The organism is Aquicoccus sp. SU-CL01552 (assembly GCF_040365005.1).
Taxonomy (GTDB): domain Bacteria; phylum Pseudomonadota; class Alphaproteobacteria; order Rhodobacterales; family Rhodobacteraceae; genus Antarcticimicrobium.
Genome location: NZ_BAABWV010000004.1, coordinates 54320 through 109812 on the forward strand (window position 1 = coordinate 54320; position 55493 = coordinate 109812).

Genomic DNA, 55493 nt, shown 5'->3' on the forward strand with positions numbered 1-55493 from the left:
CGCTGGTCAAGAAGATGGAAGAGCTGGGCATCGGGCGGCCCTCGACCTATGCCAGCATCGTCACCACGATCCAGGACCGGGGCTATGTCCGCAAGGAAAAGAACCGGCTGATTCCCGAGGACAAGGGGCGGTTGGTGATCGCCTTTCTGCAAAACTACTTCCGCAAGTACGTCGGCTATGACTTTACCGCCGAGCTCGAGAACGAGCTGGACCATGTCAGTGCCGGCGAGGCCGATTACAAGGAGGTGCTGGCGAAGTTCTGGCGCGATTTCTCGGCCGCCATCGCCGAGACCTCGGAACTGCGCATCACCGAGGTGCTGGAAAAGATCAACGAGGTGCTGGAGCCGCACCTTTTCCCGCCCAAGGAGGATGGCAGCGACCCGCGGCTTTGCCCCAATTGCGGCAAAGGCCGACTGAGCATGCGCACCGCACGCTCGGGCGGGGCGTTCATCGGCTGTTCGAACTATCCCGAGTGCCGCTATACCCGTCCGTTCGGCCCGCCGGGCATGGAGACCGACGAGATCGGCCCGGACGGCAAGCTGCTGGGCTATGACAACGACGATGCGATCAGCCTGCGCAAGGGCCGCTTCGGCCCCTATGTGCAGCGGGGCGAGGCCACCGAGGAGGTGCCGAAACCGCCGCGTGCCTCGATCCCCAAGGGCTGGGAGCTGGACCAGGTCGACCTGGAAAAGGCGCTGATGCTGCTGAACCTGCCGCGCGAGGTCGGGGCGCACCCCGAGGATGGCGAGATGATCGAGGCGGCGATCGGCCGTTATGGTCCCTACGTCAAGCACGGCAAGGTCTATGCCAACCTCAAGGACGTCGAGGACGTCTTCACCATCGGCATCAACCGTGCCGTGGACGAACTGGCCAAGAAGGCGGCGCGCGGCGGGCGCGGCGCGGCGGCCAAACCGCTCAAGGAGCTGGGCGAACACCCCACCGAGGGCGGCCCGGTGAACGTGATGGACGGCCGTTACGGGCCCTATGTCAAATGGGGCAAGATTAACGCCACCCTGCCGAAAGAGACCGAGCCGGCGGATCTGACCATGGACCAGGCGGTGGCCCTGATCGCCGAGAAGGCGGCCAAGAAAAAGCCGGCGCGCAAGACAGCCGCCAAGAAAAAGGCCGCGCCGAAGAAGAAACCGGCCGCCAAGAAGACCTCGGCGAAAAAGGCCACGACGAAAAAGGCGGAGGCCGAGGACTAGGGCACGCCGCCGGCGATCCGACATCAATGGGCGCGTCGCCACGGCGGCGCGTCTGTTTCGTTCGGGCGCCCGATGGCGCGGCTCAGGCGAGGATATCGTCGCTCAACGCGTCGATGGTGGTGTCCAGAACCGTGAGCGTATCGCCCCCGCCGAAGTCGAACAGCACGTCCGCGCCCCGTTGGGTGGCATGGTCGAGGATATCGGCGCTGTCGCCCAGATCGCGGAACACGATCACGTCGAGATCATCTGTGAAATCGGTGATGGTGTCCTGGCCGCCGGAGTCGCGGAAGATGAACCTGTCGGCCCCGCCCCCGCCGGTCAGCCTGTCGTCGCCGGCCTGACCGTCCAGCCGGTCGCGGTGGGCCCCGCCGAACAACCTGTCGTCATCGCGCCCGCTCTTCAGGATGTCGCGCCCGGGTCCGCCCCGGAGGGTGTCGTCCCCGGCGTTGCCCTTGAGCCGGTCGCGCCCGGCGCCGCCAAGCAGCGTGTCGTCGCCCGCCCGGCCCTTGACCACATCCGCGCCGGTCAGTGCGACGATCCGGTCGTCGCCATCGCTGCCGGACAGCCGGTCGTCGCCCGTCAGGGTGGCCGAGGCGACAAAGGGGATATTGTAGCCGCCGAACAACTCGAGGTAGTCACCGATACCGGTGCCATAGGCGTCGGTGCGTCCATCACTGCCGCCCGTCTCGACCCAATCGCGCAGCCCGCCGGCGCCCAGCAGGTGCGCCCCGGCCAGCAGGCCGCTCGCGGTCAGGTGGATTCCGCCGATCACGTGGCCGAGCGCCGCGTCGACCTCCACCGCCCCGATATAGCGCCACAAGAGCTGCATCCATTCGCCGGCGGCGGCGTCCTGTGCCCCGGGCGTGGCGAGGAAATCGGCGGCCGAGGTGATGCCCAGCTTGCCCGTGAACCCGGCGTCAAACCGGTTGTCATAGGGGTTGGAGTCGCGGACAACCAAGCCGAGATCGACCAGCGCCGCCTCGCCGAACTGGTAGGCGCCGAGATAGCCCAGCGTATTCACCGCCGTGTAGTCGCCCGAGGATTCGCGCATCCGCAGTGCGGCAAGGAACTCCGTGTAGGTGCCGGTCATGGTGGGTCCGTCCTGTATCGTCGTCAGTCTCGTGGCACGTCCGCCGGGCTGGATCGAACCACCAAATTATGGCATCACAAGGCCGTGCAAACGGCATCCCCCACCCTTTCGTGATATGCGCCCCCGTATTTCTACGTATTGGCCGAAGAGGGTCAGCCGGGATACACGCAGCCGCAGGGAGGCGTGGCCGGGGCGCAACATTGACTCTTGCCCCCCTGCCCGGCAGTGATTGCCGCAACCTGGGTTTTAGGGAGTGATCCATGAATAAGATATACCCCACCGCCGCCGACGCGCTGGACGGCGTTCTGTTCGACGGCATGCTGATCGCCGCGGGGGGCTTCGGCCTTTGCGGCATTCCGGAATTGCTGATCGCGGCGATCCGCGATGCCGGCACCAAGGATCTGACCGTCGCCTCCAACAACGCGGGCGTCGATGATTTCGGTCTGGGCGTTCTGCTGCAGACCCGCCAGGTCAAGAAGATGATGTCCTCCTACGTGGGCGAGAACGCGGAATTCATGCGCCAGTACCTGAGCGGAGAGCTGGAGCTGGAATTCAACCCGCAGGGCACCCTGGCCGAGCGCATGCGCGCCGGCGGCTGCGGCATCCCGGGGTTCTACACCAAGACCGGCGTGGGCACCGTGATCGCCGAGGGCAAGGAGCACAAGGACTTCGACGGCGAGACCTATATCATGGAGAAGGGCATCTTTGCCGATCTCTCGATCGTCAAGGCATGGAAGGCCGACACCACCGGCAACCTGGTGTTCCGCAAGACCGCGCGCAACTTCAACCCGCCGGCGGCGATGTGCGGCAAGGTCTGCATCGTCGAGGTCGAAGAAATCGTCGAACCCGGCGAGCTGGACCCCGACACCATCCACCTGCCCGGCGTCTACGTGCATCGCATCGTGCAGGGCGAGCACGAAAAGCGCATCGAACAGCGCACCACCCGCAAGCGTGAGGAGGCTTGATCATGCCCTGGGACCGTAATCAAATGGCCGAGCGCGCCGCGCAGGAGCTGGAAGACGGCATGTACGTGAACCTCGGCATCGGGATCCCGACGCTGGTGGCGAACTATGTCGGCGACAAGGACATCACGCTGCAATCGGAAAACGGTATGCTGGGCATGGGTCCGTTTCCCTTTGAGGGGGAAGAGGATCCCGATCTGATCAACGCCGGCAAGCAGACCATCACCGAGCTGCGCCGCACCGCCTATTTCGACAGCGCCACCTCGTTCGGGATGATCCGGGGCGGCAAGATCGCCGCCGCGATCCTGGGCGCGATGGAGGTCAGCGAGAACGGCGACCTGGCCAACTGGATGATCCCCGGCAAGCTGGTCAAGGGCATGGGCGGCGCCATGGACCTCGTGGCCGGGGTCGGCCGCGTGATCGTGGTGATGGACCACACCAACAAGCACGGTGAGTCGAAGATCCTCAAGGAATGCACGCTGCCGCTGACCGGCAAGGGCGTGGTCGACCGGATCATCACCAACCTCGGCGTGCTGGACGTGGACCACAAGGGCCTGCACATCGTCGAGCTGGCCCCCGGCGTGACCCGCGAAGAGATGGTTGCCGCGACCGAGGCCACCATCGTGTGACGACCCGCCCCGGCCTGGTGCCGGGGCGAAACTAGTTCATCGCCGCGAAAACGCAGCCGTCCGAGATCAGCTCAGGCGGCGTCAAACACAGCCCGCGCGCCACCTGGAACGCCGCCAGCACCTTGGGCACGTAATCGCGGGTCTCGGCATAGGGCGGCACCCCGGCGTGGTCGCGCACCGCCCCTGCACCCGCGTTGTAGCCGGCGAGCACCAGGATCGGGTCGTTCCCGAACTTCTCCATCAACCAGTCGAGGTATTTCACCCCGCCCGCGATGTTGTCGTCGGGCGCGAGGCTGTCGGTGACGCCGAACCGCGTGGCGGTATCGGGCATCAGTTGCATCAATCCCTGAGCACCGGCGCCGCTGACCGCGTCGGGCCTGCCCCCCGATTCCACCGCGATCACCGCCAGCACCAGCGCCGGGGACACCCGCGTGCCCACGGTCGCCTTGAGGATCGGGAGGCCGCGGGCGCGGGCGATCTCCTGCAGGGCCTGAAGGCGCGGCGCGGCCACCTTCTGTGCGCCACTGAGCAATTGCAGGGCCCCCTGCAGGCGGGACGGGCTGGCCTGGGCCAGGTCCGGCGAGATGTTCTCCCAAAACCAGTCGTACCGCCCCGGTGACGTCGGCGCAGCATTGGGATCAGCGGCGGCATCGGCAGCGGGGCCAGTCTCGGCCGGGGGCGGCGCGGCGGCCAGACGCGCGGCCTGTTCCTCGGGGTCGATCTGCACCGTGATCCGGGGCGCGCTGCCCGGAGGGGGCGCCTTGATCCGCTTGGCCTGGAAATCGGAATAGGGCGTGGTCGCCTCGGCCGCGGCCTGCGCAACGGCCCATGCCAGTACGAGCGCCGCCGCGCCGATATCTCTGAACTGCATCTGCTCGCCCCTTGCCCGGCCTGTCGTTTTTTCGCGACTCTGGGTCAAAAAGGCCTCCAGGACCAGAATTTCCGCCATATTTCCGTCATTTTTGGCGGTTTTTGCACCGGTTTGCATCTGGCCGGATATTTTTCCAGGTCGGGGTTGCCCTGAATCTTTGCGAGATTTCAACACCATGAGCGGAAAGCCAAAAGATCAAGGACGGTTGCTTTGAAAAATTCGTGATTTGGCCCAATTCCTGCCACGACCGCTTGGCTATATGGCATCACACCACGACGGACGGAGCCGATGAGAGAGCAGGTTCCAACGGACGGCGGGGTTAACGAATAAAACCTAGTGATCCTTTGGAGGGACCAAACCATGATCAAACTTTTCAAGAAATTCCGCGAGAGTGAAGCTGGCGCCGTGACCGTTGACTGGGTCGTGCTGACCGCAGCTGTTGTTGCCCTGGCCGGCGCCGCATACACCGCGATCTCGGGCGGCACGAACTCGCTGACCGAAGACACCGCGACATTCATCTCGGCGTCGACGCCGGGCACCACCGGTCTCGCCGAAGGCAGCAAATAATATCATTTGACGATCGCGAGATCGTCGGTGTCGCGCCTCCTGTGAGGCGCGGCATTTTTCCTTTTCCCGCTCAAGGCGGTGTTCGGCCAAACCGGCTGAGGATCAGCTTTGCCTCCTCCGCGACAAATTGATGCCGCATTGATCGGTTTTCTTTCAGAGATATTGAGATCCGGCCTCATGCTGGAGCGACCACCATCACGGAGACTATAATGCATAACTTGGTGAGAAACATGGTCCGCTCCTTCGCCAGGGATGAAGAGGGCGCGGTCACTGTCGACTGGGTAATGCTGGTTGCGGTCGTCGTGGTTTCGGGCGGTCTGGCGGTTGCGCCCATGCTGCTTTCCGTGGATGACTTGGGCGCCAAGATCGCTGCGGCGATCCTGGCGCTGGACTTCGGCTGGTGAGCTTCGGCGCGCGCGCCAGATTCCCCGCATCGGCCCCGCAACCTCCCCTATTTCGCCACATTCCCTGACTAGAATGCAATCAGACGACAACGCGCCGGACCGGCCTCAGCCGGATCGCGCCATTGGTGAAAGGTACTGTCATGCGTGCAGTTTTCGGACTCGTACTGGTCATCGGGGTCGCCCTGGCGGGTGGCGCTGTCTACATGGCCAAGAACTACATCAGCGACTATCAACAGGCCCTGGCACAGGAACGATCCGCGCGAGAGGCCGTCGTCCCGACGACCGATGTCTATGTCGCCACCGGCCCCCTGCGCTATGGCGAGCAACTGAAAAAGGACAGCGTGCGCAAGGTACGCTGGCCGCTGAACGCGATCCCCGAGGGCGCCTTCACCAACCTCGAGGATCTGGTCTCGGACGATCCCGCCAAGACCCGCGTGGTTTTGCGCGCGATGGAAAAGGACGAGGCGATCCTCGCCGTCAAGGTTACCAAGCCGGGACAGGGTGCCGGACTGACCTCGCAACTGGAACGCGGCATGCGGGCCTTTGCGATCCGGGTCGACGTCTCTTCGGGGGTGTCCGGCTTCCTGCGGCCGGGCGACCGGGTTGACGTGTATTGGACCGGCTCGATCAGCGACGCCGTGAAGGGCGCCCGCGGCGAGGTGACCCGCCTGATCGAATCCGGCGTACAGCTGATCGCGGTAGACCAGACCGCAAGCGAGGACGTCGACGGCGCAACCATCGCCCGCACAGTCACCGTGTCGGTGCGCCCCGAACAGGTCGCCGCGCTGGCCCAGGCGCAGACCTCCGGCCGGCTGGCGCTGGCGCTGGTGGGGGTCGAGGATGACACCATCGTCGACCCGATCGAGGTCGATCAGCGTGCCCTGCTGGGGCTTGGGGAAGAGGTGGAGACCGTGGAGGCCAAGCAGCCCGAGGTCTGCACCATTCGCACCCGCCGCGGCTCGGAAGTGGTCGAAATCCAGATCCCCTGCACCAACTGATTTCCGGTTCACCCCAACTTGAAAGGCGGCCCTGTTTCGGGCCGCCTTTTGCGTGTGACCGGTTATCCACATAAGAAGACACGTCGAAATCATTGAATCTTGCAAAAAAATCGCTTATGCCTCAAGTTGAATAATAAGGCCGGGCAACAAGACCCGGAAACGAGGCGTGATCGGAGAGGCAGGTCACATGGCAATGAACCATTGGATGAAGGCGGCCCTGCTCGGACTGGCGCTGGGCATGACATCGCCCGTGACCACACCAGTTCAGGCCGAAGGGCTGCGCGTCGTCAAGAAGGGCACGGCCACGATCCTGAACGTGCCGATGAACCGCGCGGTGGTGGTCGAAAGCGAAGAGCCCTTTGCGGAATTGAGCATCGCCAATCCCGGCATTGCCGATATCTCTTCCTTGTCGGACCGCACCATATATGTGCTGGGCAAATCGCCGGGGATGACCACCCTGACCCTGCTCGATGCCACCGGTCGGCTGATCACCAACGTCGATGTCAAGGTCGCGGCCGATGTTACCGAGTTCAAGGAACGGCTGCGCCAGATCCTGCCCGGTGAAAAGATCGAGGTGCGCACCGCCAATGACGGCATCGTGCTGTCCGGAACCGCATCGAGCCCGCAGAAACTGCAGCGGGCCTTGGACCTGGCCGAACGCTATGCACCGGAACGGGTTTCGAACCTGATGAGTGTGGGCGGCGTCCAGCAGGTGATGCTGAAGGTCCGCTTTGCCGAGATGCAGCGCAACGTGTCTAAGTCGCTCAGTTCCTCGCTTGGCGTCAGCGGCGGCACCAATTTCGGGGCGACCGGCGGCACCGGTACGCTGAACAACCAGACCTCGCTGACCAATTCGCTGTCGGGCAACATTCCCGCCTCGAACGACAACGCCGGGGCCGTCGTTTTCGGCTTCAACGCGGGCGCCTTCCAGGTCAACCTGCTGCTTGAGGCGCTGGAGCAGAAAGGCGTCGTACGCACGCTGGCCGAACCCAACCTCTCAGCCCTTTCGGGTCAAGAGGCGACCTTCCTCGCCGGCGGCGAATACCCGGTCCCCGTGGCGCAGACCGACGGGGTTTATACCATTGAATTCAAACCTTTCGGCATCGAGCTGGGGTTTGTGCCGCGGGTGGCCGATGGCGACCTGATCAACCTTGAGCTCAAGGCCGCGGTTTCATCCGTCGACAGTTCCAACACCGTCAACGTCAACGGGTTCGAGATCGGCTCGTTCTCGCGTCGGGAAACAACGACCACGGTCGAGATGCGTGACGGCGAAAGCTTTGCCATCGCCGGCCTGATCCAGGACAATTTCCTCGACAGCGCCTCGCAGATCCCCTGGCTCGGGGACGTTCCGGTGCTGGGCTCGCTGTTTCGCAGCGCCGACTACGAACGCAACCAGACCGAGCTGGTGATCATCGTCACCGCGCATCTGGTCACCCCGACGCGCGGCGAGGCGCTGGCCCTGCCCACCGACCGGGTTAAACCACCGACCGAAAGCGACCTGTTCCTGTTCGGACGCACAGGCTCGACCGAGCGGATGCCGCGTGGTGCTGCCGGCGAGGTTGCCAAGCAGGATTTCAGCGGTTCCTATGGCTATGTGATGGACTGAGCGGGAGAGAGCCGGCATGAATAAGTGGATCGCAGGTCTTGGACTGACGTTGGCACTGGGGGCCTGCGCCCAGACTTGGGGGCCGGTCCCCAACAGTTTCCTGCGCGAGGCCGGGGCCCAGGTCGATACCGGCCAGTTCGGCAACGCCACTCTGAACAACACCATGATCATGAACGGCGAGAAGAGCTACATCGTCAGCCTGGCCAACCGCTTTGCCGAAGAGGTCCCCAGCACCATCACCTTTGCCTTCGACAGCGCCCATCTGGACGCCGCAGCGCGCGCCGCGCTGAGCCGGCAGGCCGATTGGATCCGCCAGTTCCCCGAGGTGCGATTCCGCGTCTACGGCCATACCGATGCCGTCGGCTCCGACTCCTATAACCGCCGTCTCGGCCAACGTCGCGCCAACGCGGCCGTGGCCTATCTCGTGTCGCGCGGCATCAACCGCCGCCGCCTCGAGGCGGTCGTCTCCTATGGCGAGCGCCAGCCGCTGATTGTCACCCAGGGCCGGGAGCGGCGCAACCGCCGCACCGTGACCGAGGTTTCGGGCTTTCTCAAGCGGCATCCCTCTGTCATGGATGGGAAATATGCCCAGGTGATCTACCGCGAATACGTCAACAGCGCGGTACCGCCAACCGCGTTGTCCGACAACCTGACGTCGCTTTCCGAATAACAATAAGCCCATTGCGCGGGAACCGTCGCCCGGTTCCCTACAATTGGAGTTTTTTGGCCCAAATCTCGCCCAGATTGTCAACGACATTGTCCCTAATGAGAAACGTGCGATCGCAATGAGTCGCACGCCGGACCACGGGTCATCCCTCAAAGGGTGCCCGAGCCAAGGGTCCGGCGATGACCGGACAAAGGATAAAGGCAATGGGCAGCGCTGTGCAGCAAACGGAATTCGCACCGATCGTCGCCTGTACGATCAGTCGGGACGTCCAGAATTTCGACCTTCTGATCGAGGACATGGAAACCGCCCTGGGCGAGAACTGGGGCGACCTGGGATTTGCCGAGGCACTGGCGTTCTTCGGGCAACCCGAGGCCGACTCGCTGGAGTTCGTCGCGCTGGCCATCGACCGCGATGACGAGGACAACCTTGTCCTGCTGGACGAGATCATCAGCCAGGCCAAGTCCCGCGGCATCGACGTGATCCTGATCGCCGAGGATGTCACGCCCGCTTCGCTGCACCAGCTGCTGCGCACGGGCGCCGACGAATTCGTGCCCTACCCGCTGCCCGAGGGCGAACTGCAAGAGGCCATCGACCGGATCAAGACGCCCCCCGCGGCGGCGGTGCCGGTCCCGGCGACCACGCAATTGTCCAGCGGCTCCGAGAAAGAGGGCGCGGTGATCGTGGTGCACGGCCTGGCCGGCGGCACCGGCGCCACCACCCTGGCGGTGAACCTTGCATGGGAACTGGCCAACTCGAACAACAAAGAGGCGCCGGGCGTCTGCCTGATCGACCTCGATCTGCAATATGGCTCGGTCGCGACCTATCTGGACCTGCCGCGCCGCGAGATCGTGTTCGACGTGCTGTCGGACACCGAGAACATGGACGACGACATTTTCGGCCAGGCCTTGCAGACCTTCGAGGAAAAGCTGCACGTGCTGACCGCGCCCACCGACATGGTTCCGCTGGACCTGATCTCCCCCGATGACGTGCAGCGCCTCATTGATATGGCACGCAAGCATTTCGACTATGTCGTGATCGACATGCCGAAAACCATCGTGCAATGGGCCGAAACCACGCTGCAGGCGGCTCATGTCTATTTCGCCGTAGTCGAGCTCGACATGCGCTCGGCCCAGAACACGCTGCGCCTGAAACGCGCCCTGCAATCCGAGGACCTGCCGTTCGAAAAGATGCGCTTCGCACTGAACCGGGCCCCGAAGTTCACCGACCTGTCGGGCAAGAGCCGGGTGCGCCGCATGAGCGAATCTCTGGGCATCTCGATCGACCTGCAACTTCCCGATGGCGGCAAGCAGGTCACCCAGGCCTGCGACCATGGCCAACCGCTGGCCTCGTCCTGCGGCAAGAACCCATTGCGGCGTGAAGTCGCCAAACTGGCCCAGTCGATCCACGACCTTGGCCAGGACGAGGCCGAAGCGGCCTGAACATGACAAGAGGGCAGTAACGATGTTTTCCAAGTTCAAGAAAGAAGCCGCCGCAGCCGGCGCTGCCCGGGTGAACGTGACCCAGAAGAAAGCGCCGCCCCCCAAGGCCGAGGAAGCGCCGACGCAAAAGCTGCGGCTGCGCAAGCCGATGCCGGCGGCCAACGCCAAGGCGGCCCCCGAGGACCGCGACCGCAAGCGCAAGGAACGGTTGGGCGACATCAAGCTCGAACTGCACCGCGCGCTGCTCGACAATCTCAACCTGTCGGCGCTCGAACGCGCCACCGAGGCCGACCTGCGCGCCGAGATCGGGGCCATCGCCACCGAGATCCTCGAGGAAAAGAGCATCGTGCTCAACCGCGAGGACCGCAAGACCCTGATCAAGGAACTCTACGACGAGGTCACCGGCCTTGGCCCGCTGGAGACGCTGCTGCAGGACGATACGGTCAGCGACATCCTGGTCAACGGCCCGCACCAGGTGTTCGTCGAACGCGACGGCAAGCTGCAGCTCAGCGACGTCACTTTTAAGGACGAACGGCACCTGCTGCGGATCATCGACAAGATCGTCTCGGCCGTGGGCCGGCGGGTGGATGAATCCAACCCCTATGTCGACGCCCGGCTGGCCGACGGATCGCGTTTCAACGCGATGGTCCCGCCGGTCGCGGTCGACGGCTCGCTGGTCTCGATCCGGAAATTCAAGAAGGACAAGCTGAGCATCGACGAACTGGTGAATTTCGGCGCCTTTACCGAGGAAATGGCCGCCTATCTCCAGGCCGCGGTGGCCACCCGCCTGAACATCATCGTCTCGGGCGGTACCGGTTCGGGCAAGACCACGACGCTGAACGCGCTGTCCAGCTTCATCGACAACTCCGAACGGATCCTTACCATCGAGGACACGGCGGAACTGCAGCTTCAGCAGGTCCATGTGGGCCGGATGGAAAGCCGCCCGCCCAACGTCGAGGGCAAGGGTGAGGTCACCCCGCGCGACTGCCTCAAGAACGCGCTGCGGATGCGGCCGGACCGCATCATCGTCGGCGAGACCCGCGGCGAAGAGGTGATCGACATGTTGCAGGCCATGAACACCGGTCACGACGGGTCGATGACCACGATCCACGCCAACTCGGCCCGCGACGGGGTCAGTCGATTGGAGAACATGGTGGCGATGGCCGGGATCGAAATGCCGATCAAGGCTCTGCGCAGCCAGATCGCCAGCGCCGTCAACCTGATCGTGCAGGCCAGCCGTCTGCAGGACGGCTCGCGCCGCATGACCTCGATCACCGAGGTGACCGGCATGGAGGGCGACGTGATCTCGATGCAGGAAATCTTCCGCTTTCAGCGTGTCGGCCTTGGCCCGAACAACAAGATCATCGGCCATTTCACCGCAACCGGCGTGCGCAGCAATTTCTCGGAACGGTTCAAGATGTGGGGCTATGACCTGCCCGCCACGATCTATGAACCCACAACGATGGAGATGTCGTGATGCAATTCGGTATGGAAGCGATCATCTATGTTTTTATCTTCGTCGGGGTTCTGGCGCTGGTCGAGGGCATCTACCTGGTGTCCTTCGGCAAGTCGATCAGCCTGAACAGCAAGGTCAACCGCCGGCTGGACATGCTGGACAAGGGGGCCGGACGCGAACAGGTTCTGGAACAGCTGCGCAAGGAAATGCGCCAGCACATGAAGACCAAGTCGATCCCGCTCTACTCGCTGATCTCGGAACGGGCACAGAAGGCCGCCATCGCCTTTACCCCGCGCCAGTTGATCATGATCATGGGCGGGCTGGCCGTACTGGCCTATGTCGGGTTGACCATCGGCACCGAGACCGCGCCCGTGGTTCGCGCCGTCACCTCGGTGGGGATCGGCATCGGCGCGGTATACCTCTGGATCAACCACAAGGCCAACAAGCGCATGGCGCTGATCGAGGAGCAGCTTCCCGATGCCATCGAACTGATGGTCCGCAGCCTGCGCGTGGGGCACCCGTTCACGTCGGCGGTCCAGATCGTGGCGCAAGAGGTCGAGGATCCCTTGGCGACCGAGTTCGGCATCATCGCCGACGAGGCGGCCTATGGCCGCGACATTGCGGAGGCCCTCAAGGAAATGGCCGAGCGGCTGGACATGCAGGACATGCGGTTCCTGGCCGTGGCCGTGACCATCCAGCAGCAGTCGGGCGGCAACCTTGCCGAAGTCCTGGCCGGGCTGGCCAAGGTGATCCGCTCCCGGTTCCGCCTGTTCCGCAAGGTCAAGGCGATCACTGCCGAGGCGAAATGGTCGGGCAAGTTCCTGTCGGGCTTTCCGCTGTTTTGCCTGGTCGGGATGCTGCTCAAGGATCCCGGATACTATGACCCGGTGATCGACCATCCCTGGTTCATTCCCGCCTGTTTCGTCGTCGGCATCTTTCTGAGCGCGAACCTGCTCGTGATGCGGATACTGACCAATATCAAAGTGTGAGGATCCGACATGGATATGCTGAACCGCATCAACGACTTGCTGACAGACCAACTGGGGGAATTCGGCCCGCTGATCGCGGTCGGCATCCTGGGGATGTTCATGATCCTCCTGACCCTTCCCCTTCTGCTGAACCAGCCGGAAGACCCGCTGAAGAAACTCAAGCGCGACACTGAAGCGGCGTCGAAACAGAAATCGAAAAAGGACCAGCTGCGCCAGCGCGGCAACAACCAGAAGCTGGAACGCTTTGCCACCTTCCTCGAACCGAAGGACGCCGAAGAACTGTCGGCGATGCAGCTCACGCTGCGCCAGGCCGGGTACCAGTCAAAGGACGCGGTCCGCTTCTTCCACTTCTCGCAGTTCGCGCTGGGTATTCTGGGGCTTTTTGCCGGCTTCCTGTACGTCCTGAGCCTGGGAGGGGCCGGCGAGCTGAGCAGTCAGCAACTGGTGATATACGTGGTCGGACCGGGCGCGGTGGGCTACCTCGCGCCGAAGTACTGGGTCACCCGCCGGGTCGCCACGCGCAAGGAGGAGATCACCTCCGGCTTTCCCGACGCTCTGGACATGCTTCTGGTCTGCGTCGAGGCCGGCCAGTCGCTGGACCAGTCGATCGTGCGCGTCGCCAAGGAGTTGCATGCCTCCTACCCGGCGCTGGCCGACGAGTTCGAGATCGTCGCCTACGAGATGAAGGCCGGCAAGGACAAGGACAGGGTGCTGCGCGACATGGCCACGCGCTGCGCGGTGCAGGACGTTTCCTCCTTCGTCACCGTGCTGATCCAATCGGCCACCTTCGGCACCTCGATCGCCGAGGCACTGCGGGTCTATGCGGGCGAAATGCGTGACAAGCGCGTGATGCGCGCGGAAGAGGCCGCAAACAAGTTGCCAACCAAAATGACCCTTGCCACAATGATGCTCACGGTTCCGCCGCTGCTGATCATCCTTGTCGGCCCTTCGGTCGGCGGCATCATGGACCTGAGCAACATGAGCAACTGAAAACCATGGCACCACCGGGTGTGACGCAGGCCGCACCGCTGTTCAGATGGATCCTGGCCATCGCCGCATCTGCGGCGGTGGCCGGTTGCGCGCCGGATCGGATCAAAGGCCCCGAAGGCGGCCCCTTTGCGCCCGGGGTCAACCTTCGCGCCCAGGCGGAGGACAGCGTCGAGGTCGCGCACCGATTGATGGCGGCAGGGGAGTACGAGCTGGCGCTCGACGCCTTTACCCGCGCGGCCTTAAAGGACGGCATGACCCCCGACATCATGACCGGTCTGGGCAGCGCCAACCTCGGGTTGGGGCGGCTGGGCCAATCCGAGGACATGCTGCGCCGCGCGGTCGAGGCAGCGCCCGACTGGCCCGAGGCCTGGAACAACCTCGGCGTGGTGCTGATGGAACGCGGCAAGCTGGCCGAGGCCGGCGCAATCTTTCGCAAGGCCTATGCGCTGGACAATGGCGAAAGTGACGCAATCCGGGACAATCTGCGCTTAGCACTCGCAAAATCGGAAAATCCTGTTAATAATGACCATCAAAACCAAGAATACAAATTGGTGCGGCGGGGCAGCAGCGACTTTCTGATCCGCAAGACACCATGATCGAGGCGAGAGCAGTAAAGGACGCACATCATGCGCCACCTTATCCTGATTCCGGGTTGCTTGGCAGCGGCCCTGACCCTGTCGGCCTGCGCCGAGAAGGGTGACGAAACCGTCGAACGGGCATTCCAGGACGTCAACGTCATTGATGAGAACAACCTCAACGACGTGATGCTGACCGTGGCCGACCCGAACGAGGCGGTCGATTATTTCACCCGCGCGCTCAAGACCAAGCCCGACAAGGCCGAGCTCCAGCGCGGATTGGCGAAATCTCTGGTCCGGGCCAAGCGCAATACCGAGGCGGTGGCGGCCTGGGCCAAGACGGTCGAGATGCCCGACACCATCGACGAGGACAAGGTCGATTTCGCCGACGCGCTGATCCGCCACGGCGACTGGAAACGCGCCAAGCAGGTTTTGGACAGCGTGCCGCCGACGCATGAAACCTTCAAGCGTTACCGGCTGGAGGCGATGGTGGCGGATGCGAACCGTGAATGGAAACGCGCCGACAGCTTTTACGAAACCGCCGTCGGGCTGACCACACGCCCCTCGGGCGTGCTGAACAACTGGGGGTACTCCAAGCTGACCCGCGGCGATTACAGCGATGCCGAGCGGCTGTTCGGGGACGCCATCCGGCAGGATCCGACGCTTTTCACCGCCAAGAACAACCTGGTGCTGGCCCGGGGCGCACAGCGAAATTACACCCTGCCGGTGATCCCGATGGACCAGAGCGAACGGGCACAACTGTTGCACACGATGGCGTTGTCGGCGGTCAAACAGGGCGACGTGACCACCGGCAAGGGCCTCTTGCGCGAGGCGATCAGCACCCATCCGCAGCATTTCGAGGAGGCGGTCCGCTCGCTCCGCGCGCTCGAGGCCGGCTGAGCCGATGGCCATCTCCAGCACAACGGCGCTTTGGTTCCTGCCCCTCGTCCTGCCAATCTGCCTCTATGTCTGTTTCACCGACCTCAGCCAGATGCGCATCACCAACCAGGCGGTTCTTGCACTTGCGGCGGTGTTCCTTCTGATCGGGCTGATTGCCCTGCCCCTGCCCACCTATGGCATGCGGCTGGTGCAGATGCTGGCGGTTCTGGTGGTGGGCTTCGTGCTGACCGCAGCGGGGGCGATGGGGGCGGGCGACGCGAAATTCGCCGCCGCCGCCGCCCCGTTCATCGCGCCGGGCGACCTGCGGCTGTTGCTGGCCCTGTTCGCCGCCAACCTCCTGGCCGCCTTCGCCACCCACCGGCTGGCAAAATACACCCCGCTGCGCCGGATCGCGCCGGGCTGGAAAAGCTGGAATACCGGCTGGAAATTTCCGATGGGGCTGTCGCTGGGCGGGACGCTGGCGCTTTACCTGATCCTCGGGGCGACCTACGGCCGCTGATCGCCCTGCCCTTCGCCATTCCGCCCCGCAGGCGCCCATCTGCTGCCACATTGACCCGCCATCTTGTCCGGACCTGACGAACCGGACCGACGGAAGCCAAGATCATGAACATGCAGACCACCCCGGCGTTCGCCCCGCAAATGCCGCACAGCCTTGACGATATGCAACTGCCCATGGTGATGATGCAGGACATCCTGCTCAAGACCATGTTCCGCAAGGCCTGCGACACGGTCAGCGAGGTCGCGCAGGCATTGTGCCTGCCGATTCCGATCACCCAGGAACTGGTGGACATGGCCCGCGACCAACGGCTGCTGGAGGCCACCGGCACGCTGAGTGCAGCGGCCGGCAACGAGATGGCTTATCAGCTGACCGACGCGGGACGGTCGCGGGCGCTGGATGCGCTGGCGCAGTCGGAGTATTTCGGCCCCATGCCGGTGCCGCTCAAGGTCTATGAGCAACAGGTCAAGCGGCAGTCGATCCGCAACATCCAGGTCACCCGCGACCAGCTGACCCGGGCGATGGGGGACCTGATCCTGCCCGACAGCCTGCTGGGCCATCTCGGCCCGGCGATCAGCGCCGGGCGCTCGATCCTGATGTACGGCCCGCCCGGCAACGGAAAATCCTCGATCTCGAACGGCATCCGCGCCGCCCTGGGCGACCGCATCTACGTGCCGCGCGCGATCGAATATTCCGGTCAGGTGATCACCGTATACGATCCGATTGTGCATACCGCCATCCCCGAGGCGGACGACGACCCGAACAGCCTGCGCCGCGCCCGTCGGGCCGATGCCCGTTACATCTGCTGCGAACGGCCGACGGTGGTGACAGGGGGCGAGCTGTCGCTCGACATGCTCGACCTGGTCTACAACCCCACCGCGCGGACCTACCAGGCGCCGCTTCAGCTCAAGTCGACCGGGGGCATCTTCATCGTCGACGACCTGGGCCGCCAGGCGGAGTCACCGCAGGCGTTGATCAACCGCTGGATCGTGCCGCTGGAAGAGAACAAGGACATCCTCGGGCTGCAATCGGGCGAAAAGTTCGAAGTACCCTTTGACACGCTGGTGATCTTCTCGACCAACTTCCACCCCAACGAGATCTTCGACCACGCGGCGCTGCGCCGGATCTTCTTCAAGATCCTGATCGACGGGCCGAGCCAAGGGGATTTCCTCAAGATCTTTGCGCTGGTGGCGCGGAAAAAGGGCATGCCGCTGGACGAGCGTACGCTAATCTACCTGCTGAAGGAAAAATACCCGACGATCGACAACGTCTATGCCAACTATCAGCCGGTGTTTCTGATCGACCAGATCATCTCGATCTGCGAATTCGAGGGCATCCCCTACCAGATGACGCCCGAGCTGATCGACCGGGCCTGGGACAACATGTTCGTGCGCGACTCCAAGATCATCAAGTGATCACTCTGCCGGTGCGGCGCGCTTGGGCATCTGCGCATCCTCCAGCGGCAGTTCCCGCATGAGCAGGCCCGCGAGGCTGGCCAGCAGACCGAGGACCGCGGCACACCAGAACACCGGGTGCAGCGCCTCGGCGATGGCGGCGGTGACCTGCGCGTGCTGCTCCGGTGCCAGTGCCCTCATCACGGCGGGGGTGAGCCGCCCGCCCTGCCCGATCCCGTCCAGGCCAAGCGCCGCCAGACGCGCCGCCAGCCCGGTGGCGAACATGGCGCCGAAGACCGCCGTCCCGATCGCGCCGCCGATCAGCCGGAACATGTTGGCGCTGGCGGTGCCCACGCCGACGGTTTCCAGCGGCACGGCATTCTGGATCGCGGTAACGCCCACGCTCATCACCGGGCCGATCCCGACCCCGGCGACGAAGACAAACAGCACGATCAGCGCGTTGGGCGTATCCGGTCCGACCGTCGCCATGCCCGACATGCCCAGCGCAAGGATCAGCGTCGAGACCACCGGCAGCAACCGGTAGCGCCCAGTGCGCGCCATGACCCGCCCGGCCAGCATCGAGGTCCCGACCAGCCCCAGCATCATCGGCGTCATGAACATCCCCGAGGGCGAGGGCGCCATGCCCTTGACCACCTGCATGAACATCGGAATGAAGGTGATGGTACCGAACATCGCGCCGCCGACCATCACCCCGGTCAGGTTGGCCACGACGAAATTGTTGAGCCTAAACAGCGAGAGCGGCAGGATCGGTTCGGTCGCCGCGCGCTCTGCCAGGATGAACCCCGCAAAGGACAGCACCAGCCCCGACGCCAGCACCGCCATCCCGGCGCTGTCCCAGGCCAGGCTGACACCGCCGGTGGAAAAGATCAGCACCGTGCAGGACAGTGTCGCCGCCAGCAGGACCGCGCCAAGATAGTCGATCGCGGGGCGCGCACGGGGCGGGCGTGCCGCCAGCGACAGGCTGAGCACCACGAGGGCCACCAGCCCGATCGGCAGGTTGACCCAGAAAATCCACTGCCAGCCCAGGTGTTGGGCGAGAAAGCCGCCGGCCAGCGGCCCGACCACGGTGGACACCCCGAACACGGCGCCCAACGCGCCCTGCACCTTGCCACGTTCGCGCGGCGGCAGCACGTCAGCGACCGAGGCCATCGCCACCACGATCAGCCCGCCACCGCCCAGCCCCTGCACGAAACGCCCGAGGACCAGAACCGCCATGCTGGGGGCCAGCGCACAGATCAACGCGCCGGTCAGGAAAACCCCGATCCCGGCCTGAAGCACCGCCCGACGCCCGAACAGATCGCCCATCTTGCCCATCACCGGCGCGCCGACGGTCGAGGCCAGCAGATAGGCGGTGACCACCCAGGTGATATGCTCCAGCCCGCCCAGCTGCCCGACGATGATCGGCAGCGCCGGCGTGACGCTGGTCTGGCCCAGCGAGGCCGCGAAAAGCACCGCCGCCGCCGCCAGAACGGCAAGGCGAACGCGCATCTTGTCGGCGTGATTGTCCCCGGGCGGCGTGGACTCTGTCGGGGCGGAGGAAGTCGTCACGTCAAACCAATCCTGAAAAATTCGTGGAAAAGGCGGCGACCCGTGGGAAAGCCAAGAAAAACCAGCGGGCCGCCAAGTCGGGGAGTTAACTTGCTATCCGCATTTATGTGCGACATGCATTTACGTGTCAACAGCATGCAATTGACAATTTGCACGGCGCGGGGCACAGAGGGGCACGGCAAGAGGGCGGCGGCATGGCTTCGCGCGACGATCAGATGCGGGATTTTCTTTTCCGGGCGGGCATAGAGCCACGCGCGGTGGACTCGGCGCTGGAAATCGACGCGGTGATGCAACAGTGGCGGCGGCGCTGGCACAAGCGCGAGTTGGGCGCGAGCGCGCTGCGCCACCTGCAACTGGCCGACCGGCTGGACCTGGCGCAACTCGACGTGCTGATGGCGATCTGGGCCCCGTCCCGGGAGTTCCGATGCAAGGAAGGCCAGGAAACCATGGTCTCGACCGTGGCCGAGCGGCTGGGCATCGACCCCTCACGCGCCTCGCGGCTGGTCAGCGAGTTGATTCCCAAGGGGCTGGCGCGCCGCGCGGTCAGCCAGCAGGATGCGCGCCGCACCATCGTCGAGCTGACCGAGGACGGCAAGACGATCGTGCGCGCGGTCCGGCGGTACAAGTACCTTTTGATGGGTGATTTCCTGTCGGGCTGGACCCAGGACGAGCGTGACACCTTTCTGCCGCTGCTCGCGCGGTTCTCCAAATGGACCGAGGAAGCCCCCGGCGTGGGGTCGGAGCGGTTCTCCGAGGAGCTCGCCGCGCTGGTCGCCGGCCTGCCGCCCACAGCCGACAAGGGGTGAGCGGACCGCCCCAAACCGGCGGTTTGGAGGCGAGGGGCGCGATCCGCGCCTTGACCCTGCCCCCGAAACTCCGGGACTGGTTCGCCGCGAAAGGCTGGTCGCTTCATCCGCATCAACGCGCGATGCTGGAACGGGCCGATGATCCGGCCACCCTGTTGATCGCGCCCACCGGCGGCGGCAAGACCATGGCCGGCTTCCTGCCCACCCTGGCCGAGCTGGGCGAGGATCCCCCCGACGGGCTGCACACGCTTTACGTCTCGCCACTCAAGGCGCTGGCCGCCGACATCAAGCGCAACCTGCGCACCCCGGTCGAAGAGATCGGCCTGCCGATCCGCATCGACGACCGCACCGGCGACACGCCGGCCAGCCGCAAGAAACGCCAGCGCGCCGACCCGCCCCATATCCTGCTGACCACCCCCGAGAGCCTGGCGCTGCTGACCTCTTACGAGGACGCGGATCGTACGTTTTCCGGGCTGAAACGGGTGGTCGTAGACGAGATCCACGCGCTGGCCGAATCCAAACGCGGCGATCAGCTGATGCTGGCGCTGGCGCGGCTGCAACGGCTCTGCCCCGGGTTGCGCCGTGTCGGGCTGTCGGCGACGGTCGAGGATCCGCAGGCGATGGCGCGGTTGCTGGCGCGTCATCCCGATCCCTGCGACATCGTGCTGGCCGATCCCGGTCCCGATCCGGATATCGCCATGCTGGAAACCGAGGCGCTGCCGCCCTGGGCCGGCGGCGGGGCGGCCCATGCGATCCCGGCAGTGATGGCGCAGATTCGCAAGCACCGCACCACGCTGATCTTTCACAACACCCGCGCCCAGGCCGAGATCTTTTTCCACAAGCTGTGGCTGGCCAATGACGACGGGCTGCCGATCGGCATTCATCACGGCAGCCTCGACCGCGCCCAGCGCGAGCGGGTGGAGGCGGCGATGGTGCGGGGCGAGCTGCGCGCCATCGTCTGTACCGGCAGCCTCGACCTGGGGATCGACTGGGGCGACGTGGACCTGGTGATCCAGGTCGGTGCGCCGAAGAACGTCAAGCGGCTGGTGCAGCGGATCGGGCGGGCCAACCACCGCTACAACGCGCCGTCCAAGGCGCTGCTGGTGCCGGCCAACCGCTTCGAGGTGGTCGAATGCGTCGCTGCGCTGGAGGCGGTGCGCGATCATGCGCTGGACGGGGAACCACGCGGCGACGGCCCGCTTGACGTGCTGTGCCAGCAGATCCTGATCGCCGCCTGCGCCGGGCCGTTCGAGGCCGGTGCGCTCTTTGACGAGCTGCGCAGCGCCGGGCCTTATTCCGGGCTGAGCCGCGCCGACTTCGATGATTGCCTGCAGTTCTGCGCCACCGGCGGTTATGCCCTGCGCGCCTATGACAAGTGGCAGCGATTGCAGCAGCGGCCCGACGGGCGATGGCAACTGCGCGATCCGCGCAGCGCCCAGCGGATCCGGATGAACATCGGCACGATCCAGGACAGTGACAGGCTCAAGGTGCGGATGCGCGGGCGCGGCGGCAAGCCGCTGGGCGAGGTCGAGGAAGGCTTTGCCGCCACGCTCACCGCCGGCGACACCTTTCTCATCGGGGGAAAGATCGTGCGCTACGAAGGGCTGCGCGAGATGACGGTGGAGGTCAGCCGGGATGCCGGTCGCAAGCCCAAGATTGCCACCTTCTCGGGCACGAAATTCGCCACCTCGACCCAGTTGAGCGCGCGTATCCTTGACCTCTTCGCGCAAGGCGACTGGCCACAACTGCCGCGCCACACCGCCGAGTGGCTGGCGTTGCAGCGCGCGGTCTCGCGCCTGCCGCGCGCCGGGCGCCTGCTGGTCGAGAGCTTTCCCCATGACGGGCGCGAACACGCCTGCGTCTACGGTTTCGCCGGGCGCAACGCGCAACAGACGCTGGGGCTGTTGCTGACCAAGCGGATGGAGGCGTTGGGGCTGGCGCCGCTGGGCTTCGTTGCCAGCGATTACGCCACGCTGATCTGGGGGCTGGAACCGCTGGAAGACCCCGCGCCGCTGTTCGACCCCGAGGCCCTGCGCGACGGGCTGGAGGGGTGGCTGGCCGGCAACGCGGTAATGAAGCGCACCTTTCGCGCCAGCGCCACCATCGCCGGGCTGATCGAACGCAACATCCCGGCGGCCCAGCGCAAGACCGGGCGGCAGGCAACGTTTTCCTCGGACATCCTGTACGACACCTTGCAGAAATACGATCCCGGCCACCTGATGCTGCGGATCACCCGGACGGAGGCCGAGCGCGGACTGGTCGATTTCGGCCGGATCGAGGAGATGCTGGAGCGGATCGGCGGTCGCATCGACCATATGCGGCTCGAGCGGATCACGCCGCTGGCCGCGCCGCTGTTGCTGGAGGTCGGCAAGGTGCCGGTCGCCGGCCAGGCCGAGGAACGGCTGATGGCGGAAGAGGCGGCGCGGCTGATGCAGGCCTCGGGACTGGCGGCGTTGCAGCAGGCCGAGGTAGAGGGATCCCCGCCTGCGCGGGGATGACAGGCGTGTGATCCCCCTTGCCTTTTTCGCCCGCGCCCGGCATCGAACCATGTATGAACGGGCATGAATTCACCCTTGCCGGCGTATCGCTGGTGGCCTTGGGGACCGGCGCGCTGTGGTGGCCGGACCGTTCGCTTTTGTGCGTCTCGGACCTGCACCTGGGCAAATCCGAGCGGATCGCGCGGCGTGGCGGTGGCCCGCTTCCGCCCTATGACACCCGCGACACGCTCAACCGGCTGGCCGCCGACCTGGCCCGCAGCCAGGCCCGCATCGTGGTGTGCCTGGGCGACAGTTTCGACGATCTCGACGCCGCCCACGCCCTGCCCGAGGAGGAACGGCTTTGGCTTGCCAAGCTGCAGGCCGGGCGGCGCTGGGTCTGGATCGAGGGCAATCACGATCCCGGCCCGATCGACCTGGCCGGAACGCAGTTGACCGAACTGCCGGTGGCGCCGCTGACCTTTCGCCATATTGCGCGACCCGGCGCCAGCGGTGAGGTGTCAGGGCATTATCACCCCAAGGCAACGATCCGCAGCCGGGGCCGGGCGGTGACGCGACCGGCCTTCCTGCTCGACCGCGACCGGGTGATCCTGCCCGCCTATGGCACCTATACCGGCGGGTTGCGCAGCGATGACACGGCGCTTGTCACGCTGATGCGCCCCGAGGCGCTGGCGCTGATGACCGGACCCGAGGTACATGCCGTCCCGATGCCGCGCTGAACACGCCGATCAGGCCGCCTGTTCGACTTGTGGCCGATAGGTCCGACTGACCGGCACGCGGTCACCATTGATGAGAACCACGACCAGACGGCCACCCTCGCGCTCGAGTCGATCGACCGCATCACGGGCCACCCAGTGCGACCTGTGGGTGTAAAACCCTGCGACCGGGTCCATCTCGTCGACGGCATCGGCGAAACGCAGGCGCAGGCGGTGCCTGTCCTGCGGGGCGATCACGTCGACAAAGTGATCCTCGACCGTCAGCCGCAGGATCGGCCCCGCGAACCCCTCCGGCAGGCGGCGCATCAGCCGGGGTTGAGGCGGCGCTTCGGGCGATGGTGTTTCCACCGTCGCATCCGGTTCCTCCTCCGGGACAGTCGAGCCCCCCTGCCGCCGGTGCGTGACGATGCGGCGGCTTGTAGTGACGCAAAGCGAAATGATCGCGACGTATTGCAGATAATGCGCCACATCGGCGAATGAGGTGAAACTGGCCGTGAGGAATTCGGCGCTGAGCCCGATCAGGACCGGGCCGAAAAGGGTGGTCATCAGGCCGACAACGACAAGATCCCGCAGCCAGGGCCACCGCTGATCGACCAGCCGGTGCGCCAGGCGCGTGCACCACCCGCCCATCACCACCGAGGTGACGATGACCAGCGTCCAGAACGACAACCGGTAACCCAGGTCAAGGCTGTAGGTGCCGAACGGGCCGGTATACCCCGCGAGAAAGCACACCACCGGCACGACCACTGCCTCGCCCCGCGAGATCGGAACGAAACGGCGCGCCTTGGAGAGCCAGTTTGCAAGAAACGTCAATCGCATGCCATTCAATCGGACCTAATACATTGACCTTAAACTTACAATTTTGGAAAATACATCATGTATTGGCACAATTTCTCGTGACGTCAAGCGGGTAGGAACCCGCGGCCTTGCCGGTAGGGTTGTGCCGACCAGAACAGGAGCACCGGCATGGATCCGCAACAGCGTATCGAACAGAGCTTTGCAAGCCAGAGCATGATGGAAACGCTGGGCGCGCGGCTGGACAGCGTGGCGCCGGGCCGCGTGGTGATCTCGGCGCCGATCCTGCCGGGCAGCCGCCAGCAGCACGGGGTGGCGCATGCGGCTCTGACCTTTGCGCTGGGGGATACCGCCGCCGGTTACAGCGCGCTGAGCGTGATGCCCGACGAGAGCGAGGTGATGACGGCGGAGATCAAGATCAACCTGCTCGCCCCCGGCCGGGGCGAGCTTCTGCGCGCCACCGGGAAGGTCATCAAGCCCGGTCGGCGGCTGGTGGTGGTCTCGGCCGAGGTCCATGCGATTGACGGCAACAGCGAGACGTTGGTCGCCGTGCTGACCGGCACCATGGTGCCGGTGCCAGCGGCGCCGAACTAGATCAGCCCCGCCGCAACCACCGCCGGGCGGCAAGAGCGTGACACCGGAACCTCGACGCCATCGCGCAGGACGAGGAAATCGCGTCCGTCGCGGCGCAGGTGGTGCCGCACCGCAGCCCGCGCCACCCAATGCGACCGGTGCACGCGCAGTCCCTCGACGCCGGCAAGCTCGGCCTCGGCGTCGGAGATCCGCATCAGGATCAACGCCGCGCCGGCACCGGTCACAACATTCAGGTAATGGTCCTGCGCCTCCAGTCGGATCAGCGGTCCGCGCCTGTCCGACGGCAGGCGGCGCAGAAATTGGGCCTCGGGGGGTTCGGGGGGCACATCGTGGGGCTGCGCCGCTGCCGGTCCGGGGGCAGCGCCCCGCGTCCAGACCATCGCAGCGACGGTAATGACCGTCACCGTGAGCAGCACCACGCCGAACAGGTAGAGGAAATCCGTCCATCCACCCCATCCCGGGAACACGAACAGGTTCAGGACATGGACTGTGCCCGCCACGGCCAGGCTGTAGGGGAGTTGCGCCGCCAGCCTGACGGCCCAGGACACACCGCGCAACAGGTGGAGACGCAAAAGGGTCAGCCCGATCCCCAGGGCGACAGTTCCGCCCCAATAGGCGATGCGCCCGCCCGGGGAGAGGCTTTCGAGGGTGCCGAACGGCCCCGCCGCCGCCGCGAAGACAGTGAACAGGATCCAGGCGGCGATCACGCGCGCCGGCAGGCCCCATTCACGATGCGTGGACGACATCAACGTTGGTTTCCCTGCATTTCACGAAGTTCGGCCAGCCCCCCGCGCAACAGGCTTTGCGGTGACACGCGTGAAACTGCCACGTTCGCCCGTGCCTTATCAAGAAACAATAACCGAGGTCCCATGACTCTGCTCCCATCCCGCCCCGCCCTGTTACAGGCCCACGCCATGCAATCGCGCGCGCCGCGACCAATGCCCATCCTCAACCGGCCCGGCCACCGGGGAGGGGGGCGCCAATGAGCATGTTCCTGACAAAAGCCCCGCTTTGGGTCTGGCCGCTTCTGGTGCTGCTGCTGGTCGTGGGGCTGCGCGCGGCGCGCTCGCGCGAGACGTCGCTGGCCCCCTATCTGTTTCTGCCGCTGCTGGGCGGGATCACCCTCAACACCCTGGCGCATCTGCCCGCGCCATTCCTGGTCTGGGGGGCCTGGCTGTTGGCCTATGGCCTCGGCACGGCGTCCGGGTATGCGCTTCAGCGCCGCTGGCTGGTGGCGCGCGCAGGGTGGCGGGTGACCCTGCGCGGCGAATGGCTGACGCTTTTGGTGGTGCTGACGATCTTCGGGGCGAGCTTTGCTACCGGCGTGCTACGAGCAACTGCCCCCGATGCCATCGGCGCAACCGCCTTTCTGATCCTCTTTCCGGCGGTCACGGGCCTTTGTGCCGGGAGCTTCCTCGGCCGCAGCCTGCAGCTGTTCCTGTCCCCGACACAAGCATGAGAGCCGGGGCATCACGGGAAAGGGCGGCCACATGGGCCGCCCTTTCGTCGTCTTGCCACAAGATCTCCGCGTGTGACCGCCCGGGCAGTTCGTTACGCGGTCAGCCCTTCGGGCTCGGCCAGCGCATTGGCGCGGCAGCAGGCAGTCAGCGTGTTGGCCAGCAGGCAAGCGATGGTCATCGGGCCGACACCGCCGGGCACCGGGGTGATGGCGCCGGCCACCTCGGCGCAGCTGTCGAAATGGCAATCGCCGACCAGCCGCGTCTTTCCCTCGCCCTTTTCGGGGGCGTCGATGCGGTTGATGCCCACGTCGATCACCGTCGCACCGGGCTTGATCCAGTCGCCGGTGACCATCTCGGGGCGCCCGACAGCGGCGACGACGATGTCGGCGCGACGGGTAACCTCCTGGATGTCCTTGGTGCGGCTGTGGGCGACGGTCACGGTGCAGCTGTCGCGCAGCAGAAGCTGTGCCATCGGCTTGCCGACGATGTTGGAGCGCCCGACCACCACCGCGTTGAGCCCCGACAGGCCGCCCAAGTGGTCGCGCAGCATCATCAGGCAGCCCAGCGGCGTGCAGGGCACCATGGATTTCTGCCCGGTCGCCAGCAGCCCGACGTTGGAGATGTGAAATCCGTCCACGTCCTTGGCCGGGTCGATGGCGTTGATCACCAGCGCCTCGTCCAGGTGGCCGGGCAGCGGCAGTTGGACAAGGATGCCATGCACCGCCGGATCGGCGTTGAGCTGGTCGATCAGCGCCAGAAGATCGGCCTCGGAGGTGTCGGCGTCGAGCTTGTGCTCGTAGGAGTTCATGCCGACCTCGACGGTCTGCTTGCCCTTGGAGCGGACATAGACCTGGCTGGCCGGGTCCTCGCCCACCAGCACCACCGCAAGGCCCGGGGTGATGCCGTGATCGGATTTCAGGCGCGCCACCTGCTCGGCGACCTGGCCGCGTACCGTGGCGGCAAAGGCTTTGCCGTCGATGATCTGTGCTGTCATGTTCAGTCCCTTTTACTCCTGCCGTGCCAGAACGCGCGCCTCTGCCGCGTTCATCGCCGCCGTCACCCCGCGCAGAGGAAAGCTGGCGCTTCCGTCGCCCGCGCCGGTCGGCGCATAGGTGACGCTCACCCGGTTTCCCGCCTTCATACGCGCGACAAGCTCATGCGCAAGGTCGGGATCGCGGATCGTTACCGTGTCGACGGCATTGGACGAGCGCATGTCGCCCACGGTCCAGGCCGGGGGCTGCACCGCGACCTCCTGCCCGTCGAACCGAAACCGCAGCTCGGTCAGCGCGGCGGCGGGCATGTCCCGGTCCATCACCTCGATCACCCAGTCAGGCGAGGCGTCGATGCGATGCGCCGCGAGCCGTTGGTCGAAATAGGCGTTGGAGCCGGGGTCCACCCCGGTCTGCACCACGCGGCAAGGACCGTTGCCGCCATCGTCACAGACCGCGAGCCAATCGCCGTGATAAGCCCGGAGTTCGCCATAGTCATGCAGGAACCACTCCTGCGCGCTGGCAGGCATTGCCAGAAGCAGACTTGCCAGCGCCAGCCGATACATCAGAACAGCCCCTCGATCTGGCCCAGGTCGTTGAGCATGATCGCTTCGGCCGAGGGCACCCGCGGCAGGCCCGGCATGGTCATGATCTCGCCGCAGATCACCACGACGAAGCCGGCCCCGGCGCTCAGCCGCACCTCGCGCACTGGCACCGAGTGGCCGGTGGGCGCGCCGCGCCGGTTCGGGTCGGTGGTAAAGCTGTACTGGGTCTTGGCCATGCAGACCGGCAGGTTGCCGTAGCCCGCGGCCTCCCATTCCTTCAACTGGGTGCGGATCTTCTGATCGGCCAGCACCTCGTCGGCGCGATAGATGCGCTTGGCGATGGTCTCGATCTTTTCGAACAGGCCCATCTCGTCAGGATAAAGCGGCGCGAAATTGGCCATGTCCGCATCGGCGATCTCGGCCACGCGGGCGGCCAGGTCGAGCGTACCTTCCGAGCCCAGCGCCCAGTGCTTGCACAGAATCGCCTCGGAACCCATCGAGGCGACGTAGTCGCGGACCGCCTCGATCTCGGCGTCGGTATCCGAGACGAAGTGGTTGATCGCCACCACGACGGGGACGCCGAAGGATTTAACGTTCTCGATATGCCGGCCCAGGTTCGGGCAGCCGGCCTCGACCGCCGCGACGTTCTCTTCGCCCAGGTCGCCCTTGGCGACGCCGCCGTTCATCTTCATCGCGCGCACGGTGGCGACCACGACCACCGCCGAGGGCGCAAGCCCGGCCTTGCGGCACTTGATGTTCATGAATTTCTCGGCCCCCAGGTCGGCGCCGAAGCCGGCCTCGGTGACCACGTAATCGGCCAGTTTCAATGCCGTGGTGGTGGCGATCACGCTGTTGCAGCCATGGGCGATGTTGGCAAACGGGCCGCCGTGGACAAAGGCCGGGTTGTTCTCCAGCGTCTGCACCAGGTTGGGCTGCATCGCATCCTTGAGCAGGACGGTCATCGCGCCGTCGGCCTTGATGTCGCGGCAGTAGATCGGGCTGCGGTCGCGACGATAGGCGACGATGATGTCGCCCAGCCGCTTTTGCAGATCGGTTAGCGAGGTGGCCAGGCACAGGATCGCCATCACCTCGGAGGCGACGGTGATGTCGAACCCGGTCTGGCGCGGAAAACCGTTGGTGACGCCGCCCAGGCTGGTCACGATATCGCGCAGGGCGCGATCGTTCATGTCCATCACCCGGCGCCAGACCACCCGGCGCTCGTCAATCTCCAACTCGTTGCCCCAGTAGATGTGGTTGTCGATCATCGCCGCCAGCAGGTTGTGGGCGCTGGTGATGGCGTGGAAATCGCCGGTGAAGTGCAGGTTCATCTCTTCCATCGGGACCACCTGGGCATAGCCGCCACCGGCCGCGCCCCCCTTCATCCCGAAACAGGGGCCGAGGCTGGCCTCGCGGATGCAGATCGCGGCCTTTTTGCCGATCGCGTTCAGCCCGTCGCCCAGACCCACGGTGGTGGTGGTCTTGCCCTCTCCCGCCGGTGTCGGGTTGATCGCGGTAACCAGGATCAGCTTGCCGTCCGGGTTGTCCTGTACGCTGTCGATGAGGCGCTGGCTGACCTTGGCCTTGTCATGGCCGTAGGGCAGCAGGTCGTCGCTGGACATGCCGAGCTTGGCGCCGATCTCCTGAATGGGTTTCTTGTTCGCCTCGCGGGCGATCTCGATGTCGGATTTGAAGCTCATGTGGCACGATTCCCGATTTAGTCCCCTCCCACCCGGTGCGAGGCACCGGGCCTGTGCCACCCATAGCGTCCGGGAGCGGCGCAGTTAATGGGTTTTCCGACACTTTCGCGGCATGAAACGGCGAATGGCCGCACGCGCGTTTCAAATCGGAAACGATGGTGCGAATCAGGTTACGGATTCCACGCCCGCTGCGCCGGGATGAACAGGCGCAACCGATCCCCGAGCACCAGCGCGCCGGGACGTTCGACCCAGGCGGTGACACCGCGCCGACCCTCGGCCGCCGGTTTGAAGGCCGCGCCCCGACCCGGGCGCTCGGCCTCGATCTCGCGGCCCGGCAGGACGCAGGGCAGGTTCTCCATGTCGATGGTCAGGGTCGTGCCCGAGGCCGATTGCAGCCGCGAAGAAGGCGGCACATGGGTGAAATCGGGAATGCCGCGCAACACGACGGAAGCCCCCAGCAGGGCGGGATCGAGGCCATCCTCGCCCATGGCGGCGGCGATGCGGGCCAGTTCCTTTTCCGACAGGAGGGTCAGTTGGCGGACGTTGCGGATCTCGGTGTCGCGCGGATAGAGGTCCCGCACCCGCGAACAGGCGGGGCGGGTTTCGCCCGCGTGGCGGCCGCCGGCGACCCCATCGAAACCAAGCTCCAGCCGCTCGACCGGTTGCGCGCGCAACGTGCCGCCGGCGGGAACATGGCCCAGCCAGACCACCTCGCCCTCGTGTTCCGTTCGCTGCAATGTCGCCATGTCACATTTCCTGCCTGCCGTGTGGACCCCGTGGCCCGGTCGTTGCGACGCGTGCGCCGCCCCGCATCGGACCCTAGAGTGAAAATCGCTACCCGGACAATGAAACGGCCGGAGCATCGCTCCGGCCGCCTGTTCTGATCTGCGGTCCGCGCCGTCAGGCGCTGGGCTCCGGCTCCATCCCGCCTTCGGGCGGGGTTTTCTTGGGCTTGGTCTTGGGGATCGCGGTAACGCTGGGCGCGCTGCCATGACCGGCGTTGTCGGCGTCGTCATCGTCCAGATGCGGCGGCTCGCCCTTCATCACGCGCTTGATCTCGTCGCCGGTCAGCGTCTCGTATTCCAACAGACCCTGCGCCAGGCGCTCCCATTCCTCGTTCTGATCGGTCAGGATCTTCACCGCGCGCTCATAGCCCGCCTGGATGAAGTTGCGCACCTCCTCCTCGATCATCTCCTTGGTATGGGCCGAAACCGAGAACCCGCCGGTGTTGCCGCTGTAGCCCTCATGCGCCTCGGCATAGTCGATATTGCCGACCTTGTCGGACATGCCCCAGCGCAGCACCATGGCGCGGGCCAGTTGGCTGGCCTGCTGGATGTCACCGGCCGGACCGTTGGAGACATGCTCTTCGCCGTACTTGAGGATCTCGGCGGCCTTGCCGGCCATGGTCATCGCCAGCTTTTGCTCACACTCGTCCTTGTGCCAGTTGAGGCGGTCCATCTCGGGCAGCGAGACCACCATGCCCAGGGCTCCGCCGCGCGGGATGATCGTCGCCTTGTAGACCGGGTCGCACATCGGCAGGGCCAGGCCCACGACCGCATGGCCGGCCTCGTGGTAGGCGGTCTTTTCCTTCTGGTCGGCGGTCAGGACCATGCTGCGCCGCTCGGCCCCCATCATCACCTTGTCCTTGGCGGATTCGAAGTCCTCCATGGTGACGAACCGTCGACCGATACGCGCGGCCATCAGCGCCGCCTCGTTCACCAGGTTGGCCAGATCGGCCCCCGAGAACCCCGGCGTGCCGCGCGCGATGATGCGCAGATCCACGTCCGGCCCCAGCGGGGTCTTGCGCGCGTGCACGCCCAGGATCTTTTCGCGGCCCTTGATGTCGGGGTTGCCCACCGTCACCTGCCGGTCAAAGCGGCCCGGACGCAACAGGGCCGGGTCCAGCACGTCCTTGCGGTTGGTGGCGGCGATGATGATCACGCCCTCGTTGGACTCGAAGCCGTCCATCTCGACCAGAAGCTGGTTCAGCGTCTGTTCGCGCTCGTCATTGCCCCCGCCATAGCCGGCGCCACGATGACGGCCCACGGCGTCGATCTCGTCGATGAAGACGATGCAGGGGGCGTTCTTTTTCGCCTGTTCGAACATGTCGCGCACGCGGGAGGCGCCGACGCCGACGAACATTTCAACGAAGTCGGAACCGGAGATGGTGAAGAAGGGCACGCCGGCCTCGCCCGCGATGGCGCGCGCCAACAGAGTCTTACCGGTGCCCGGAGGGCCCACCAGCAGCGCGCCCTTGGGGATCTTGCCGCCCAGGCGCGAGAATTTCTGCGGGTTGCGCAGGAATTCGACGATCTCTTCCAGCTCTTCCTTGGCCTCGTCGATGCCGGCCACGTCGTCAAAGGTGACGCGACCCTGCTTTTCGGTCAGCATCTTGGCCTTGGACTTGCCAAACCCCATCGCGCCGCCTTTGCCGCCGCCCTGCATCCGGTTCATGAAGTAGATCCAGACGCCAATCAGCAGCAGGAACGGCAACAGCGTGATCAGGAACGACTGGAGCCCCGACTGTTCCTGCTTTTCGGCTCGAACCGGGATGTTGTTGTCGATCAGAAGCGTGGTGATCTCGGCGTCTTCGGGCTTGATCGTGACATAATCCTGACCGTCGGTTCCGCGAAAGCGAATCTGCTCTCCGTCCAGGGTGACCTGGCCAACCTCGTCGTTCTCGACGGCGCTCACGAAATCGGAATAGGTGATCTCGCGGCTTTGCAGGGTGGTTCCGCTACCGCTGAACAGGTTGAACAGCGCCAGGATCAACAGGAACAGAACGACCCAAAAGGCGATATTTCGTGCGTTGCCCAAGAAAACTCTCCTAAATGCGCGGCCGCCGGGGGCGGCCGTGTGTCATTGGTTAAAATAGAGATCATTGGGGCAGGTTCAATGCGATAAAAGCGTTGCGGCGAAGGCTGGCCCGTCCATCGACGGTTCCGCGCGCCATCCCGCGCCCAGCCCGGCCAGTGGTGCAGCGCGCAATTCATCGCCGTTCCAGACCGCCGGGGCGGGTTCCAACGCGGCACGCGGCAGGCCGGTTTCGGACCAGTCGGGGCACAGCGACAGGCCCGTCGCCCCCAACACGCGCACCTCGTCCCCGGCCCGGGCGGGCCCGGTCAGGCGCCAGCGCCCATCCCAGACCGCACCGGGGGCCGCGCGGGTATCGCGCAGCGCGTTCACCTCGCGGCAGATCCAGATCTCACCGCGCACAGGAAGGATTCGGCAACCGCCCAGCGTGCCCCCCTGCCCACGGTGTAGCGCCTCGAGAAGCGCCGCGACCGGACTCCGGCGCGGCGGATAGTCGCTTTGGCCGACCCAGCTGACCGCGCCGGTCAGCAGGCGCCGGGCGATCTCACCCGGCATCAGCCACAGCGCATGGGCGTCCAGCACGACGCAGCCGGCCACGACCCGCGCCCCCGTGCGCGCCGCCTCGAAGGCCGCCCAGCCCAGTGCCTGTTCGACGCCGGCCATGTTGCGCGCCACCCCGGCCAATGTCGCAGGGGTCACGCCGAGCGGCGCCAAGTCGGCCATCGCAGCACGGGCCCGAACCCGGGCGAACCGCTGATCCATGTTCGACGGGTCCTCGGCCCAGCTCAGTCCATTGCGGCGCAGGTAGGCGCGCAGATCGGCGCGGGTGACCTCCAGCAGCGGGCGCAGGATCGCCACGCCGCCGCGCTGCCGCCGGGGCGGGATGCCGGCCAGCCCGGCCACCCCGGCCTCGCGCGCGAGACGCATCAGGACGGTTTCGGCCTGGTCGTCGGCGGTATGGGCCACCGCCAGCGCGCCGGCCCCATGCCCGAGCGCCCAGTCGCACAACAGGTCATAACGGGCGGCGCGCGCCGCGTCCTGCAGGTTGCCGCTGCGGTCCCAGCCGGTCCAGCGCAGGATGGTATGGGGCACGCCCAGCGCCTCGGCCTGGCGCCCGGCCTCCTCGGCCTCGCGCGTCGATCCGTCGCGCAGCCCGTGATCGACGGTTGCCGCAAAAAGTTGCACCTGCCCCGGATCGAAACAACGGGTCAGGATGTGCAGAAGGGCAACGGAATCGCCGCCGCCGGACAGGGCGATGGCCAGCCGCGCGGGCGGCGCGGGGCCGAACCACGCGCGCACCGCCTCCTGGATGTCACTGTCGGATGAGCTCAATTGCACCCCAGCGAGGACATCTCCGACCGCGCCAGCGCCGCCGCCTCGTCGCCGGGAAAGCGGACCCCGACCTCGCCCAGGGTCACGCAGGCCTGATCGACCTGGCCCAGGCGGCCCAGCGCGGCCCCCAGTTCATACAGCGCCGCGGGAGCGGTGGGGCCAGTGTCATCCCCGGTAAAGGCGGTAAGATAGGCGCGCGCCGCCTCACGCGTGTCGCCAAGCCCATCAAGCGCACGCCCCTGGGCCAGGTACGCGCGGGGGGCCATCGGGCTGCCCGGATAGGACTGGTTGAAGGCGTCGAACAGAGTGGCTGCGCGTTGATAATCGCGAGCCTCCAGTGCCGCCTGCGCGGCGTCGAAATCGGCCTGCTCGCCCATCGCCAACTCGCCACCGCCCGTTGCGGCCGGCTCCGGGACCGACGGCGCCGCCGGTGCACCCATGTCGCCGCCCAGCGTCGTCGTCTCGCCCAGCTTGCTCACGTCGCCGCCTTCAAGCTCGACCAGGCGAAACTCGAGGTCGCCGATGCGGTTGGTGCCATCCTCGACCACGCGGCCGATGCGGTGTTCCAGTTGCTCGGTCTTGGCAGTCAGGCGCTGCAATTCGCTCTCGATGGCGCCGACACGGTCCAGCACGCTGTCACCGCCAGAGGCGATCTGCGGCGCGCCGGTGGTCGACAACTCGCGCTTGAGCTTCTGGACCTCGACATAGAGTACATTCAACTCCTGCCGGATGTCGGCCAGCGTCTGGTCCTGCTGCGCGGCAACAGGCAGCGCCCGCAGGGAACACATGAGGCACAGGCCGAACGCGGCCAGAACACGCATCATCACGCCGCTCCCTTACCCGGTCAGCCCACCGGCCAGCACGGTGACGGCGCGGCGGTTCTTGGCATAGCAGCTTTCGGCGCTGCAGATCTCGAGCGGGCGTTCCTTGCCGTAGCTGACGGTCTTGAGACGGCTGGCCGCAACCCCGCGCGACACCAGGTATTCGCGCACCGCGTTGGCCCGCCGCGCGCCGAGCGCGAGGTTGTATTCCCGGGTGCCCTGTTCGTCGGCGTGCCCCTCGATCACGGCGGTATAATCGGGATTGGAGGTCAGCCAGTCGGCCTGTCCCGCCAGCACCGCGCGGGCGCCGTCATTCAGCGTCGACTGGTCCACCTCGAACAGGATGCGGTCGCCGATCGACGCCTTGAAATAGGCCGGAGAGGTCGGATCCGACGGCAGGCCCGAGGCCGCCCCGGCCCCCGTCCCGCCGAAGTCAACGGTATTGGTATCGTCGAGGTAGGAATTCGAGCAGCCCGCCACCGCCACCACGCTACAGGCCAAGACCAGGGTACGAAGGGATTTCATGCCAATTGCCTCTCAATATGCTTTTCTACGTCCAGTTCTACCATATCGGCCGTGGGTTGTGAACGCGCGGCCTCAGTCCTGCAACGGCGACCACGACGGGTCCGAAGCGCCGCCGGGGGTGCGGACCGGGCGCAGGTTGCGGCCGGTGATATCGACGGAATACAGCGTTGACCGCCCCTGCGCGCCCTTGCTTTCGCGGGTGAACATGATGACCCGCCCGTTCGGCGCCCAGGTCGGCCCCTCGTCGAGGAACGATGCGGTCAGCAGCCGTTCCTCGCTGCCGTCGGTGCGCATCACGCCAATGTGAAACCGGCCCTTGTTCTGCTTGGTAAAGGCGATCAGGTCGCCGCGCGGCGACCAGACCGGGGTGCCATAGCGGCCCTGGCCAAAGCTGATCCGCGTGGCGCTACCGCCACCGACCGGCATCACGTAGAGTTGCGGCGTGCCCGAACGGTCGCTTTCGAACACGATCTGGCGGCCATCCGGGGACAGGCTGGGCGCGGTCTCGATCGAGGGCGCCGAGGTCAGCCGGGTCATGTTCCCGCTGCCGATGTCCATGGAATAAATGTCGGTGTTGCCGCCCTGTTCGAGCGAGAACACCACCGTCTGCCCGTCGGGGGCGAAGCGGGGCGCAAAGCTCATCGTGCCCTCGCGCGTTTCCAGAACCCGGCGGCGGACGCTGCCCACGTCCAGCACGTAGATGCGCGGAAAGCCGGTCTCGAAACTGGTATAAAGCACCCGGTCGCCGGTCGGCGAGAACCGCGGCGCCAGCACGATCGAGGCGCTGTCGGTCAGGTACTGCACGTTGGCGCCGTCGTAGTCCATGATCGCCAGCCGCTTCTTGCGGTCGTTCTTGGGGCCGCTCTCGGAAACGAAGACGACGCGGCTGTCGAAATAGCCGCCTTCGCCGGTGATCCGGCTATAGACCGCGTCGGCCACCTTGTGTGCCATCCGTCGCCAGCCGTCGGCAGAGCCCGCGAATTGCAGCCCGTTGCCCAGCTCGGCACCCGAAAACACGTCCCAGACCCGGAACCGCACAGCCACCCGGTTGCCGGACATCGAGACCGCGCCGGTGATCAGCGCCTGGGCGTTGATCGCCTTCCAGTCTGCGAACTTGACCGGGGCGGAAAAATCGCTGACCCGCCCGATATGGGCCTGGGCGGGAATTTCCCGGAACAGCCCGGTGCCGGACAGGTCGGCGGCGATCACCCGGGCGATCTGGGCGGCCATCTCGCCGGCGGCGGGGCTGTCGGGGACGAAATCGGGCACGGCAAAGGGCATCGGTTCGATCACGCCCTCGGTGATCTCGATCCGCAGCGGACCGCCGTCCTGCGCCATCGCCGCATGGGCCGCAATTGCCCACCCCAGAAGAACGCTCAGCAGAAATCTTTTCATTTGATCCGCATCCTCTCCGGATTGAATGTCATCTCGATATCACGCCAGTGGTCGTATTTCTCCACCGGCAGGTCGAATCCCTTGGCGCCGCAGCGGATGATCGCCCTGCGCGCCGCCTCGAAGGCCTGTTTCGCCGCGCCATCGCCGCCGCCGGAACTCGACATCAGGCGGATCGTCTCCGTCTGCGGTTTGCCGTCCGGGGACAACGATACGGCGACAACCACGGTCGTGGCCAGCGCCTCGGACGAGAGCGAGCCGACGTTCCAGCACGACGAGACCGCGACGCGCAGCGCCTCTTTCTCGCCGGCGTTGAGCGGTGGGCCCGAGGGTGCGGCAGGCCGGGTCGGGGTCGGCGCCGTTTCACGCGTCTCGCCAAGCGCCTCGGCCAGGGCGGCCGCGACGGCGTCTTCGGTACTCGGGGCCGCCGGGGCCTCGGGCGCGGGGGGCCGCCGGGCCGGACGCGCCGCCGGGCGGGGCGAGCGGGTCGGCGCCAGCTCGGCGCTCTCCTCGGCCTCGGTCACGATCTCGGTCGCGGCCTCTTCCGGCGCGGTGGCCTCCTGCGCCTCGCGGGTGCTGTCGTTTTGCGCCTCGGGGGCGACCTCTTCGCGCTCGACCGGGTCGGGCCGGGCCTCGGGTGGCGGCGGCGCCACCGGCTCGGGCGCGATCCGCTCGGACGGGCGCTGCGGCCGCCTCGGGGTCTCCGGCACCAGAGCGGCACTCTCGGGTTCCGGCGGCACCGGCTCGGGCGGGATTTCGAGTATTGGCTCAGGGACGGGCTCGGGCGCGACCTCGGGCTCGCTGCGCGCCGGGGGCGGGTCGGGTTCAGCCGTCACATCGGGTGTTTCTACCGCGGCCGGCGGTTCCGGTTCGGCCGGGGCCTCGCGCACCTCGGGCGTCCGGCTCTGCCCGGTCATCAGGGCGAACTCCTCGGCGCTGATCACGCTCACGTCCTGCACCTCGTAGGGCAGCGGATCAGACTGGAAGACACCGCCCAGAAAGGCCCAGCCGAGCAGAAGCCCATGCGCCAGGGCCGAGATTTTGGTTCCGGTCTGCACCGCGCCTCACCCGGCATCGTCCAGGGTGGGCCCGCCGCTGTCGGTCACGAGCCCCACGTTCGAAAAGCCGCCCGCGTTCAGCGCCCCCATCACCTGCATCACCAGTTCATAGGGGATCGCCCCGTCGGCGCGCAGGAACACCCGGTCGCTGTCACGCTCGGCGGCGATGGCGCGCAGCTTGCTCACCAGCTCGTCGCGCCGCACCTCGGTGGTCTGGATCTCGATCCGGCCCTCGGCGGTGATGGTCACGGTCAGCGGCTCTTCGTCGTCTCCGGGCAGCGCGCCCGCAGCGGTCTTGGGCAGTTCCACCGGCACGCCCACCGTCATCAGGGGCGCCGCCACCATGAAGATGATCAGCAGCACCAGCATCACGTCGACGAAGGGGGTGACGTTGATCTCGGCCATCGGCCGCGCCCGGCGGCGCCCCCGACCCCGGCGGCGCGGGCCGCCCTGGTCCTGGTTTTGTACCGCGGCGCCCATGACGTCAGGAATCCAGCTGGCGGCTGAGGATAGTGGCGAACTCGTCGGCAAAGGCCTCGTAGCCCGCGAGGATGCGGTCGCTGTCCGCGCTCAGCTTGTTGTAGAAGATAACCGCCGGGATGGCCGCCAACAGGCCCAGGCCGGTGGCCAGAAGCGCCTCGGCGATGCCCGGCGCCACCACGGCAAGGTTGGTGTTCTGCTGCTCGGCGATCCCGATGAAGGCGTGCATGATGCCCCAGACCGTGCCGAACAGCCCGACGAAGGGCGCGGTCGAACCAACGGTGGCCAGCACCGGCAGACCCTTTTGCAGGTCCTCGGCCTCCTTGGCGATGGCGACATCCATGCTGCGGTCGATCCGCGCCTGCGCCCCGGCGATCAGCCCGCCGTCATTGCGGTGCGAGCGGCGCCATTCGACCATGCCGGCGGCAAAGATGCGTTCGGACCGGCCATCGGGGCTGGGGCCGGTTTCCTCGAACAAGGCGTCGAGCGGATCCCCCGACCAGAAGGCACGGTCAAAGGCCGCGGCCTCGGACCGGGCCGCGCGATAGGAGATCGTTTTCTGGATGATGATGGCCCACGCCCAGAACGACGAAAAGACCAACATCCCCATCACGAGTTTCACGATCGGGGTTGCCCGTGCGAAAAGCGCCCACAGGGAGAAATCCATCTCCTGCGCCAGCGCCAGAGTTTCTGCTTCCATCCGCCTGCTCTTTGCCTGATGGCCGGTTGTTGTTTCGGCCTTGTTACTCTCAATCTAACCCAGATCGGAAACAAATACCATTCCCGGCCCGGGATCCCGTCTCAGCCCAGCAACAATGCGCGAATCTCCGCTGGCAGGCGCACTGGCCGGCCCTCGGCATTCATGCACACGGCGGTGACCGCGGCGGTAAAGATCGGGGTCTCGCCGCGCGTCACCACCTGGTCCATCACCAGCCGCACGCCGGAGATGCTGCGCAGGGTGGTCTCGACCATCAATTCGTCCTCGAACTTCGCGGTGGCCAGGTAGTCCGCCTCGATATGCCGGACCACCCAGACGATGCCCGCGTCGCGCATGGCATTCTGGTCGTTACCCAGGTGGCGCACCCAGTCGGACCGCGCCCGCTCGATATAACGCAGGTAATTGGCGTGATAGACGATGCCGCCCATGTCGGTGTCTTCGTAAAAGACGCGTACCGGAAACTTGTGGCTCATCGGTTTGCCTCCATCCGGGCGAACAGCCGCAGCGCATGGGCGGGATCGCGCGCCACCGCCGGCAACACCGGGTCATAGGCCGCGCGGATCACCCCGGCGATCTCGGGCCGCAGGATGGTCTGGTCCCCCGCCACGGCCAGCGGCGAGCTGTCGCGAAAGGCGCGCTCGGACCACAACAGCACCGTCTGCACCACCTGCCCCAGCGCAAGGCTCTCTGCCGGCACTTCGAGCATGTCCTTATCCATGCGCAGGAACACGAAGGCGGCCTTGATCGCGCCGTCCGCGTCGAACCGGAACGCGCGGTACTGATTGGCGCCCGCCGCCGTCAACCGCTCCACCAGCGGACCAAGATCGGGAAGCAGCCGGTCCATGTTCGGCACCTCTGGCAGCTCGGCCCAGTCGCGGATGAAGAACACCATGCAATTGCTGCCCAGTTCCGGGTCGGTCTCGGCCAGCTTGTGCCCCGACAGTGCCGCCACCGCCTCGAAGGCGCCCTTGACCACCGACAGCGTTTCCTCTTCGACGCCGAACACCACCGGTGCGATCGGCCGGCCCCAACGGGCGAACAGGAACTCGCCGCTTTCGCGGGTGAACAGCGCCTCGATCTCTTCGGGTGTCACGCGGGGGCCTCCGATCCGTCTTGCCATTTCCAGCCATAAGACCCCGCCCGCGCAACCGCAAGCGGAGCGCGACGTCGCAGGCCGTGCGGGTGACCTAGTTGAACAAGTCGCTCTGCCGTTTCGGCATCGGCAGGCCCAGGTGCGCCCAGGCCTTTTGCGCCAGCATCCGGCCGCGCGGGGTGCGCTGGATCAGGCCCTGTTGCAACAGGTAAGGCTCGATCACCTCTTCCAGCGCATCGCGGCTTTCCGACAGGGCCGCCGACAGGGTCTCGATCCCCACCGGCCCGCCGCCGTAATTCTCGGCGATCAGCGCAAGGTAGCGCCGGTCGGCGCCATCCAGCCCCAGGTGATCGACCCCCAGCCGGGTCAGGGCATTGTCGGCCAAGGCTTGCGTGATCGTACCGTCGCCCTCGACCACGGCGAAATCCACCACCCGGCGCAGCAGGCGGCCCGCGATCCGCGGCGTGCCGCGCGCCCGTCGGGCAATCTCGCGCGCGCCGGCGGCATCGGCGGGCGCGCCCAGCTTGCGGGCGTTGCGGGTGACGATCTCGAAAAGCTCGTCCTCGGTATAGAACTGCAACCGGGTCGGAATGCCGAACCGGTCGCGCAGGGGCGTGGTCAACAGCCCCATCCGCGTGGTCGCACCGACCAGGGTAAAGGGCTGCAACTCGATCCGCACGGTGCGCGCCGCCGGCCCCTCGCCGATCACCAGGTCGAGTTCGAAGTCCTCCAGCGCCGGATAAAGCACCTCTTCCACCGCCGGGTTCAACCGGTGGATCTCGTCGATGAAGAGGACGTCACGCGATTCCAGGTTGGTCAGGATCGCGGCCAGGTCCCCCGCCTTGGCCAGAACCGGACCGGAGGTCATGCGGAAATTCACCCCCAGCTCGCGCGCCATGATCTGCGCCAGCGTCGTCTTGCCCAGACCCGGCGGGCCGTGGAACAGGGTGTGATCCATCGCCTCGCCGCGCTGCCGGGCCGACTGGATGAAAATGCGCAGGTTGGCGCGCGCCTCGGCCTGACCGATGAAGTCATCCAGCGTCTGCGGACGCAGGGCGCGGTCGTCGCCGGCGGCGTCCTCGGGCAGCGGATCGGGCCGCAGCGTGGGGTCGGAACCGCTCATCGGGCCTCGCTCCGGTCAGGTCTGCGCATCGCCATCCCCTATCCCTTCGGCGCCAGAAGCTTCAGCGCGGCACGGATCAGCGCGGCCTCGCCCGCCTCCGGGTCCGCACCGGCGGCCTCGGCCACTGCGGCGGCAGCCTCGGAGGGACCATAGCCCAGGTTGGACAGCGCCGACAGCGCATCGGCCTGCGCACTGGCACGCGAGGGCGCCCGCGGCTTGGGCGCGGCTTTCTTCGATGTCGTCTCGCGCGGCTCCACCACCTCGACCACCGGCGCCGGGTCCGGCCCCTCCATCGCCTCGGTGATCGACCCGCCCAATGCCATCACCCCGGGTGCCTTGTCCTTGAGGTCGAGCACGATCCGCTGCGCCGTCTTGGGGCCGACACCCCGCGCGGCCTTGACCGCCGCCCAGTCGCCCAGCGCGATAGCCCGGCCCACACCCTCGGGCCCAAGCGTGCCGAGAATGGCCAGCGACACCTTGGCGCCGACCCCCTGCACGCTGGTCAACAGACGGTGCCATTCCTTTTCCACCAACGTGGGAAATCCGAACAGCTGCATCAGGTCCTCGCGCACCACCAGGTCGGTATAGAGCGACACCGCCTCGCCCACGACGGGCAGCGCCGCCATGGTCCGGTCGGAGCAATAGACAAGATAGCCGACGCCGCCCACGTCGATCAGGATGTGATCCTCGGCACGATAGCCGATCCGCCCGGTCAGCCGCCCGATCATGCCCCCACCTCGCGCAGGCGCATGCCGCCTTCGGTTCCGCCGTAATAAGCGTGGCAGATCGCGATCGCCAGCGCGTCGGCGGCGTCCGGTCCCGCCGGGTTGCAGCCCGGCAATTGCAGCTTGACCATGTGCAGCACCTGATCCTTTTCCGCGTGGCCGACGCCAACCACGGTTTTCTTGACGCGGTTGGGTGCGTACTCGCCCACCGGCAGCCCGCCCTGCGCCAGCGTCAGCAGCGCGACACCCCGGGCCTGGCCCAGCTTCAGCGTCGCGACGCCGTCCTTGTTGACAAAGGTCTGTTCGATGGCGGCCTCGTCGGGGGTGAACTCGGCGATCACCTGGGTCAACTGCCGGTTCAGCGACAACAGCCGCAAGGCCAGCACATCCGCCCCGTCCGAGCGGCACAAACCGTTCGCAACGTGCCGCAATCGCCCGTTGTGCGATTCGATCACGCCCCATCCAAGGGTTCTCAGCCCCGGATCAATGCCCAGAATTCGCATGCACTGCCCGGCCCCGCCCGGAAATCGTTGCTTTTTTGATGCAGTAGCACGAAAGGCGAACATGGTCCAAGCAAAACGCGGAAAACTTCTGATCACGACAAATGCGACACCAGGATTTTCCAAACGCGACACGCGGCCTGAAAGCGACGTGAATCCCGTCTGAAAACGACATGATTTCTGACCGGAAGTCACGATTATTTCAGGTTTTTTTCAATCCGGGCGACCCATGCACAAAGCGCATAATAACCATGCATTTTGCGCCCTTGCGCAAAAAATTCATGCAGACTACCTGCCCCTCAGAACGACACAGTGCAAACCATCAATCAAAGGAACACGTCAATGGCTGCATTCGACACCACCCGCCCCGTTTCCGACTCGGCCATCCTGTTTGGTCGCATCGGCGCCGCCATCTGCGCCGTGATCACCGCCGTCGCCGCCTGGAACGACGCCCGCGTGACCCGCAACGCGCTGGCATCGCTCAGCGACCGCGAACTGGAAGACATTGGCCTGATCCGCGGCGAAATCGACCTGATCGCCCAGCGTCCAGCCTCGCGCTGACGCCTTTTTCCGTCTCTCCCTCGGAGACAGATGAAACCGCCGCGGGGCTCCGGCCCACGCGGCGGTTTTTTTTCGACATCACGCTGGGGACCTTCTGCTCAGGGCATTAGCTGTGCGATCTGCCCGGCCAGCACTTCGGTCAGCGGGTCCGACTGCATGACCCAGGCGCCGATGGCCTCGGCAGATGTGCCCGCCTCCAGCCGCGCGACCCGTTCGTCATAGGTAGCGGTGCCGGCAACTGCCAACAGCATGGTCTTGAAGGCAAAGAACGCCGCCACCAACAGCAGGACCAAGCGCAGCGAAATGCGTGGTCGCCGCGCAGGTGCGGTCACCAAAAGCCCGTCGGGGCGCATTTGGGTCACACATCCACGCGACATGGCGCGATGCTTGCGCGTCAGCCGGACCACGCGCCGGGAAAATTCCAGATCTTGATGGGCCATGACACCCTCTCTATCTCTGGCCCCCACCAGAAGACCGGGCAAAGGTCTGGCCGAATTGTGGCAAGAATGGGGCAGATATCTCGAATGCCCCTAAAACCCGCCTGATTTACGCCTTTTTCCGTAAAAGCAGGGTCGTCCAGTCACCAATCTCCTCGCTTTCGACAAGATTGACCCCGGATCGTGCATAAACCGAAATGACATCCTCGGCCTGCTCGTTGAGAATCCCCGACAGGATGGCATAGCCCTCGGGACGCAGATGCGCCGCAAGATCTGGCGCCAGCGCCACGAGCGGCCCTTTCAGGATATTGGCGAAGATCAGGTCATAGGGCGCCAGCGCCGCCAACTCGGGGTTGGCAAAGCCCGCCGCCTCGACACAGCGCACCCGGCCCGCCATGTCGTTGGCGCGCAGGTTCGCCTCGGCCACGTCCACCGCCACCTGGTCGATGTCGCTGGCGATGATCTCGCCGTCCCAGACTCGCGCCGCCGCCATCGCCAGCACCGCGGTGCCGCAGCCGATATCGGCCACCTTGTCGCCGACGAACCCGCCCTCGATCAGCCGGTCCAGCGCCCGCAGACAGCCCAGCGTGGTGCCGTGGTGCCCGGTGCCGAAGGCCATCGCCGCCTCGATCAGCAGCGGGATGCGGTCCGCCGGCACCTTGTCGGCATCATGGCTGCCGTAGACGAAAAAGCGTCCGGCCTCGACCGGCGCCAACTCGCGCCGCACATGGGCGACCCAATCGGTCTCGGGCAATTCCGAGACGGTGAACTCCCTGGCCCCGAAGGCGACCGACAACAGCGCCAGCGCGGCGATATCAGGGGTTTCGGTGAAATAGCCGCCAACCTCCCACAGGCCCGACCCATCCTCGACCTCGAACACGCCGACGCCGGTGGGCACGGGTTCCAAACGTTCCATTGCCTCGCCCAGCGCCTCGGCCTGGGCTTTTCCGGACAGGGTGGTCAGCGCGGTAAAGGTGGGCATGGGGCATCTCCTGCTATACTGCGTCCGGCCCTAGGGCCGTGGCGGGGCAAGGTCAAGCGCGCCCTACTCCGCCGGGGCCGGTGCGAACCGGGCCAACACGGTTTCATTGCCCGGCTCCGGGTGGCGCGGGATCAGCATCGCCAGGCACAGCGAGGTCATCGCCATGCCGGCGGCCAGCCCGAACACCGCACCGGGCGAGGCCAGCCAGAGATAGCCCAGCAGCGCCGGCAGCACCACCGCCGCGATATGGTTGATGGTAAAGGCCACGGCGGCGGTGGGGGCGATATCGGCCGGGTCGGCGATCTTCTGGAAATAGGTCTTGAGCGCCAACGCCAGCGCAAAGAACATGTGATCCACCACGTAGAGCGCGGCGGCCAGCATCACGCCCCAGCCGAAATAGTAGATCCCGCCATAGGCCAGGAACACGATCACCAGCCCGGCATACTCGAATACCAGCGCGCGACGCTCGCCAAAGGTGCCGACGGCGCGGCCCACCAGCGGCGCGAACACCATGTTGGCCACAAGGTTGATCAGGAACAGCGCGGTGACCTGATGCACGTCAAAACCGAATTTCTCGACCATCATGAACCCGGCAAAGACGGTAAAGATCTGCCGCCGCGCGCCCGCCATGAACTGCAGCGCGTAATACAGCCAGTAGCGGCGGCGCAGCACCATCTTCTTGCTCTGCACGGTGTCGGCCTGGAACTGCGGGTACAACAGCATGGCCGCCACCGCGACCAGCGCCGTGAACCCGCCCGCAAAGGCATAGACCACGTTATAGGTCAGCCCCAGCGGCTCCCAGAGCAGCACGATCAGCCCGTAGGAAACCAGCGTTGCCGCCGACCCGGCGGCCAGCAACCAGCCCAGCATGCGCGGCGCCCGGTCCTTGGGCAGCCATTGCAGCTGCAGCGACTGGTTCACCGTCTCGTAGTAATGGAACCCGATCGAGCTGAGCATGGTGATTACAAGGATACCGCCCAGCGAGGGGAACTGCGCGGTCAGCGCCGTCGCCACCCCCAGCAGCACCAGCGCGACCAGCCCCAGCACCTGTTCGCGCATCACCATCAGCACCGCGATCACCCCGATCGCGAGGAAGCCCGGGATCTCGCGCACCGTGTGCAGCCAGCCGATGTCGCTGCCGTCGAACTGCGCCACCTCGATGACGAAGTTGTTAAGCAGCGCCGACCAGGTGGCAAAGGCCACCGGCATGGCCACGGCCATCAGGAACAACAGCGCCACGGGGCGGCGCCAGACCGGCAGGTGCCGGGCCTCGGACAGGGGGATGGGCGTGCTCATGACCCAGTCTCATACGCCGCTTGCGCAACCTTGGCGAGGACAAAACCCCGCCCGCGCATCTGATCTGCATCATTGCGGCAACCGGCCCCGACCGATATATTTGACGGCGTGAATATATGGGAGGGCAGGCGATGGATCTGGTCGCAGTCGTGGAGCGGATCGGCGAGGCCCCGACAGCGGCGCTGTTCGGATTGATCACCGGAATCGTATTCGGCGTGGCGGCCCAGCGGTCGCGGTTCTGCCTGCGCGCCGCCACCGTGGAGTTTGCCCGCGGCGCGATGGGGTCCAAGGTGTCGGTCTGGCTGCTCACCTTCTCCACCGCCGTGGTCTGGGTGCAGGCGGCGCAGCTTCTCGGCCTGATGGACAGCGCCGACGCCCGCATGATGGCCGTCCCGGGAAGCTGGTCGGGCGCGGTGATCGGCGGGTTGCTGTTCGGCTCCGGCATGGTGCTGGCGCGGGGCTGTTCGGGGCGGCTGCTGGTACTGGCCGCCACCGGAAACCTGCGCTCGGTGGTGTCGGGCCTGATCTTCGCCGTCGTCGCGCAGATGAGCCTTTCCGGCCTGCTTGCGCCGCTGCGTGACCGGCTCGCGGCGCTCTGGATCACCGAGGGCGGGCGCAACATGGACCTTCTGGCCGCGCTGGGCCTGCCGACCTATGGCGGGCTGGTGCTGGGCGTGGGGATCGCGGCGCTGGCGCTGGCGCTGGCGCGGCGCAACCGCATCGGCGCCCGGCGGCTGATCTTCGCCTCCGGGGTCGGGTTCTCGGTCGCGCTGGGTTGGGTGCTGACCTATTCGCTGGCCCAGGTCGCCTTCGAGCCGCTGCAGATCGAAAGCGCCACCTTCACCGGCCCCTCGGCCCATACGCTGATGTTCTTCCTCGAACGCGACGCGATCCTCGAATTCGACGTCGGCCTGGTGCCCGGCGTCTTCATCGGCGCGATGATCGCCGCCAGCCTCGCCGGCGAGATGCGGATCCAAGCCTTCGACGGCCCGGTGACCATGCGCAAGGCGATGATCGGCGCGGCGATGATGGGCTTTGGCGGCATGCTGGCCGGTGGCTGCGCCATCGGCGCCGGCGTCACCGGCGGCTCGATCTTCGCCGGCACGGCATGGGCGGCGCTGTTCTTCATGTGGGTGGGGGCGATGGCCACCGATTTCCTGGTCGATCAACCGGGCAGCACGGTGACCGCCTGAGGCCGCCCCCGGCTTCTTCTCTTTGCCAAATACTCCCGCCGGAGGCTCCGACACCTGCCGCGGGAGGCCAACCCGGCCCCTAGAGAAAACTCTGCGGGTCGATATCCACGCTCAGCCGAAGATCGCCCTTCAGCCGCACCGGCGCCAGCCAGCGGATCAGCGCCGCCTGCAATGGCGCGCCCTTGGCCGCCTTGACCAACAGCCGCACCCGGTGGCGGCCGCGAATGCGCGCGATCGGCGCCGGCGCCGGGCCGAAGACCTGCGCGCCGATCTCGCGCAGCGCGCCGTCGTTGCGGGCCAGCGCATTGCCCAGGTCGAACACCGCTCCCGGGTCGGTGCCCGACAGGATGATCCCGGCCATGCGTCCGTAGGGCGGCACGCCGGCCGCCTGCCGCTCGGCCGCCTCCGCACGCCAGAACCCCTCCTCGTCGCCGGCCAGGATGGCGCGGATCACCGGGTGCTCGGGCTGAAAGGTCTGCAACAGCGCCAGCCCCGGCTTGTCCGCCCGCCCGGCGCGTCCGGCGACCTGCCGCATCAGTTGAAAGGTCCGTTCCGCCGCCCGCAGATCCGAGCCCTGCAACCCCAGGTCGGCGTCGATAACCCCCACCAACGTCAGCTTGGGAAAATTGTGCCCCTTGGCCACCAGCTGGGTGCCGATGATGATGTCGGCGCCGCCGGCCCCGATCTCGACGATCTTTTCCTTCAGCGCCCGCGCACTGGCGAACAGGTCCGAACTCAGCACCGCGATCCGCGCCTCGGGGAACAGCGTCGCGGTCTCCTCGGCCAACCGCTCGATGCCCGGGCCGACCGGCGCCAGCCGCCCCTCCACCCCGCAGGACGGGCAGGCCTCGGGCATCGGCTTGGTCTCGCCGCACTGGTGGCACATCAGCCGCTTCTGGAACCGGTGCTCGACCATCCGCGCATCGCAGAAATCGCAGGCGATCTGGTGGCCGCAGGCCCGGCAGATCGTCACCGGCGCATAGCCGCGACGGTTGAGGAACAGCAGCGCCTGCTCGCCGGCCTCCATCCGCGCCTGAACCGCCCCGCGCAAGCTGGGCGAGATCCAGGTGCCCGATTGCAGCTTTTCGGCGCGCATGTCGATCGCCCGCATCTCGGGCAGCACCGCGTCACCGAACCGCGCGGTCAGGTCCAGCCGGTCATACTTGCCCGCCTCGGCGTTGGCCCAGCTTTCCAGCGACGGCGTCGCGCTGGCCAACACCACCCGCGCGTCGGCCATCGCCGCCCGCAGCACCGCCATGTCGCGGGCGTTGTACAGCACTCCGTCCTCTTGTTTGTACGAGGTGTCGTGTTCCTCGTCGACGATGATCAGCCCGAGGTCGCGGAACGGCAGGAACAGGGCCGAGCGCGCGCCGACCACCAGTTGCGCACCGCCCTGCCCGACCATCCGCCAGATCCGCCGCCGCTCGGTCATCGTGGCGCCGGAATGCCACTCGGCGGGTTTCGCGCCGAACCGCGCCTCGACCCGGGTCAGGAACTCCGCCGTCAGCGCGATCTCGGGCAGCAGCACCAGCGCCTGCCGCCCCATCGCCAGGCATTCCGCCACCGCCTCGAGATAGACCTCGGTCTTGCCCGAGCCGGTCACCCCCTTGAGCAGCGTGGTGCCATATTGTCGACTGCGCAGATGCCCGCGCAGCACATCCGCCGCCGTCGCCTGGTCCTCGGTCAGCGGCTTGCCGGGCCGGGCCGGGTCCAGCGTGGCGAACGGCAGGTCGCGCGGGCTGTCCTCCTCGCGCACGGCACCATGCTTCACCAGCCCCTTGACGACCGAGGTCGTCACCCCCGCCATCTCGGCCAGTTCCTTCAGCGTGAAGGCCAGCCCGCCGTAACTCTCCAGCACCTCCAGCACCCGGTGCCGGGCATCGGTCATCCGGTCCGGTTCGCCACTGCCCCGGCGATAGATCTTGCGCATCGAGGGCGGATCGCCCAGCCCCGGCGCGCGCATCGCCAGCCGCAGCATCACCGGCATCGGCGTCAGGGTGTACTCGGCCGCGCGGGTGAGAAAGGCGTGCATCTCATCGCGCATCGGGGCCACGTCCAGCACCCGGATCACCGACCGGATCTTCGATCGGTCGAAATCACCGCGTCCCGGTCCCCAGATCACGCCCAGCACCTTGCGCGGTCCCAGCGGCACCTCGACGAAATCGCCCAGCACGCAGCCGCCCTCGGGCGCGCGGTAATCCAGCGTGCGATCAAGCGGCTGGGTGGTCTGCACCGCCACAAGATCGCCCGCGTCGAACATGCCCCGCCCGCCGTGGTTCCGCCCGTCCGTCATGCCGTTCGCGCCATCCTCCGTTGATGCGCGGGGGGTTCCCGCCTTTCCCTTCCTGAGGTAAAGGCAAGGCCAAGCAAGGCCAACCCATCAAAGGATGCCCCCATGAGATTCTTCGTAGACACCGCCGAGATCGACGCCATCGCCGAACTGAACGACCTGGGCATGGTCGACGGCGTCACCACCAACCCCTCGCTGATCATGAAATCGGGGCGCGACATCCTCGAGGTGACCAGGGAGATCTGCGCGCTGGTCGACGGGCCGGTCTCTGCCGAGGTGGTCGCGACCGAGGCCGACGCGATGATCGCCGAGGGCCGCAAACTGGCCGAGATCGCCGATAACATCGCCGTCAAGGTGCCGCTGACCTGGGACGGGCTCAAGGCCTGCAAGGTGCTCTCGGACGAGGGCCGCATGGTCAACGTGACGCTGTGCTTTTCCGCCAACCAGGCGCTGCTGGCGGCCAAGGCCGGCGCGACCTTCATCAGCCCCTTCATCGGCCGGCTCGACGACATCAACATCGACGGGATGGAGCTGATCGCCGACATCCGCACCATCTACGACAACTACGGCTTTGACACCCAGATCCTCGCCGCCTCGATCCGCACGGTGAACCACGTGACCGAGGCCGCCCGCATCGGCGCCGACGTGATGACCGCGCCGCCGGCGGTGATCAAGGCGATGGCCAACCACCCGCTGACCGACAAGGGGCTGGATGCCTTCATGAAGGATTGGGCCAAGACCGGTCAGAAAATCCTCTGATCCCGCGCTGAACGGGGTCCAAGGACCGGGTTTTCGCGGAATCGTCGGATTTTTCGGCCCAATTCCGCGAAACCCGTGATATAAGGCGCGCAAGACCAAAAGAGGCGGACATGAGCAGCAGCCCGAAACTGGAAGACAACCTGCGCGCGGCGATCATCGCGAAACCCGACGCGATTCTCGAGGATCGCGACGTGATGCACGCGCTGATCGCGGCCAACGAACGTGCGATGGGCGGCAATATCGTCGACCTGCGCGGCATCGCGATGGAACGGCTCGAGGCCCGGCTCGACCGGCTCGAGGACACCCACCGCAGCGTCATCGCCGCCGCTTACGAAAATCTCTCGGGCACCAACCAGGTGCATCGCGCCATCCTGCGGATGCTCGACCCGACCGAGTTCGAGGTGTTCCTGCGCGACCTCGGCGGCGAGGTGGCCGAGATCCTGCGCGTCGATACCATCCGGCTGGTGCTGGAAACCGCGCAGAACGGCGAGGATCCGGCGGTCAGCCGCCTCGACGGGGTGCTGGTGCTGACCGGGCCGGGGTTCGTCGACGACTTCCTGACCCAGGGCCGTGGCGGCCAGCCGCGTCAGGTCACCCTGCGCCAGCTGCAGAAGGGGTCCGAGCGGATCTATGGCAAATCGGCCGAGTTCATCCGCTCCGAGGCCGCGCTGCGGCTCGATTTCGGCGCCGGCCGCCTGCCCGGCCTGCTGGTGATGGGCGCCGAGGATCCGCATCAGTTCACCCCCCAGCACGGCACCGACCTGCTGGCCTTCTTTGCCGGCGTGTTCGAACGCACGATGCGCCACTGGCTCAAGTGAGCCTCGAGATCTCGGCCGCCTGCCGCGATGCGCTGCAGGATTGGCTGAACCGGCAAAGCGCGCTCTCGGGCGCGGCACAGAACACCCTGACCGCCTACCGCACCGATGTGGCCGGTTTCCTCGCCTTCATGGCCGAGCATCGCGGCGGCCCGCAGGGCATGGCCGCGCTGCAACAGATCACCGTCACCGACATGCGCGCCTGGATGGCGCAGGCACGCGGCACCGGCATTTCCTCGCGCTCGCTGGCGCGCAAGCTCTCGGCGGTCAAAAGCTTCTACCGCTGGCTGGCCGAGCGCGAAGGGTTCGACCCCACCGCCGTGCTGGCCGCCCGCTCGCCCAAGTTCCAGAAGAAACTGCCGCGCCCGCTGGCCCCCGACGCCGCCCGCGCGGTGATCGACACCGTCGAGCTGCAATCGCAGACGCCCTGGGTCGCGGCCCGCGACGTGGCCGTGATCACGCTGCTCTATGGCTGCGGGCTGCGCATCTCCGAGGCGCTGGGTCTCACCGGCGCCGACGCGCCGCTGGGCGCCAGCCTGCGCATCCTCGGCAAGGGCGGCAAGGAACGGGTGGTGCCGGTCCTGCCCGCCGCGCGCGACGCGGTCGATGCCTACCTGCGGCTCTGCCCGCACCCGAAGGACCCCAAGGCCCCGCTGTTTCGCGGCGTGCGCGGCGGCGCGTTGAACGCGCGGCTGATCCGCGGCGCGATGGCGCAGGTGCGGATGCAGCTCGGCCTGCCGGCCTCGGCCACGCCACATGCCATGCGCCACAGCTTCGCCACCCACCTGCTCGAGGCCGGCGGCGATCTGCGGTCGATACAGGAACTCCTGGGCCATGCCTCGCTGTCGACGACCCAGGCCTATACCGCCGTGGATACCGCCCACCTGATGGAGGTCTACGCCCGCAGCCACCCCAAGGCGTAGGACCGCCGCGACGGAACCGGGCAAGACAAACTCGCGCAGCAATTGCGATTTGCCTGATTTTGCGCCATGACGGTCCCATGACACCCCAATTGCGCGCCCTTTTCGTCCATCTTTTCACCGCCACCGGCGCGGTCTTTGCCATGCTCGCCATGCTGGCCGCCGTCCGCGAGGAATGGAGCCTGATGTTCCTCTGGCTGGTGGTCGCCTTCTTCGTCGACGGCATCGACGGGCCGATGGCGCGGCGCTATCACGTCAAGCGGTTCTCGCCCGAGTTCGACGGCGTGCTGCTCGACCTGATCATCGATTACCTGACCTATGTGTTCATCCCCGCCTTCGCCCTGTTCCAGTCCGGGCTGATGGACGGCTGGACCGGATGGGTGGCGATCTTTGTCATCACCTTCACCAGCGCGATGTATTTCGCCGACACCCGGATGAAGACGCAGGACAATTCGTTCAAGGGATTTCCCGGCTGCTGGAACATGGCGGTGCTGGTGTTCTTCGCGGTCGAGCCGAATTTCTGGATCATCCTCGGCTTTGTTGCCGCGCTGGCGGTGGCGATGTTCCTGCCACTGAAATTCGTGCACCCGGTGCGCACCGAGCGCTGGCGCGTGGTGACGCTGCCGGTGGCGCTGGCCTGGACCTTCTTCGCCGGCTGGGCCGCATGGGTCGATTTCCACCCCGACAGCTGGGCGCATTGGGGGTTGCTGGGCTGCAGCTTCTACCTGCTGTTCGCCGGCATCGCGCAACAGATCATCCCGGCCCGCGACGCGCAGGCCGGGTAACCGGACACGATCAGAGTACGTCCTCGATTTCGATCTCGCGCCCCTGGAAGGCAAAGCTGTCGCCGGCCTTCAACCCGTCCATCGCCTTGTAGATCGGGCTTTCGGGCGAGATCCCCATATAGGTCACGCCGTCCACATCGAAGCGCGCGGTCGACACCGCGACGATGAGTTTTCGCCCGTCAAAGGTGACGATCGCGCCGGGCCGCACCGTGTCGGTTGGGGTGAAATCCAGGTTCTCGATCACGTCAACCTTGGCATGATGGGTCATCACCGGGTGGTGAAAGGCCGCGGCCAGGCCGACCGCCTCGGTCGAGGCCGAGATTTCGTCGCGGTCATGCCCCTCGCGGTCGTCAAGGACCGAACCCTCCATATGCGCCTCGTAATGCGCCAGGGCGGTCGCCAGTTCCTCGGATTCCAGCGACAACAGCTTGTCGGTAACGGCCTTTTTCAGCGCGGCGCGATCCTGCGAATTGCTCATCGGTCTTGTCCTTCCTCACGACATTTGCAGTAAGGTGGTGTGCCCCGGCAGCAATTGCAATCGGCTTTTGAAGGCACCGCCGCTCAGATCAGAAAGCCGCCGGCGCCCTCAAGACGCAGCAGCGCAATCTTGGTCTCGACGCCGCCCTGTCCGGAATACCCGGTCAGCTTTCCCCCCGCCCCCATCACCCGGTGACAGGGGATCAGCACCGGGATCGGATTGCCGCCACAGGCCCGCCCGACCGCCTGCGCCGACTGGCCCAGGTCGCGGGCAATCTCGCCATAGGTACGGGTCTCGCCATGGGGGATCTCCAGCATCGCGGCGCAGACCGCGCGCTGCGCCTGCGATCCCTCGACCCGCAGCGGCAGGTCAAAGGCGCGGCGTTCACCGGCGAAATAAGCCAAGATCTGTTCCCGGGCTTGTCGCAGCAGCGGGGTATCATCGACCCCGCCCGCCTGCCAGTCAACGCGGGTAATCGCGCCGTCCTCCTCGGTCAGGCTCAGCACCCCGACCGGCGTGTTGACGCTCATGCGCGCCGAACCGGCCTCAGAGCTGGCGCGCGACATACCATTGCGTCCCGCAAGGCGTGCGGAACCCGCCGCGCCGGTCACCGTCGCCCTTTTCCATCATCGGCTGGATTTCCTCGGCCCCCAGGGCCAGCGCCCTGGCAAAGGCGGCGTCCGGATCGGGCAGGTAGACATGCACCATCGCCCCCGACCCGCCCTCGGCCCCGCCCATCATCAGCACGGTGTCGCCGATGCGGCATTCCGCGTGCATAATGCGATCCCCATCCTGCACGACGCGCAGCGCCTCGGCGCCAAAGACCTCGGCACAGAACGCCAGCACCGCGCGCGGATCGGGCACCACGAGGTAGGGCGCAAGCGAGGTATAACCATCGGGTTTGTACGACATGGGGTCGATCCTAGCCGATTCCACGCCGTTTCGACAGCCCGCCGCGCTCATCCCCTTGTCACCCCGGCCGCCAGAGCCGGGGTCCCCTATCGCAGCAACCAGAACCCGGAGCAGGTCCGGGATGACAGGCGTTGGCCCGGCACTCAGCCCAGCGCGGTGTTGCAGCGTCCGCAGACGCCCGGATGCGGGTGCTGACCGACGTCGGGCAGGATCTTCCAGCAGCGCTGGCACTTCTGCCCTTCCGCCTTTTCGAACACCACGCCGACGCCCTCGACCTCGGGCATGCGGAAGGCCTCGTTCGGACGCGGATCGCCGGTCAGCACGATATCAGAGGTGATGCAGATGTCCTCGAAATCGACCGAGCGCAGCGCCGCCAGCACCTCCGGGTCGTTCACGTGCACCACCGGCGCCGCCTCGAGGCTCGCGCCGATCACCTTCTCGCGGCGCTGGACCTCCAGCGCCGCGGTGACCGCCCGGCGCACCTGCCGGATGCTGGCCCATTTCGCCGCCAGCGCCTCGTCGCGCCAAGCGGCGGGCGTCTCGGGGAAATCGACCAGGTGGACCGAGCTGTCGTCGCCCGGGAACCGCTCCAGCCAGACCTCTTCCATGGTAAAGACCAGGATCGGCGCCAGCCAGGTGGTCAGCCGGTGGAACAACGCGTCCAGAACCGTCCGCGCGGCGCGGCGGCGCGGGGTGTCTCCGTCGCAATAGAGAACGTCCTTGCGGATATCGAAGTAAAAGGCGCTGAGTTCCACGGTGGCAAAGGTGAACACCGACTGGAACACCGACTGAAAATCGAACGACGCGTACCCGGCACGCACCTGCTCGTCCAGTTCCGCCAGCCGGTGCAGCACCCAGCGCTCCAGCTCGGGCATCTCGGCGGGCTCGACCCGGTCGCTTTCGCTGAAATCACCCAGGCTGCCCAGCATGAACCGCAGCGTGTTGCGCAACCGGCGATAGCTGTCGGCGACCCCTTTCAGGATCTCCGGCCCGATCCGCTGGTCGGCGGTGTAGTCGGTCTGCGCCACCCACAGCCGCAGGATATCGGCGCCGTACTGCTTGACCACCGCCTCGGGCACGATGGTGTTGCCAAGCGATTTGGACATCTTGATGCCCTTCTCGTCCAGCGTGAACCCGTGGGTGACCACGTTGCGATAGGGCGCCCGGCCGATGGTGCCGCAGGCCTGCAACAGCGAGGAATGGAACCAGCCGCGGTGCTGGTCGGTGCCCTCCATGTAGACATCCGCGATGCCGTCCTCGGTGCCGTCGGCACGGTCGCGCAGCACGAAGGCATGGGTCGAGCCGGAATCGAACCACACGTCCAGAACGTCGAACACCTGGTCCCACTCTGCCGGATCGTGATCGCCGCCCAGGAACCGCTCCTTTGCCCCTTCGGCGTACCATGCATCGGCACCCTCGGCCTCGAAGGCCTCGGCGATGCGGGCGTTGACCTTGTCGTCGCGCAGCAGGAAATCCGGGTCGGTCGGCAGCGCGCCCTTGCGGATAAAGCAGGTCAGCGGCACGCCCCAGGCGCGCTGGCGGCTCAGCACCCAGTCCGGCCGGCTCTCGATCATCGAATACAGCCGGTTGCGCCCGGTCTTGGGGGTGAATTTCACCAGCTCGTCGATCGAGCTCAGCGCCCGGGTGCGGATGGTCTCGCCGTATTGATCCTGCCCGTCGCCGACGGCGCGGTCGATGGCGACGAACCATTGCGGCGTGTTGCGATAGATCACCGGCGCCTTGGAGCGCCAGCTATGCGGGTAGGAGTGCTTGATCTTGCCGCGCGCCAGCAGCCCGCCGACCTCGGTCAGCTTGGCGATCACCGCAGCGTTGGCCTCGCCCTCCCAATCGCCCTTCTTGGGCTTTTCACGCAGGATGCGCTTGCCGCCGAAGAACGGCAGATCGGCCCGGAACGAGCCGTCGTCCGTCACGTTGTAGGTGATGACCTGCTCCAGCATCCCCAGCCCGCGATAAAGCTCGTATTCCTCCATCCCGTGGCTCGGCGCGCAATGGACAAAGCCGGTGCCCTCGTCCTCGGTGACGAAATCGGCGGCGCGGAAATCGCGCAGGTCATCCCATTCGCCGTTCGATCCCTCGGCCCCGGCCAGCGGGTGCGACAGGCTCAGACCGCTCAACTCTTCCGCCGTCACGTCGCGGACGCGGGTGTACATCTCCGGCTCCAGCCGGGCGCGGGTCATCACGTCGCCGGCCAGCTTGTCGGCGAGGATGTACTTGTCGCCGACGCTGACCCAGCATTCCTCCGGCGTGCCGGTGACCTCGTAAAGGCCATAGGAGATACCCTCGCCGTAGACCACAGCCTTGTTGCTGGGCATGGTCCAGGGGGTGGTGGTCCAGATCACCACGTAGGCGCCGGCCAGGTCGGCCCCGGCAGGCTCGGCCACCTTGAACTTCACCCAGACGGTAAAGCTCTCCTTGTCGTGGTACTCCACCTCGGCCTCGGCCAGCGCGGTCTGCTCGATCGGCGACCACATCACCGGTTTGGAACCCTGGTAGAGCGTGCCGGTCATCAGGAACTTCATGAATTCCTCAGCGATCACCCGCTCGGCGTGGAAGTTCATC

The 55493-nt window shown here is 66.4% G+C and carries 57 protein-coding genes (2 of these 57 running past the window's edge); 27 read left to right on the forward strand and 30 right to left on the reverse strand.

Annotated features, from left to right (window positions below):
* Positions 1-1205 carry the final stretch of a type I DNA topoisomerase gene (topA, locus tag ABWV23_RS05940; RefSeq protein WP_353345948.1) on the forward strand. The gene continues 1390 nt to the left of window position 1, outside the view, so only the last 1205 of its 2595 coding nucleotides appear in the window; its start codon lies beyond the left edge, outside the window; its stop codon occupies positions 1203-1205.
* Between the two features lie 82 nt (positions 1206-1287).
* Here the strand turns inward: topA and ABWV23_RS05945 are convergent, their stop codons facing one another.
* Entirely contained in the window at positions 1288-2295 is a 1008-nt protein-coding gene (locus ABWV23_RS05945; RefSeq protein ID WP_353345950.1) for a calcium-binding protein, read from the reverse strand.
* A 260-nt stretch (positions 2296-2555) separates the two neighbouring features.
* Between ABWV23_RS05945 and ABWV23_RS05950 the strand changes: the two genes are divergently transcribed.
* On the forward strand, positions 2556-3260 hold the full coding sequence (locus tag ABWV23_RS05950) for a CoA transferase subunit A (RefSeq protein WP_353345952.1): 705 nt from the start codon (positions 2556-2558) through the stop codon (positions 3258-3260).
* Positions 3261-3262: 2 nt separating this feature from the next.
* A complete protein-coding gene (locus ABWV23_RS05955; protein ID WP_353345954.1) occupies positions 3263-3886 on the forward strand; it encodes a CoA transferase subunit B in 624 nt (207 codons plus the stop codon).
* A 31-nt stretch (positions 3887-3917) separates the two neighbouring features.
* Here ABWV23_RS05955 and ABWV23_RS05960 read toward each other — a convergent pair whose 3' ends face one another.
* On the reverse strand, positions 3918-4757 hold the full coding sequence (locus tag ABWV23_RS05960; protein WP_353345956.1) for a lytic transglycosylase domain-containing protein: 840 nt from the start codon (positions 4755-4757) through the stop codon (positions 3918-3920).
* A 360-nt stretch (positions 4758-5117) separates the two neighbouring features.
* Between ABWV23_RS05960 and ABWV23_RS05965 the strand changes: the two genes are divergently transcribed.
* From ABWV23_RS05965 to ABWV23_RS06025, 13 genes are all read left to right on the forward strand, one after another.
* Positions 5118-5324 (forward strand): hypothetical protein, encoded by a 207-nt coding sequence (locus ABWV23_RS05965; RefSeq protein WP_353345958.1) that lies wholly within the window; start codon positions 5118-5120, stop codon positions 5322-5324.
* Between the two features lie 209 nt (positions 5325-5533).
* A complete protein-coding gene (locus ABWV23_RS05970) occupies positions 5534-5728 on the forward strand; it encodes a pilus assembly protein (protein ID WP_353345960.1) in 195 nt (64 codons plus the stop codon).
* Between the two features lie 140 nt (positions 5729-5868).
* On the forward strand, positions 5869-6726 hold the full coding sequence (gene cpaB, locus ABWV23_RS05975) for a Flp pilus assembly protein CpaB (RefSeq protein WP_353345962.1): 858 nt from the start codon (positions 5869-5871) through the stop codon (positions 6724-6726).
* A gap of 187 nt (positions 6727-6913) precedes the next feature.
* Complete coding sequence (locus ABWV23_RS05980) at positions 6914-8332, forward strand: type II and III secretion system protein family protein (protein ID WP_353345964.1); 1419 nt, start codon at positions 6914-6916, stop codon at positions 8330-8332.
* A gap of 16 nt (positions 8333-8348) precedes the next feature.
* Positions 8349-9002, forward strand: coding sequence for an OmpA family protein (locus tag ABWV23_RS05985; RefSeq protein WP_353345966.1), 654 nt, complete (start codon positions 8349-8351; stop codon positions 9000-9002).
* 200 nt (positions 9003-9202) lie between these two features.
* Complete coding sequence (locus tag ABWV23_RS05990) at positions 9203-10438, forward strand: CpaE/TadZ family protein (RefSeq protein WP_353345967.1); 1236 nt, start codon at positions 9203-9205, stop codon at positions 10436-10438.
* A gap of 22 nt (positions 10439-10460) precedes the next feature.
* The gene (locus tag ABWV23_RS05995; protein WP_353345968.1) at positions 10461-11915 is read left to right on the forward strand and encodes a TadA family conjugal transfer-associated ATPase; all 1455 of its coding nucleotides are present in this window, start codon (positions 10461-10463) and stop codon (positions 11913-11915) included.
* Positions 11915-12883: a type II secretion system F family protein gene (locus ABWV23_RS06000; RefSeq protein WP_353345969.1), complete on the forward strand. Its 969-nt coding sequence runs from the start codon at positions 11915-11917 to the stop codon at positions 12881-12883. Before ABWV23_RS05995 ends, ABWV23_RS06000 begins: the two co-directional genes overlap by 1 nt.
* Before the next feature lie 9 nt (positions 12884-12892).
* Positions 12893-13873 (forward strand): type II secretion system F family protein, encoded by a 981-nt coding sequence (locus ABWV23_RS06005; RefSeq protein WP_353345970.1) that lies wholly within the window; start codon positions 12893-12895, stop codon positions 13871-13873.
* 20 nt (positions 13874-13893) lie between these two features.
* Entirely contained in the window at positions 13894-14469 is a 576-nt protein-coding gene (locus ABWV23_RS06010; RefSeq protein WP_502901602.1) for a tetratricopeptide repeat protein, read from the forward strand.
* Positions 14470-14499: 30 nt separating this feature from the next.
* Positions 14500-15348: a tetratricopeptide repeat protein gene (locus tag ABWV23_RS06015; RefSeq protein ID WP_353345972.1), complete on the forward strand. Its 849-nt coding sequence runs from the start codon at positions 14500-14502 to the stop codon at positions 15346-15348.
* Positions 15349-15352: 4 nt separating this feature from the next.
* Positions 15353-15847 (forward strand): prepilin peptidase, encoded by a 495-nt coding sequence (locus tag ABWV23_RS06020; protein WP_353345974.1) that lies wholly within the window; start codon positions 15353-15355, stop codon positions 15845-15847.
* Between the two features lie 104 nt (positions 15848-15951).
* Positions 15952-17259: a DUF8689 domain-containing protein gene (locus ABWV23_RS06025; RefSeq protein WP_353345976.1), complete on the forward strand. Its 1308-nt coding sequence runs from the start codon at positions 15952-15954 to the stop codon at positions 17257-17259.
* Here the strand turns inward: ABWV23_RS06025 and ABWV23_RS06030 are convergent, their stop codons facing one another.
* The gene (locus ABWV23_RS06030) at positions 17260-18747 is read right to left on the reverse strand and encodes an MDR family MFS transporter (RefSeq protein ID WP_353345978.1); all 1488 of its coding nucleotides are present in this window, start codon (positions 18745-18747) and stop codon (positions 17260-17262) included.
* Between the two features lie 254 nt (positions 18748-19001).
* Here ABWV23_RS06030 and ABWV23_RS06035 point away from each other — a divergent pair, with 254 nt between their 5' ends.
* The 3 genes from ABWV23_RS06035 to pdeM are packed head-to-tail and all read left to right on the forward strand — an operon-like array spanning position 19002 to position 22827.
* The gene (locus ABWV23_RS06035) at positions 19002-19613 is read left to right on the forward strand and encodes a MarR family winged helix-turn-helix transcriptional regulator (protein WP_353345980.1); all 612 of its coding nucleotides are present in this window, start codon (positions 19002-19004) and stop codon (positions 19611-19613) included.
* A 50-nt stretch (positions 19614-19663) separates the two neighbouring features.
* Positions 19664-22111, forward strand: coding sequence for a ligase-associated DNA damage response DEXH box helicase (locus tag ABWV23_RS06040; RefSeq protein WP_502901608.1), 2448 nt, complete (start codon positions 19664-19666; stop codon positions 22109-22111).
* Positions 22112-22164: 53 nt separating this feature from the next.
* On the forward strand, positions 22165-22827 hold the full coding sequence (gene pdeM, locus ABWV23_RS06045) for a ligase-associated DNA damage response endonuclease PdeM (RefSeq protein WP_353345982.1): 663 nt from the start codon (positions 22165-22167) through the stop codon (positions 22825-22827).
* Positions 22828-22836: 9 nt separating this feature from the next.
* Here the strand turns inward: pdeM and ABWV23_RS06050 are convergent, their stop codons facing one another.
* Complete coding sequence (locus ABWV23_RS06050; RefSeq protein WP_353345984.1) at positions 22837-23637, reverse strand: LytTR family DNA-binding domain-containing protein; 801 nt, start codon at positions 23635-23637, stop codon at positions 22837-22839.
* 153 nt (positions 23638-23790) lie between these two features.
* Here ABWV23_RS06050 and ABWV23_RS06055 point away from each other — a divergent pair, with 153 nt between their 5' ends.
* Positions 23791-24213 (forward strand): PaaI family thioesterase, encoded by a 423-nt coding sequence (locus ABWV23_RS06055; RefSeq protein WP_353345986.1) that lies wholly within the window; start codon positions 23791-23793, stop codon positions 24211-24213.
* On the opposite strand, the gene ABWV23_RS06060 is transcribed toward ABWV23_RS06055, so the two are convergent.
* A complete protein-coding gene (locus tag ABWV23_RS06060; RefSeq protein WP_353345988.1) occupies positions 24210-24959 on the reverse strand; it encodes a LytTR family DNA-binding domain-containing protein in 750 nt (249 codons plus the stop codon). The genes ABWV23_RS06055 and ABWV23_RS06060 overlap by 4 nt on opposite strands.
* A gap of 236 nt (positions 24960-25195) precedes the next feature.
* Between ABWV23_RS06060 and ABWV23_RS06065 the strand changes: the two genes are divergently transcribed.
* Positions 25196-25672, forward strand: coding sequence for a hypothetical protein (locus tag ABWV23_RS06065; protein ID WP_353345990.1), 477 nt, complete (start codon positions 25196-25198; stop codon positions 25670-25672).
* Positions 25673-25764: 92 nt separating this feature from the next.
* Here the strand turns inward: ABWV23_RS06065 and folD are convergent, their stop codons facing one another.
* The 17 genes from folD to ruvC all read right to left on the reverse strand — a co-directional run bounded on the left by folD (position 25765) and on the right by ruvC (position 41488).
* On the reverse strand, positions 25765-26667 hold the full coding sequence (folD, locus tag ABWV23_RS06070) for a bifunctional methylenetetrahydrofolate dehydrogenase/methenyltetrahydrofolate cyclohydrolase FolD (protein WP_353345992.1): 903 nt from the start codon (positions 26665-26667) through the stop codon (positions 25765-25767).
* A gap of 12 nt (positions 26668-26679) precedes the next feature.
* A complete protein-coding gene (locus ABWV23_RS06075) occupies positions 26680-27228 on the reverse strand; it encodes an invasion associated locus B family protein (protein WP_353345994.1) in 549 nt (182 codons plus the stop codon).
* The gene (locus tag ABWV23_RS06080) at positions 27228-28904 is read right to left on the reverse strand and encodes a formate--tetrahydrofolate ligase (RefSeq protein ID WP_353345996.1); all 1677 of its coding nucleotides are present in this window, start codon (positions 28902-28904) and stop codon (positions 27228-27230) included. The genes ABWV23_RS06075 and ABWV23_RS06080 overlap by 1 nt, the downstream gene beginning before the upstream one ends.
* A 170-nt stretch (positions 28905-29074) precedes the next feature.
* Entirely contained in the window at positions 29075-29650 is a 576-nt protein-coding gene (locus ABWV23_RS06085) for an MOSC domain-containing protein (protein WP_353345998.1), read from the reverse strand.
* A 154-nt stretch (positions 29651-29804) separates the two neighbouring features.
* Entirely contained in the window at positions 29805-31721 is a 1917-nt protein-coding gene (gene ftsH, locus ABWV23_RS06090; protein ID WP_353346000.1) for an ATP-dependent zinc metalloprotease FtsH, read from the reverse strand.
* Positions 31722-31796: 75 nt separating this feature from the next.
* Positions 31797-33056 carry a tRNA lysidine(34) synthetase TilS gene (tilS, locus tag ABWV23_RS06095; protein WP_502901603.1) on the reverse strand — a complete coding sequence of 420 codons (1260 nt, stop codon included), beginning with the start codon at positions 33054-33056 and terminating at the stop codon, positions 31797-31799.
* The gene (ybgF, locus tag ABWV23_RS06100; protein WP_502901609.1) at positions 33047-33871 is read right to left on the reverse strand and encodes a tol-pal system protein YbgF; all 825 of its coding nucleotides are present in this window, start codon (positions 33869-33871) and stop codon (positions 33047-33049) included. Before ybgF ends, tilS begins: the two co-directional genes overlap by 10 nt.
* A 15-nt stretch (positions 33872-33886) precedes the next feature.
* Positions 33887-34396 (reverse strand): peptidoglycan-associated lipoprotein Pal, encoded by a 510-nt coding sequence (gene pal / locus ABWV23_RS06105; protein WP_353346006.1) that lies wholly within the window; start codon positions 34394-34396, stop codon positions 33887-33889.
* Between the two features lie 72 nt (positions 34397-34468).
* Complete coding sequence (tolB, locus tag ABWV23_RS06110) at positions 34469-35791, reverse strand: Tol-Pal system beta propeller repeat protein TolB (protein WP_353346008.1); 1323 nt, start codon at positions 35789-35791, stop codon at positions 34469-34471.
* Positions 35788-36846 (reverse strand): cell envelope integrity protein TolA, encoded by a 1059-nt coding sequence (gene tolA, locus ABWV23_RS06115; RefSeq protein ID WP_353346010.1) that lies wholly within the window; start codon positions 36844-36846, stop codon positions 35788-35790. The genes tolB and tolA overlap by 4 nt, the downstream gene beginning before the upstream one ends.
* A gap of 6 nt (positions 36847-36852) precedes the next feature.
* Positions 36853-37326 carry a protein TolR gene (gene tolR, locus ABWV23_RS06120; RefSeq protein ID WP_353346012.1) on the reverse strand — a complete coding sequence of 158 codons (474 nt, stop codon included), beginning with the start codon at positions 37324-37326 and terminating at the stop codon, positions 36853-36855.
* 4 nt (positions 37327-37330) lie between these two features.
* Positions 37331-38026 (reverse strand): protein TolQ, encoded by a 696-nt coding sequence (tolQ, locus tag ABWV23_RS06125; RefSeq protein ID WP_353346014.1) that lies wholly within the window; start codon positions 38024-38026, stop codon positions 37331-37333.
* A gap of 101 nt (positions 38027-38127) precedes the next feature.
* On the reverse strand, positions 38128-38517 hold the full coding sequence (gene ybgC, locus ABWV23_RS06130; protein WP_353346016.1) for a tol-pal system-associated acyl-CoA thioesterase: 390 nt from the start codon (positions 38515-38517) through the stop codon (positions 38128-38130).
* Complete coding sequence (locus ABWV23_RS06135) at positions 38514-39137, reverse strand: hypothetical protein (RefSeq protein ID WP_353346018.1); 624 nt, start codon at positions 39135-39137, stop codon at positions 38514-38516. The genes ybgC and ABWV23_RS06135 overlap by 4 nt, the downstream gene beginning before the upstream one ends.
* A 94-nt stretch (positions 39138-39231) precedes the next feature.
* Positions 39232-40260, reverse strand: a complete 1029-nt coding sequence (ruvB, locus tag ABWV23_RS06140) for a Holliday junction branch migration DNA helicase RuvB (protein WP_353346020.1) — start codon at positions 40258-40260, stop codon at positions 39232-39234.
* Between the two features lie 38 nt (positions 40261-40298).
* Entirely contained in the window at positions 40299-40988 is a 690-nt protein-coding gene (gene ruvA / locus ABWV23_RS06145; protein ID WP_353346022.1) for a Holliday junction branch migration protein RuvA, read from the reverse strand.
* Entirely contained in the window at positions 40985-41488 is a 504-nt protein-coding gene (gene ruvC / locus ABWV23_RS06150; RefSeq protein ID WP_353346024.1) for a crossover junction endodeoxyribonuclease RuvC, read from the reverse strand. The genes ruvA and ruvC overlap by 4 nt, the downstream gene beginning before the upstream one ends.
* 339 nt (positions 41489-41827) lie before the next feature.
* Between ruvC and ABWV23_RS06155 the strand changes: the two genes are divergently transcribed.
* A complete protein-coding gene (locus tag ABWV23_RS06155; protein WP_353346026.1) occupies positions 41828-42046 on the forward strand; it encodes a DUF1127 domain-containing protein in 219 nt (72 codons plus the stop codon).
* 98 nt (positions 42047-42144) lie between these two features.
* On the opposite strand, the gene ABWV23_RS06160 is transcribed toward ABWV23_RS06155, so the two are convergent.
* From ABWV23_RS06160 to ABWV23_RS06170, 3 genes are all read right to left on the reverse strand, one after another.
* Positions 42145-42486 (reverse strand): hypothetical protein, encoded by a 342-nt coding sequence (locus ABWV23_RS06160; RefSeq protein ID WP_353346028.1) that lies wholly within the window; start codon positions 42484-42486, stop codon positions 42145-42147.
* A 106-nt stretch (positions 42487-42592) separates the two neighbouring features.
* A complete protein-coding gene (locus ABWV23_RS06165; protein WP_353346030.1) occupies positions 42593-43465 on the reverse strand; it encodes a 50S ribosomal protein L11 methyltransferase in 873 nt (290 codons plus the stop codon).
* A 63-nt stretch (positions 43466-43528) separates the two neighbouring features.
* On the reverse strand, positions 43529-44761 hold the full coding sequence (locus ABWV23_RS06170; RefSeq protein ID WP_353346032.1) for an MFS transporter: 1233 nt from the start codon (positions 44759-44761) through the stop codon (positions 43529-43531).
* A 131-nt stretch (positions 44762-44892) separates the two neighbouring features.
* Here ABWV23_RS06170 and ABWV23_RS06175 point away from each other — a divergent pair, with 131 nt between their 5' ends.
* Positions 44893-45954 carry a YeeE/YedE family protein gene (locus ABWV23_RS06175; RefSeq protein ID WP_353346034.1) on the forward strand — a complete coding sequence of 354 codons (1062 nt, stop codon included), beginning with the start codon at positions 44893-44895 and terminating at the stop codon, positions 45952-45954.
* A 79-nt stretch (positions 45955-46033) separates the two neighbouring features.
* Here ABWV23_RS06175 and ABWV23_RS06180 read toward each other — a convergent pair whose 3' ends face one another.
* On the reverse strand, positions 46034-48247 hold the full coding sequence (locus tag ABWV23_RS06180) for a primosomal protein N' (protein ID WP_353346036.1): 2214 nt from the start codon (positions 48245-48247) through the stop codon (positions 46034-46036).
* Between the two features lie 102 nt (positions 48248-48349).
* On the opposite strand from ABWV23_RS06180, the gene fsa reads away from it, so the two are divergent.
* The 4 genes from fsa (at position 48350) to ABWV23_RS06200 (ending at position 51523) form a co-directional block, all read left to right on the forward strand.
* Complete coding sequence (gene fsa, locus ABWV23_RS06185; protein ID WP_353346038.1) at positions 48350-49003, forward strand: fructose-6-phosphate aldolase; 654 nt, start codon at positions 48350-48352, stop codon at positions 49001-49003.
* A gap of 110 nt (positions 49004-49113) precedes the next feature.
* Positions 49114-49821, forward strand: coding sequence for a DUF484 family protein (locus ABWV23_RS06190; protein WP_353346040.1), 708 nt, complete (start codon positions 49114-49116; stop codon positions 49819-49821).
* Complete coding sequence (locus ABWV23_RS06195; protein ID WP_353346042.1) at positions 49818-50741, forward strand: tyrosine recombinase XerC; 924 nt, start codon at positions 49818-49820, stop codon at positions 50739-50741. Before ABWV23_RS06190 ends, ABWV23_RS06195 begins: the two co-directional genes overlap by 4 nt.
* 77 nt (positions 50742-50818) lie before the next feature.
* Positions 50819-51523 (forward strand): CDP-alcohol phosphatidyltransferase family protein, encoded by a 705-nt coding sequence (locus ABWV23_RS06200; RefSeq protein WP_353346044.1) that lies wholly within the window; start codon positions 50819-50821, stop codon positions 51521-51523.
* A gap of 10 nt (positions 51524-51533) precedes the next feature.
* On the opposite strand, the gene ABWV23_RS06205 is transcribed toward ABWV23_RS06200, so the two are convergent.
* The 4 genes from ABWV23_RS06205 to ileS form a co-directional block, all read right to left on the reverse strand.
* Positions 51534-52001, reverse strand: a complete 468-nt coding sequence (locus tag ABWV23_RS06205; RefSeq protein WP_353346046.1) for a hypothetical protein — start codon at positions 51999-52001, stop codon at positions 51534-51536.
* Positions 52002-52084: 83 nt separating this feature from the next.
* Positions 52085-52567: a methylated-DNA--[protein]-cysteine S-methyltransferase gene (locus ABWV23_RS06210; RefSeq protein WP_353346048.1), complete on the reverse strand. Its 483-nt coding sequence runs from the start codon at positions 52565-52567 to the stop codon at positions 52085-52087.
* Positions 52548-52913: a VOC family protein gene (locus ABWV23_RS06215; protein WP_353346050.1), complete on the reverse strand. Its 366-nt coding sequence runs from the start codon at positions 52911-52913 to the stop codon at positions 52548-52550. Before ABWV23_RS06215 ends, ABWV23_RS06210 begins: the two co-directional genes overlap by 20 nt.
* Before the next feature lie 143 nt (positions 52914-53056).
* Positions 53057-55493 carry the 3' portion of an isoleucine--tRNA ligase gene (gene ileS, locus ABWV23_RS06220; protein ID WP_353346052.1) on the reverse strand. 500 nt of this gene lie beyond the right edge of the window, so 2437 of the gene's 2937 nt are visible here — the last part of the coding sequence; its start codon lies off the right edge, out of view — the gene reads right to left on this strand; its stop codon occupies positions 53057-53059.

Excerpts from the sequence above, each read along its gene's own strand:
- ruvA (WP_353346022.1), bottom strand. The coding sequence starts at position 40,988 with ATGATCGGGCGGCTGACCGGGCGGATCGGCTATCGTGCCGAGGATCAC.
- ABWV23_RS06020 (WP_353345974.1), top strand. The coding sequence starts at position 15,353 with ATGGCCATCTCCAGCACAACGGCGCTTTGGTTCCTGCCCCTCGTCCTG.
- ABWV23_RS06060 (WP_353345988.1), bottom strand. The coding sequence starts at position 24,959 with ATGTCGTCCACGCATCGTGAATGGGGCCTGCCGGCGCGCGTGATCGCC.
- tolB (WP_353346008.1), bottom strand. The coding sequence starts at position 35,791 with ATGAAAAGATTTCTGCTGAGCGTTCTTCTGGGGTGGGCAATTGCGGCC.
- ABWV23_RS06025 (WP_353345976.1), top strand. The coding sequence starts at position 15,952 with ATGAACATGCAGACCACCCCGGCGTTCGCCCCGCAAATGCCGCACAGC.
- ABWV23_RS06180 (WP_353346036.1), bottom strand. The coding sequence starts at position 48,247 with ATGACGGACGGGCGGAACCACGGCGGGCGGGGCATGTTCGACGCGGGC.
- ABWV23_RS05965 (WP_353345958.1), top strand. The coding sequence starts at position 5,118 with ATGATCAAACTTTTCAAGAAATTCCGCGAGAGTGAAGCTGGCGCCGTG.
- ABWV23_RS06200 (WP_353346044.1), top strand. The coding sequence starts at position 50,819 with ATGACACCCCAATTGCGCGCCCTTTTCGTCCATCTTTTCACCGCCACC.
- ABWV23_RS06030 (WP_353345978.1), bottom strand. The coding sequence starts at position 18,747 with ATGCGCGTTCGCCTTGCCGTTCTGGCGGCGGCGGCGGTGCTTTTCGCG.
- ABWV23_RS06190 (WP_353346040.1), top strand. The coding sequence starts at position 49,114 with ATGAGCAGCAGCCCGAAACTGGAAGACAACCTGCGCGCGGCGATCATC.
- ybgC (WP_353346016.1), bottom strand. The coding sequence starts at position 38,517 with ATGAGCCACAAGTTTCCGGTACGCGTCTTTTACGAAGACACCGACATG.
- ABWV23_RS06170 (WP_353346032.1), bottom strand. The coding sequence starts at position 44,761 with ATGAGCACGCCCATCCCCCTGTCCGAGGCCCGGCACCTGCCGGTCTGG.
- ABWV23_RS06160 (WP_353346028.1), bottom strand. The coding sequence starts at position 42,486 with ATGGCCCATCAAGATCTGGAATTTTCCCGGCGCGTGGTCCGGCTGACG.
- ABWV23_RS06205 (WP_353346046.1), bottom strand. The coding sequence starts at position 52,001 with ATGAGCAATTCGCAGGATCGCGCCGCGCTGAAAAAGGCCGTTACCGAC.
- ABWV23_RS06035 (WP_353345980.1), top strand. The coding sequence starts at position 19,002 with ATGGCTTCGCGCGACGATCAGATGCGGGATTTTCTTTTCCGGGCGGGC.
- pal (WP_353346006.1), bottom strand. The coding sequence starts at position 34,396 with ATGAAATCCCTTCGTACCCTGGTCTTGGCCTGTAGCGTGGTGGCGGTG.
- ABWV23_RS06210 (WP_353346048.1), bottom strand. The coding sequence starts at position 52,567 with ATGTCGCGCGCCAGCTCTGAGGCCGGTTCGGCGCGCATGAGCGTCAAC.
- folD (WP_353345992.1), bottom strand. The coding sequence starts at position 26,667 with ATGACAGCACAGATCATCGACGGCAAAGCCTTTGCCGCCACGGTACGC.
- ABWV23_RS06000 (WP_353345969.1), top strand. The coding sequence starts at position 11,915 with ATGCAATTCGGTATGGAAGCGATCATCTATGTTTTTATCTTCGTCGGG.
- ABWV23_RS06085 (WP_353345998.1), bottom strand. The coding sequence starts at position 29,650 with ATGGCGACATTGCAGCGAACGGAACACGAGGGCGAGGTGGTCTGGCTG.
- tolR (WP_353346012.1), bottom strand. The coding sequence starts at position 37,326 with ATGGGCGCCGCGGTACAAAACCAGGACCAGGGCGGCCCGCGCCGCCGG.
- ruvC (WP_353346024.1), bottom strand. The coding sequence starts at position 41,488 with ATGCGAATTCTGGGCATTGATCCGGGGCTGAGAACCCTTGGATGGGGC.
- ABWV23_RS06005 (WP_353345970.1), top strand. The coding sequence starts at position 12,893 with ATGGATATGCTGAACCGCATCAACGACTTGCTGACAGACCAACTGGGG.
- tolQ (WP_353346014.1), bottom strand. The coding sequence starts at position 38,026 with ATGGAAGCAGAAACTCTGGCGCTGGCGCAGGAGATGGATTTCTCCCTG.
- ABWV23_RS06155 (WP_353346026.1), top strand. The coding sequence starts at position 41,828 with ATGGCTGCATTCGACACCACCCGCCCCGTTTCCGACTCGGCCATCCTG.
- ABWV23_RS05990 (WP_353345967.1), top strand. The coding sequence starts at position 9,203 with ATGGGCAGCGCTGTGCAGCAAACGGAATTCGCACCGATCGTCGCCTGT.
- ABWV23_RS05945 (WP_353345950.1), bottom strand. The coding sequence starts at position 2,295 with ATGACCGGCACCTACACGGAGTTCCTTGCCGCACTGCGGATGCGCGAA.
- ABWV23_RS05955 (WP_353345954.1), top strand. The coding sequence starts at position 3,263 with ATGCCCTGGGACCGTAATCAAATGGCCGAGCGCGCCGCGCAGGAGCTG.
- ABWV23_RS06015 (WP_353345972.1), top strand. The coding sequence starts at position 14,500 with ATGCGCCACCTTATCCTGATTCCGGGTTGCTTGGCAGCGGCCCTGACC.
- ruvB (WP_353346020.1), bottom strand. The coding sequence starts at position 40,260 with ATGAGCGGTTCCGACCCCACGCTGCGGCCCGATCCGCTGCCCGAGGAC.
- ABWV23_RS05950 (WP_353345952.1), top strand. The coding sequence starts at position 2,556 with ATGAATAAGATATACCCCACCGCCGCCGACGCGCTGGACGGCGTTCTG.
- ABWV23_RS06055 (WP_353345986.1), top strand. The coding sequence starts at position 23,791 with ATGGATCCGCAACAGCGTATCGAACAGAGCTTTGCAAGCCAGAGCATG.
- ABWV23_RS06080 (WP_353345996.1), bottom strand. The coding sequence starts at position 28,904 with ATGAGCTTCAAATCCGACATCGAGATCGCCCGCGAGGCGAACAAGAAA.
- ABWV23_RS05960 (WP_353345956.1), bottom strand. The coding sequence starts at position 4,757 with ATGCAGTTCAGAGATATCGGCGCGGCGGCGCTCGTACTGGCATGGGCC.
- ABWV23_RS05970 (WP_353345960.1), top strand. The coding sequence starts at position 5,534 with ATGCATAACTTGGTGAGAAACATGGTCCGCTCCTTCGCCAGGGATGAA.
- ABWV23_RS05995 (WP_353345968.1), top strand. The coding sequence starts at position 10,461 with ATGTTTTCCAAGTTCAAGAAAGAAGCCGCCGCAGCCGGCGCTGCCCGG.
- fsa (WP_353346038.1), top strand. The coding sequence starts at position 48,350 with ATGAGATTCTTCGTAGACACCGCCGAGATCGACGCCATCGCCGAACTG.
- ABWV23_RS06065 (WP_353345990.1), top strand. The coding sequence starts at position 25,196 with ATGAGCATGTTCCTGACAAAAGCCCCGCTTTGGGTCTGGCCGCTTCTG.
- ABWV23_RS05985 (WP_353345966.1), top strand. The coding sequence starts at position 8,349 with ATGAATAAGTGGATCGCAGGTCTTGGACTGACGTTGGCACTGGGGGCC.
- ybgF (WP_502901609.1), bottom strand. The coding sequence starts at position 33,871 with ATGCGTGTTCTGGCCGCGTTCGGCCTGTGCCTCATGTGTTCCCTGCGG.
- cpaB (WP_353345962.1), top strand. The coding sequence starts at position 5,869 with ATGCGTGCAGTTTTCGGACTCGTACTGGTCATCGGGGTCGCCCTGGCG.
- ABWV23_RS06165 (WP_353346030.1), bottom strand. The coding sequence starts at position 43,465 with ATGCCCACCTTTACCGCGCTGACCACCCTGTCCGGAAAAGCCCAGGCC.
- ABWV23_RS06215 (WP_353346050.1), bottom strand. The coding sequence starts at position 52,913 with ATGTCGTACAAACCCGATGGTTATACCTCGCTTGCGCCCTACCTCGTG.
- ABWV23_RS05980 (WP_353345964.1), top strand. The coding sequence starts at position 6,914 with ATGGCAATGAACCATTGGATGAAGGCGGCCCTGCTCGGACTGGCGCTG.
- pdeM (WP_353345982.1), top strand. The coding sequence starts at position 22,165 with ATGAACGGGCATGAATTCACCCTTGCCGGCGTATCGCTGGTGGCCTTG.
- ABWV23_RS06075 (WP_353345994.1), bottom strand. The coding sequence starts at position 27,228 with ATGTATCGGCTGGCGCTGGCAAGTCTGCTTCTGGCAATGCCTGCCAGC.
- ABWV23_RS06175 (WP_353346034.1), top strand. The coding sequence starts at position 44,893 with ATGGATCTGGTCGCAGTCGTGGAGCGGATCGGCGAGGCCCCGACAGCG.